This is a genomic window from Acetatifactor aquisgranensis (genome assembly GCF_943193215.1).
Taxonomy (GTDB): domain Bacteria; phylum Bacillota; class Clostridia; order Lachnospirales; family Lachnospiraceae; genus Acetatifactor; species Acetatifactor aquisgranensis.
Genome location: NZ_CALPDH010000028.1, coordinates 1 through 57,317, shown reverse-complemented (window position 1 = coordinate 57,317; position 57,317 = coordinate 1). Strand labels below are relative to the sequence as shown.

55 protein-coding genes, 3 tRNA genes and 5 pseudogenes (1 of these 63 running past the window's edge) are annotated in these 57,317 nt (G+C 52.1%); 45 read left to right on the top strand and 18 right to left on the bottom strand.

Annotated features, from left to right (window positions below):
• From NFS35_RS21100 to ftsH, 15 genes are all read left to right on the top strand, one after another.
• Positions 1-1,081, top strand: partial view of a M3 family oligoendopeptidase gene (locus tag NFS35_RS21100; protein ID WP_251209047.1) — the 3' portion only. Its footprint begins 593 nt before the window's first position; the window shows 1,081 of its 1,674 coding nt (coding positions 594-1,674); the start codon falls outside the window, past its left edge; the stop codon is at positions 1,079-1,081.
• Positions 1,082-1,162: 81 nt separating this feature from the next.
• Complete coding sequence (locus NFS35_RS21095) at positions 1,163-2,833, top strand: SurA N-terminal domain-containing protein (protein WP_251209046.1); 1,671 nt, start codon at positions 1,163-1,165, stop codon at positions 2,831-2,833.
• A gap of 102 nt (positions 2,834-2,935) precedes the next feature.
• On the top strand, positions 2,936-3,748 hold the full coding sequence (locus NFS35_RS21090) for a Cof-type HAD-IIB family hydrolase (RefSeq protein ID WP_251209045.1): 813 nt from the start codon (positions 2,936-2,938) through the stop codon (positions 3,746-3,748).
• Between the two features lie 50 nt (positions 3,749-3,798).
• Positions 3,799-5,181, top strand: coding sequence for an HD domain-containing protein (locus tag NFS35_RS21085; protein WP_330640392.1), 1,383 nt, complete (start codon positions 3,799-3,801; stop codon positions 5,179-5,181).
• Positions 5,182-5,326: 145 nt separating this feature from the next.
• Positions 5,327-6,346 carry a phosphotransferase gene (locus tag NFS35_RS21080; RefSeq protein WP_251209044.1) on the top strand — a complete coding sequence of 340 codons (1,020 nt, stop codon included), beginning with the start codon at positions 5,327-5,329 and terminating at the stop codon, positions 6,344-6,346.
• 33 nt (positions 6,347-6,379) lie between these two features.
• The gene (locus tag NFS35_RS21075) at positions 6,380-7,849 is read left to right on the top strand and encodes a PEGA domain-containing protein (RefSeq protein WP_251209043.1); all 1,470 of its coding nucleotides are present in this window, start codon (positions 6,380-6,382) and stop codon (positions 7,847-7,849) included.
• A gap of 165 nt (positions 7,850-8,014) precedes the next feature.
• Positions 8,015-8,290: an HU family DNA-binding protein gene (locus NFS35_RS21070; RefSeq protein ID WP_251209042.1), complete on the top strand. Its 276-nt coding sequence runs from the start codon at positions 8,015-8,017 to the stop codon at positions 8,288-8,290.
• Between the two features lie 107 nt (positions 8,291-8,397).
• Entirely contained in the window at positions 8,398-8,637 is a 240-nt protein-coding gene (locus tag NFS35_RS21065) for an RNA-binding S4 domain-containing protein (RefSeq protein ID WP_251209041.1), read from the top strand.
• Between the two features lie 83 nt (positions 8,638-8,720).
• Positions 8,721-9,008: a sporulation protein YabP gene (gene yabP, locus NFS35_RS21060; RefSeq protein WP_251209040.1), complete on the top strand. Its 288-nt coding sequence runs from the start codon at positions 8,721-8,723 to the stop codon at positions 9,006-9,008.
• A gap of 4 nt (positions 9,009-9,012) precedes the next feature.
• Complete coding sequence (gene yabQ, locus NFS35_RS21055) at positions 9,013-9,498, top strand: spore cortex biosynthesis protein YabQ (protein WP_251209039.1); 486 nt, start codon at positions 9,013-9,015, stop codon at positions 9,496-9,498.
• 14 nt (positions 9,499-9,512) lie between these two features.
• Positions 9,513-9,824, top strand: a complete 312-nt coding sequence (locus tag NFS35_RS21050; RefSeq protein ID WP_251209038.1) for a septum formation initiator family protein — start codon at positions 9,513-9,515, stop codon at positions 9,822-9,824.
• A gap of 181 nt (positions 9,825-10,005) precedes the next feature.
• Positions 10,006-11,181: a SpoIIE family protein phosphatase gene (locus tag NFS35_RS21045; protein ID WP_251209037.1), complete on the top strand. Its 1,176-nt coding sequence runs from the start codon at positions 10,006-10,008 to the stop codon at positions 11,179-11,181.
• 51 nt (positions 11,182-11,232) lie between these two features.
• Entirely contained in the window at positions 11,233-12,879 is a 1,647-nt protein-coding gene (tilS, locus tag NFS35_RS21040; protein ID WP_251209036.1) for a tRNA lysidine(34) synthetase TilS, read from the top strand.
• The gene (gene hpt / locus NFS35_RS21035) at positions 12,863-13,384 is read left to right on the top strand and encodes a hypoxanthine phosphoribosyltransferase (protein WP_251209035.1); all 522 of its coding nucleotides are present in this window, start codon (positions 12,863-12,865) and stop codon (positions 13,382-13,384) included. The genes tilS and hpt overlap by 17 nt, the downstream gene beginning before the upstream one ends.
• Before the next feature lie 163 nt (positions 13,385-13,547).
• A complete protein-coding gene (ftsH, locus tag NFS35_RS21030) occupies positions 13,548-15,374 on the top strand; it encodes an ATP-dependent zinc metalloprotease FtsH (RefSeq protein WP_275564721.1) in 1,827 nt (608 codons plus the stop codon).
• 184 nt (positions 15,375-15,558) lie between these two features.
• Here the strand turns inward: ftsH and NFS35_RS21025 are convergent, their stop codons facing one another.
• Positions 15,559-16,923, bottom strand: a complete 1,365-nt coding sequence (locus tag NFS35_RS21025; protein WP_251209034.1) for an MATE family efflux transporter — start codon at positions 16,921-16,923, stop codon at positions 15,559-15,561.
• A gap of 333 nt (positions 16,924-17,256) precedes the next feature.
• On the opposite strand from NFS35_RS21025, the gene NFS35_RS21020 reads away from it, so the two are divergent.
• From NFS35_RS21020 to NFS35_RS20975, 10 genes are all read left to right on the top strand, one after another.
• On the top strand, positions 17,257-18,360 hold the full coding sequence (locus tag NFS35_RS21020; protein WP_251209033.1) for a VCBS repeat-containing protein: 1,104 nt from the start codon (positions 17,257-17,259) through the stop codon (positions 18,358-18,360).
• The gene (locus tag NFS35_RS21015) at positions 18,357-19,010 is read left to right on the top strand and encodes a response regulator transcription factor (RefSeq protein WP_251209032.1); all 654 of its coding nucleotides are present in this window, start codon (positions 18,357-18,359) and stop codon (positions 19,008-19,010) included. Before NFS35_RS21020 ends, NFS35_RS21015 begins: the two co-directional genes overlap by 4 nt.
• Positions 19,011-19,012: 2 nt before the next feature.
• Positions 19,013-20,590, top strand: coding sequence for a HAMP domain-containing sensor histidine kinase (locus NFS35_RS21010; protein WP_251209031.1), 1,578 nt, complete (start codon positions 19,013-19,015; stop codon positions 20,588-20,590).
• Positions 20,556-21,398 carry a hypothetical protein gene (locus NFS35_RS21005; protein ID WP_251209030.1) on the top strand — a complete coding sequence of 281 codons (843 nt, stop codon included), beginning with the start codon at positions 20,556-20,558 and terminating at the stop codon, positions 21,396-21,398. The genes NFS35_RS21010 and NFS35_RS21005 overlap by 35 nt, the downstream gene beginning before the upstream one ends.
• A gap of 99 nt (positions 21,399-21,497) precedes the next feature.
• A complete protein-coding gene (locus tag NFS35_RS21000) occupies positions 21,498-22,277 on the top strand; it encodes an N-acetylmuramoyl-L-alanine amidase family protein (RefSeq protein ID WP_251209029.1) in 780 nt (259 codons plus the stop codon).
• 87 nt (positions 22,278-22,364) lie between these two features.
• Positions 22,365-22,446, top strand: a tRNA-Tyr gene (locus NFS35_RS20995).
• A gap of 14 nt (positions 22,447-22,460) precedes the next feature.
• Positions 22,461-22,544: transfer RNA gene (locus NFS35_RS20990), tRNA-Leu, on the top strand.
• A 139-nt stretch (positions 22,545-22,683) separates the two neighbouring features.
• Positions 22,684-24,144: an extracellular solute-binding protein gene (locus NFS35_RS20985; protein ID WP_251209028.1), complete on the top strand. Its 1,461-nt coding sequence runs from the start codon at positions 22,684-22,686 to the stop codon at positions 24,142-24,144.
• 1 nt (position 24,145) lies between these two features.
• Complete coding sequence (locus tag NFS35_RS20980) at positions 24,146-28,099, top strand: ATP-binding protein (protein WP_251209027.1); 3,954 nt, start codon at positions 24,146-24,148, stop codon at positions 28,097-28,099.
• Positions 28,100-28,104: 5 nt separating this feature from the next.
• A complete protein-coding gene (locus NFS35_RS20975; RefSeq protein ID WP_251209026.1) occupies positions 28,105-29,379 on the top strand; it encodes an AI-2E family transporter in 1,275 nt (424 codons plus the stop codon).
• A 22-nt stretch (positions 29,380-29,401) separates the two neighbouring features.
• Here NFS35_RS20975 and NFS35_RS20970 read toward each other — a convergent pair whose 3' ends face one another.
• From NFS35_RS20970 to NFS35_RS20960, 3 genes are all read right to left on the bottom strand, one after another.
• Entirely contained in the window at positions 29,402-29,905 is a 504-nt protein-coding gene (locus tag NFS35_RS20970; RefSeq protein WP_251209025.1) for a hypothetical protein, read from the bottom strand.
• Between the two features lie 72 nt (positions 29,906-29,977).
• Entirely contained in the window at positions 29,978-31,420 is a 1,443-nt protein-coding gene (locus NFS35_RS20965; RefSeq protein ID WP_251209024.1) for a sensor histidine kinase, read from the bottom strand.
• Positions 31,421-31,446: 26 nt separating this feature from the next.
• Positions 31,447-32,262 carry a LytR/AlgR family response regulator transcription factor gene (locus NFS35_RS20960; RefSeq protein ID WP_251209023.1) on the bottom strand — a complete coding sequence of 272 codons (816 nt, stop codon included), beginning with the start codon at positions 32,260-32,262 and terminating at the stop codon, positions 31,447-31,449.
• A 202-nt stretch (positions 32,263-32,464) separates the two neighbouring features.
• On the opposite strand from NFS35_RS20960, the gene NFS35_RS20955 reads away from it, so the two are divergent.
• The 16 genes from NFS35_RS20955 (at position 32,465) to NFS35_RS30050 (ending at position 44,164) form a co-directional block, all read left to right on the top strand.
• On the top strand, positions 32,465-32,848 hold the full coding sequence (locus NFS35_RS20955; RefSeq protein ID WP_251209022.1) for a TetR-like C-terminal domain-containing protein: 384 nt from the start codon (positions 32,465-32,467) through the stop codon (positions 32,846-32,848).
• 115 nt (positions 32,849-32,963) lie between these two features.
• Entirely contained in the window at positions 32,964-33,335 is a 372-nt protein-coding gene (locus NFS35_RS20950) for a GntR family transcriptional regulator (RefSeq protein ID WP_251209021.1), read from the top strand.
• Positions 33,336-33,338: 3 nt separating this feature from the next.
• Positions 33,339-34,190 carry an ABC transporter ATP-binding protein gene (locus tag NFS35_RS20945; RefSeq protein WP_251209020.1) on the top strand — a complete coding sequence of 284 codons (852 nt, stop codon included), beginning with the start codon at positions 33,339-33,341 and terminating at the stop codon, positions 34,188-34,190.
• The gene (locus NFS35_RS20940; RefSeq protein WP_251209019.1) at positions 34,187-34,840 is read left to right on the top strand and encodes an ABC-2 transporter permease; all 654 of its coding nucleotides are present in this window, start codon (positions 34,187-34,189) and stop codon (positions 34,838-34,840) included. Before NFS35_RS20945 ends, NFS35_RS20940 begins: the two co-directional genes overlap by 4 nt.
• A gap of 300 nt (positions 34,841-35,140) precedes the next feature.
• Positions 35,141-35,770, top strand: coding sequence for an RND transporter family protein (locus NFS35_RS20935; protein WP_330640391.1), 630 nt, complete (start codon positions 35,141-35,143; stop codon positions 35,768-35,770).
• Positions 35,771-35,826: 56 nt separating this feature from the next.
• The gene (locus tag NFS35_RS20930) at positions 35,827-36,177 is read left to right on the top strand and encodes a TnpV protein (RefSeq protein ID WP_251209018.1); all 351 of its coding nucleotides are present in this window, start codon (positions 35,827-35,829) and stop codon (positions 36,175-36,177) included.
• 554 nt (positions 36,178-36,731) lie between these two features.
• On the top strand, positions 36,732-37,538 hold the full coding sequence (locus NFS35_RS20925; protein WP_251209017.1) for a phosphate ABC transporter substrate-binding protein: 807 nt from the start codon (positions 36,732-36,734) through the stop codon (positions 37,536-37,538).
• Positions 37,539-37,560: 22 nt separating this feature from the next.
• Positions 37,561-38,433, top strand: coding sequence for a phosphate ABC transporter permease subunit PstC (gene pstC, locus NFS35_RS20920; protein ID WP_120436767.1), 873 nt, complete (start codon positions 37,561-37,563; stop codon positions 38,431-38,433).
• Positions 38,434-38,439: 6 nt separating this feature from the next.
• Positions 38,440-39,303 carry a phosphate ABC transporter permease PstA gene (gene pstA, locus NFS35_RS20915; RefSeq protein WP_251209016.1) on the top strand — a complete coding sequence of 288 codons (864 nt, stop codon included), beginning with the start codon at positions 38,440-38,442 and terminating at the stop codon, positions 39,301-39,303.
• Entirely contained in the window at positions 39,300-40,055 is a 756-nt protein-coding gene (gene pstB, locus NFS35_RS20910; protein WP_251209015.1) for a phosphate ABC transporter ATP-binding protein PstB, read from the top strand. Before pstA ends, pstB begins: the two co-directional genes overlap by 4 nt.
• Positions 40,055-40,708 carry a phosphate signaling complex protein PhoU gene (gene phoU, locus NFS35_RS20905; RefSeq protein ID WP_251209014.1) on the top strand — a complete coding sequence of 218 codons (654 nt, stop codon included), beginning with the start codon at positions 40,055-40,057 and terminating at the stop codon, positions 40,706-40,708. Before pstB ends, phoU begins: the two co-directional genes overlap by 1 nt.
• Positions 40,705-41,382, top strand: a complete 678-nt coding sequence (locus tag NFS35_RS20900; protein WP_251209013.1) for a winged helix-turn-helix domain-containing protein — start codon at positions 40,705-40,707, stop codon at positions 41,380-41,382. The genes phoU and NFS35_RS20900 overlap by 4 nt, the downstream gene beginning before the upstream one ends.
• Positions 41,379-43,058 (top strand): sensor histidine kinase, encoded by a 1,680-nt coding sequence (locus NFS35_RS20895; RefSeq protein WP_251209012.1) that lies wholly within the window; start codon positions 41,379-41,381, stop codon positions 43,056-43,058. The genes NFS35_RS20900 and NFS35_RS20895 overlap by 4 nt, the downstream gene beginning before the upstream one ends.
• Before the next feature lie 203 nt (positions 43,059-43,261).
• Positions 43,262-43,447: a recombinase family protein gene (locus NFS35_RS30060; RefSeq protein WP_330640393.1), complete on the top strand. Its 186-nt coding sequence runs from the start codon at positions 43,262-43,264 to the stop codon at positions 43,445-43,447.
• On the top strand, positions 43,444-43,791 hold the full coding sequence (locus NFS35_RS30055) for a zinc ribbon domain-containing protein (RefSeq protein ID WP_330640390.1): 348 nt from the start codon (positions 43,444-43,446) through the stop codon (positions 43,789-43,791). Before NFS35_RS30060 ends, NFS35_RS30055 begins: the two co-directional genes overlap by 4 nt.
• Positions 43,769-44,164 carry a DUF4368 domain-containing protein gene (locus tag NFS35_RS30050; protein WP_330640389.1) on the top strand — a complete coding sequence of 132 codons (396 nt, stop codon included), beginning with the start codon at positions 43,769-43,771 and terminating at the stop codon, positions 44,162-44,164. Before NFS35_RS30055 ends, NFS35_RS30050 begins: the two co-directional genes overlap by 23 nt.
• Before the next feature lie 86 nt (positions 44,165-44,250).
• Here the strand turns inward: NFS35_RS30050 and NFS35_RS20885 are convergent, their stop codons facing one another.
• Positions 44,251-44,445, bottom strand: a complete 195-nt coding sequence (locus NFS35_RS20885; protein WP_172530811.1) for a hypothetical protein — start codon at positions 44,443-44,445, stop codon at positions 44,251-44,253.
• Between the two features lie 105 nt (positions 44,446-44,550).
• Here NFS35_RS20885 and NFS35_RS20880 point away from each other — a divergent pair, with 105 nt between their 5' ends.
• Both NFS35_RS20880 and NFS35_RS20875 read left to right on the top strand, forming a co-directional pair.
• Positions 44,551-45,846, top strand: a complete 1,296-nt coding sequence (locus tag NFS35_RS20880; protein ID WP_251209011.1) for a hypothetical protein — start codon at positions 44,551-44,553, stop codon at positions 45,844-45,846.
• Positions 45,843-46,889 (top strand): hypothetical protein, encoded by a 1,047-nt coding sequence (locus NFS35_RS20875; RefSeq protein WP_251209010.1) that lies wholly within the window; start codon positions 45,843-45,845, stop codon positions 46,887-46,889. The genes NFS35_RS20880 and NFS35_RS20875 overlap by 4 nt, the downstream gene beginning before the upstream one ends.
• 310 nt (positions 46,890-47,199) lie before the next feature.
• Here NFS35_RS20875 and NFS35_RS20870 read toward each other — a convergent pair.
• Positions 47,200-47,272 (bottom strand) — tRNA-Ala (locus NFS35_RS20870).
• Positions 47,273-47,533: 261 nt separating this feature from the next.
• Between NFS35_RS20870 and NFS35_RS20865 the strand changes: the two genes are divergently transcribed.
• Positions 47,534-48,118, top strand: a complete 585-nt coding sequence (locus tag NFS35_RS20865; RefSeq protein WP_251209009.1) for a TIGR01440 family protein — start codon at positions 47,534-47,536, stop codon at positions 48,116-48,118.
• Positions 48,119-48,199: 81 nt separating this feature from the next.
• On the opposite strand, the gene NFS35_RS20860 is transcribed toward NFS35_RS20865, so the two are convergent.
• The 11 genes and pseudogenes from NFS35_RS20860 to NFS35_RS20810 form a co-directional block, all read right to left on the bottom strand.
• Positions 48,200-48,676 (bottom strand): low molecular weight protein-tyrosine-phosphatase, encoded by a 477-nt coding sequence (locus tag NFS35_RS20860; protein WP_251209008.1) that lies wholly within the window; start codon positions 48,674-48,676, stop codon positions 48,200-48,202.
• Positions 48,677-48,860: 184 nt separating this feature from the next.
• A complete protein-coding gene (locus tag NFS35_RS20855; protein WP_251209007.1) occupies positions 48,861-49,961 on the bottom strand; it encodes a site-specific integrase in 1,101 nt (366 codons plus the stop codon).
• Positions 49,962-50,084: 123 nt separating this feature from the next.
• Positions 50,085-51,119 (bottom strand): annotated as a pseudogene (locus tag NFS35_RS20850) (VapE domain-containing protein); the annotation flags it as partial.
• Positions 51,085-51,732, bottom strand: a complete 648-nt coding sequence (locus NFS35_RS20845; protein ID WP_251209005.1) for a CHC2 zinc finger domain-containing protein — start codon at positions 51,730-51,732, stop codon at positions 51,085-51,087. The gene NFS35_RS20845 and the pseudogene NFS35_RS20850, both read right to left, overlap by 35 nt.
• A gap of 120 nt (positions 51,733-51,852) precedes the next feature.
• A pseudogene (gene mobQ / locus NFS35_RS20840) lies at positions 51,853-53,440 on the bottom strand (MobQ family relaxase).
• 126 nt (positions 53,441-53,566) lie between these two features.
• Positions 53,567-53,989, bottom strand: coding sequence for a hypothetical protein (locus tag NFS35_RS20835; RefSeq protein WP_251209004.1), 423 nt, complete (start codon positions 53,987-53,989; stop codon positions 53,567-53,569).
• Positions 53,986-54,189 carry a helix-turn-helix transcriptional regulator gene (locus NFS35_RS20830; protein WP_016304303.1) on the bottom strand — a complete coding sequence of 68 codons (204 nt, stop codon included), beginning with the start codon at positions 54,187-54,189 and terminating at the stop codon, positions 53,986-53,988. Before NFS35_RS20830 ends, NFS35_RS20835 begins: the two co-directional genes overlap by 4 nt.
• A 359-nt stretch (positions 54,190-54,548) precedes the next feature.
• Positions 54,549-55,063 (bottom strand): annotated as a pseudogene (locus NFS35_RS29740) (DUF5720 family protein).
• Positions 55,060-55,370: pseudogene (locus NFS35_RS20820) on the bottom strand (DUF3847 domain-containing protein). Before NFS35_RS20820 ends, NFS35_RS29740 begins: the two co-directional pseudogenes overlap by 4 nt.
• Complete coding sequence (locus NFS35_RS20815; protein ID WP_251209003.1) at positions 55,363-55,701, bottom strand: DeoR family transcriptional regulator; 339 nt, start codon at positions 55,699-55,701, stop codon at positions 55,363-55,365. Before NFS35_RS20815 ends, NFS35_RS20820 begins: the two are co-directional and overlap by 8 nt.
• Positions 55,691-55,899: pseudogene (locus tag NFS35_RS20810) on the bottom strand (hypothetical protein). Before NFS35_RS20810 ends, NFS35_RS20815 begins: the two are co-directional and overlap by 11 nt.
• 418 nt (positions 55,900-56,317) lie before the next feature.
• Between NFS35_RS20810 and NFS35_RS20805 the strand changes: the two are divergent.
• A complete protein-coding gene (locus NFS35_RS20805) occupies positions 56,318-56,965 on the top strand; it encodes a transcriptional regulator (RefSeq protein ID WP_251209002.1) in 648 nt (215 codons plus the stop codon).
• Between the two features lie 120 nt (positions 56,966-57,085).
• Here the strand turns inward: NFS35_RS20805 and NFS35_RS20800 are convergent, their stop codons facing one another.
• Positions 57,086-57,253, bottom strand: coding sequence for a hypothetical protein (locus NFS35_RS20800; RefSeq protein ID WP_251209001.1), 168 nt, complete (start codon positions 57,251-57,253; stop codon positions 57,086-57,088).
• Positions 57,254-57,317: the final 64 nt, after the last annotated feature.

Here is a 57,317-nt window from a genome sequence, read left to right as displayed (position 1 = left end):
GCTAGTGAAGAACCGCACAGCCCAGGCTAAGGCCATGGGATATGAAAATTACCTGGAGCTTGGCTATTACCGCATGAACCGCAACTGCTACGGGCGCCGGGAGGTGGAGAATTTCCGCAGGCAGGTCAAGGAGGACTTCGTCCCCTTTGCGGAGAAGCTCCATGAGCGCAGGCGGCAGAGGCTGGGACTCGAGAAGCTCAGTTACATCGACACGGCGGTGTACTTCAAGGAGGGGAATCCCGCGCCTTTCGGTACGCCGGACGAGATTCTGGAGGCAGGGCGGAAGATGTACAGCGAGCTCTCCCCCCAGACAAAGGAATTCTACGATTTTATGATGGAAAATGAACTGTTTGACGTGCTCGGGCGAAAGACCAAGCGGGCAGGCGGCTATATGACCTATATGCCGGTGTACGAGGCTCCTTTCGTGTTCGCCAATTTCAACGGCACCAGCGGAGACGTGGATGTCATCACCCATGAGTGCGGCCACGCGTTCCAGGGGTGGCTCTCCGGCAAGGATCCTGTCAGAGAGCATGCCGATATCACCATGGAGACGGCGGAGATTCATTCTATGTCCATGGAGTTCTTCACGCAGGACTGGATGCCGCTTTTCTTCGGAGACCGGGCCCGGGATTATATTGAGATGCATCTGGAGGACGCGGCGGCGTTCATCCCCTATGGATGCATGGTGGACGAATTCCAGCACATCGTCTACGAAAATCCGGACATGACTCCGGATCAGCGGCATGCCGCATGGCTTGAACTGGAGCGGGAGTACAGGCCTCATCAGGATTACGGTGATGACGCTTTCTTCGGAAAGGGCGGCTTCTGGCAGAAGCAGCAGCATATTTATACCTCTCCTTTCTACTATATCGACTACTGTCTGGCCCAGAGCTGCGCGCTGCAGTACAAGGTGAAGATGGACGCGGATTTCCGGGGGGCATGGGAGAGTTATCTGAAGCTGTGCAGGCTTTCCGCCAGCGATTTCTTCACCAATATGGTAAAAGATGCGGGCCTGATGAGCCCCTTTGAGGACGGCTGCATGAAAAATATTGTGGAAAAGCTTGAAAAATATGTGAAATAGCTTTCTTTTTTGCGAAGAATAATGTACAATAAGTCGGTGTGAAAGACAGCGGAACGATAAATCAGAAAGGAGACATTCGGCATGTCTAAAAAACAGACGCAGAATACAGATCAGGCGCCGGAGAAAGTGGTGACCAAATACGATCTGAAGATGCAGCGGAGAAAGGAAGAGAAAGAGAGGGCGGAAAAGAGCAGACGCAGGGACAATATCATAGGCATCGTGATCGTGGCGGCGCTGGTGTGTCTGGTGGCATCTTTCCCTATCCGGAATTATCTTACAGTGCATGGGAACTATGTGAAGATAAATGGAGAGAACATATCCAGGGTGGAATTCGACTATGAGTATAATATGGCTGTCAGCAGCTATCTGAGCCAGTACGGCTATTATCTTTATATGATGGGGATAGACCCTGCCAGCGATTTCTCCTCCCAGATGTATTCGGAGACCCTCACCTGGGGAGACTATTTCCAGCAGCTGGCGGTAGAGAACATGATTCGGAACAAGAGCCTGTCAGCCCAGGCAAGGGCGGAGGGATTTACCTACGATACGGCGGAGGATTACGCCAGATATTCGGAATCCCTGGAAGCCGCGGCCTCCGAGAACGGAACCACGGTGAAGAATTATGTGAAAGAGCTGTACGGCCCTTACGCTACTTTGGCAAGGCTGAAGCCCTATGTGGAAGAGTCCCTGTACGTGGCGGGATACTATGACGAGCTGTCCGGGCGCCAGACTCCTTCCGCGGAGGAGATTCAGGCTTATTATGAGGAGAATAAGGCGACTTATGATTCCGTGGATTACTATGTGACCACCGTGGATGCGGAACTTCCCACGGAGCCTACGGAACTGGCGGATCCCGTGGAGGAGACAGAGGATGAGGCTGCGGAGGATGGAGCGGAGGGAGAAGAGCAGGCATACCAGCCCTCCGAGGCAGAGATTGAAGCTGCCATGGCCGAAGCCAAAGAGCAGGCGGACAGAGTCGTGAAGACGGTGAAGACAGACGGCGAACTGCGGGAGAATGTGCGCAGGAGTACGGCTACTTATCTGCTCCAGGACTGGCTGTTCGATGAGGAGAGGAAAGCCGGCGATTCCACTGTAATCGAGGATTCCTCCAGCCATCGTTATTATGCGGTGGAATTCGCGGGCCGCTATCTGGACGAGACGCTTGCCGCGGATATCCGTGTGATTGTGACGGATGCGGAAAACGGACAGGCTATCCTGGATGAGTGGAAAGCCGGGGCGGCTACGGAAGAGAGTTTTGCGGAGCTCTGCGACAAGCACAATGACCCTGCTGCCATGTCAGCGGAGGGAGGCCTGCTGGAGGCTGTGACATCTGCTTCCTTGCCCACGGAGGTGAGCGACTGGATTCATGAAGAGGGCCGCGCGGAAGGTGACAGCGCTGTCATTTCTCCTGAGGGCGAGGAAAATACCTATGTGCTGTACTATAAGGGGACCAATGAGGCGGAGTGGATTCTGAGCATCCGTCAGACCATGATCAGCCAGAGGATGTCTGAGTATGTGGACGGCCTTATGGCTGAAGGCACGGTGGACGATCCGAAAGGGAACCTGAATTACCTGAAAGTGCAGGCGGAGGAAGAGGCCGCTGCGCAGGAATCCTCTGAGGCGGCATCGGAAGAGGGAGCAGGCTCGGAGGACGAGGGCTCTTCGGAAAGCGCGGTTGGATCTGAGGATTCGGAAAGTTCCGAGGCCTCCGGAGGCGAAGAGGATGCCGGAGCGGAAGATTCCGCGGAATAAATCAAGTATCTGGATGGGCGGTGGGGGTTCTCACCGCCTTTCTTAGATGGGAAAGCTTCTGTGGAGGAAACCGCCAGATTACGGAAATGGGAGGACAAAGGCATGAAAAGGAAAGCGCTGGTACTGGACATCGACGGTACGCTTACGAATTCCGGAAAAGAAATCAGTCCCGCCACAAAGGCCGCCATCTTTGCCGCTCTGGAGAAAGGGCATAAGTGCGTCCTTGCCTCCGGCCGTCCGGATTTTGGCATGCGCCGGTATGAGAGCGAGCTGGAACTGAAAAAGTACGGCGGCTACCTGCTCTCCCACAACGGAGCCCGGGTCATGGCCTGCGGCACTGAGGAGGTAATCTGCGCGAATCCCCTGCCTCTGGCGGCGGTGCCCGGCCTGTATGAGTTCGCGGCAAAGAATCGCTGCGGTCTGGCCACCCATTTGGAGGACACGGTCATCTCTGCCTTTGAGCCGGACGGATACGTGTCCCGGGAGGCCCGTATCAATGGGATGCCTGTAAGGCATGTGGAGGATTTCCCGGCTTTCGTGGATTTTGACATTTACAAATGTTTCATGACGGCAGAGAGCGAAAGAGCGGCGGAACTGGAGAAAAAGCTGCAGGCTCTGTATGGGGACATGCTGGCAATTTACCGCTCCGAGCCCTATTTCATCGAAATCGTGCCCAGGGGCGTGGACAAGGGGGATTCCCTGCGCAGGCTGATGGAGCATATCGGCATTGCCAGAGAGGACGTAATCTGCTGCGGGGACGGTTTCAACGATATTTCCATGATGCGCTACGCCGGCGTGGGCGTGGCCATGGGGAACGCCCGGCAGACAGTGAAAGATGCCGCGGACTATATCACGGCGTCCAATGACGAAGACGGGCTGGTGCAGGTTATAGAGCGTTTCCTGCTGGCGGAATAAGAAGAGGCATATGAAAGGCTGACAGGGAATCCGGTAAGGCAGGATGAAAAATGGCAGGGAGGTTTCGGAAGACTGTGGGACAGGGCATAAGGATAGCAGTGCCCCAAAAGGGGCAACATATCATAGAGACACTTCAGCGAGCAGGCTTTGAAGCCTATGTGGTGGGCGGCTGTGTGCGGGATTCCATTCTGGGCAGAGAGCCCCGGGACTGGGATATCACCACCTCAGCCAGGCCGGAGCAGGTAAAGGCGCTTTTTCCAAGGACCATCGACACCGGGCTTCAGCACGGCACTGTCACTGTCATGCTGCAGGGAGAGGGTTTTGAGGTGACCACCTATCGGATCGACGGCGCCTATGAGGACAGCAGGCATCCCAGCGAGGTGACTTTTACCTCCGATTTGGGGCAGGATTTGCGGCGCAGGGACCTGACCATCAATGCCATGGCTTACAATGACGCGGCGGGGCTGGTGGACCTCTTCGGCGGTATGGAGGACCTGAAAGCCGGAGCGGTGCGCTGTGTGGGGAATGCGGAGGAGCGTTTTGAGGAAGATGCTCTGCGCATTCTGCGGGCCATCCGTTTTTCTGCCCAGCTGGGTTATGCATTAGAGGAGGAGACCACTGCGGCCATCGTAAAGCTGGCTCCTGCTTTAAGCCGGATCAGCGCGGAGCGGATTCAGGTGGAGCTGACAAAGCTGATGGTCTCGCCCCATCCGGATTATCTGCGGATTGCATATGACACTGGCGTCACAAAAGTGTTCTTCCCGGAATTTGACAAAGCCTGTGAGACCCCGCAGAACCATCCCCACCACTGCTACAGCGTGGGGGAGCATATCCTGCATTCTCTGGGCTATGTGGAGGCGGACAGCGTGCTGCGGCTGGCCATGCTGCTGCACGACATCGGAAAGCCTGCCGTCATGACTCTGGACGAAAAGGGACAGAACCATTTCCACGGCCATGCGGCAGTGGGGGCCAGGATGGCGGAGAAAATCCTCCGGCGGCTGAAATTCGACAATGATACCATCCGCAAGGTGTGCAGGCTGGTGCAGTATCATGATTATGGCAACGGCATGGATATCGACATCCGTCTGGCCCGCAGGGCCATGAACCGAATCGGCGAGGACGCCTTTCCGGCGCTCTTTGCGGTGAAGCGGGCGGACATCCTGGCCCAGAGCACGTACCTGCGCCGGGAGAAACTGGATATGCTGGAGAAATGGCAGGGGCTTTATAAAGAAATCTTAGAAAAGAATCAGTGCGTATCCCTAAAGACGCTTGCCGTGTCAGGCTCCGATCTGATAGCCGCAGGCTGGAAACCGGGCAAAGAGCTGGGAGAGGCTCTGAAACAGCTTCTGGAACTGGTACTGGAGGATCCGGCCCGCAATACGAAAGAGTGGCTGCTGGCGAAAGCGGCTGAAGAAGGCTTCCGCGGCAAATAATCAATGAATTGCCGCATAGAAAATCCCCTCACGCTTCATACTTTCAGAAATCTTCTCATATGATAGGTTATAAACCGAACTGACCACAGGACGGCGATAAGGAACGGCAATCGGTTCCTAAGAAACCAATCAGGAGGGGACGGTAGTGAACGACAGGGCAGTTGAGTTGCTGGAACAGTATGAAATCGAGGTGCTCCGCACCAGAAAGGGCCGTGGCGCCATTGTGTGCGACACCGACAGAGGATGTCTGATTTTCAAGGAATATTCGGGAAGCTATGACAGAATCGGCCTTCAGGACAGACTGCTGAAGCAGATAGCTCAGGCGGGGCTGGTGCGGGTGGAAAGTATCATACCTGACAGGGAGGGCTCGCTGTTGGTCAAGGACATGGACGGTACGGGATATGTGCTGAAGACATGGCAGGAGGGCAGGGAGTGCAATGTCCATGACAGCCGTGAGTGCGCCGAGGCGGTGCGTCTCCTGGCCAGGCTTCACGGGAGCATGGAGCTTCCGGCCGATATGCCGAATCTTCCAGTGGCTTTTTCCCCGGAAAAGGAGTATGATAAACACAATAAGGAATTGAAGCGGGTGCGCAAGTACCTGCAGCAGAAGGGCCAGAAGAGCTGGTTCGAGACCAGCCTGCGGAAAGCTTTCGATCCTTTTCTGGAGCAGGCCTTTGCCGTGACGGAGCAGTGGCGGGAATACTGCCGGTCATTCGAAGCGGACACACAGCGCCGGCAGTCTGCCCGGAAGGCGGACAGGGCAGTCCTCTGCCATGGAGATTATCAGTATCACAACATTTTGCTTGGGATGAACGGCTGGTTCGTGGTGAATTTTGAAAAATGTATGTGCGACGATCCTATCCGGGATCTGTATCTGCTGCTGCGAAAGCTTCTGGAAAAGAGCAACTGGTCCGTAGGCTTAGGGGAGGAGCTGCTTGCGGCTTACGAGAAAGAACGCCCCATATCGGCCAGAAGCTGGATCGACCTGTATTACAGGCTGGCCTACCCGGAGAAATTCTGGAAAATCGTGAATTTCTATTATAATTCCGGGAAAGCATGGATTCCCGGCAAGAATCAGGAAAAGCTGGAGCGGGTCATCGCCCAGGAGAAAGAAAAGCAGCATTTTCTGGATGAGGTATTCCGCCGTGTGGGCAGACTGCGGTAATAGTCTGCGGGCAGGGCGGACGAAAGAGGATATATGTACGTGAAGAGAGATGGAGATAAAATGCGGGACAGAAGAACAGGAACATGGAGCAGGCGGAGAGCGGCAGCTGCCATTATTATGACAGCATTGTCATTTTCTGCCTGCGCAGCGCCTTTTATGGGGGCAGGGAAAGAAAGCGGATCCCAGCCGGAGCGGGTGGACACAGGCTTCGTGGTGCCGGGGCCCGAGAGTTACGACTCGGCGGACACGGCCATTCTGGTGGACAGGGACAGCGAGGAGAACACGGTGACTTTCCGGAATCTGGAACTGGGAAAGAATTATACGCTTTCCATGGACGGCACCACCAAACTCTATGATAAATACGGCGATGCGGTTTCCATCAGCCAGATAGAAAAGGGCGACATCGTGGATGTGACTTTCCTAAAGTCGAAGAAGCATCTGACCAGCATGCGGCAGTCGGAGAAAAGCTGGATCAACAAAGATGTGACGCGCTATGAGATGAATCCGGCCAGAGGAGAGGTGAGCATCGGCGAGGATACCTATAAGCTCACGGAAAATACCCAGTACCTGTCGGAGGGCATGAACATCGAGCTGATGGACCTGAATGCTGCGGATGTGCTGAGCTTTCAGGGCATCGGGAACCAGGTATTAAGCGTGAAAGTGGAAAAGGGCCACGGCTATCTGCGCCTTGAGGGCGACGAGAAATTCGTAGGAGGCTGGATAGAGGTGGGACAGTCTGTCATACAGCGGATTACGGAGGACATGCTGCTGCTGGTGCCGGAGGGGGAGTATCAGGTGAATATTTCCCACAAGGGCGGTGGCGGCGTCAAGAGCGTGCAGATAGGCCGCAATGAGGAGACGGTGCTGGATATCGGTGATTTGGAGATACCCGAGCCCCAGACGGGCACAGTCCTCTTCTCTGTGAAGCCTTCCGGCGCGGAATTGTACGTGGACGGCGCAGTGGTGGATGTATCCGTGCCTCAGACGCTGGAGTACGGCCTGCATCAGCTGATTGCCCGGGCGGACGGATATCAGTCCATCACCCAGTACATCCGGGTAGCCCAGGAGTCCCTGGCCTATGACCTTACTTTGGAGCCGGTGGACGGCAGCGCCGGGGAGGAGTCGTCAGATGGCGAGAGCAGCACGGAGTCTTCTGCCGATATCATCACGGACTATTATAAGGTATATATAGATGCTCCGGAGGGTGTGGAGGTATACCTGGACGGGAGCTATGTGGGAATCGCCCCCTGCAGTTTCAAGAAAGTGGAGGGATCCCATATCATCATCCTGCGGATGACGGGCTATGAGACCAAGAGCTACACCGTTCAGATCGACAATGAGGAAAAGGATATTTCTTTCGCTTTTGCGGACCTGGCCAAATATGCCACAGAGTCCGGAAGCTCTTCGGAGAGCGGCTCATCTTCCGGGGAATCCGGAAGCTCTTCAGAGAGAGGCAGCTCATCTGAAAGTTCTGCGGATGCAGGCTCTTCAGCCGCAGACTGAATGACAGAGACTGAAAGATCAGGAAAGTGATTGAATATGATGGAATATTTGCAGAAAATGCCTTGACAAACCTGAGAAAACCAGATATATATATGTATAGACGTTTCAGAGGGATAACTTAGAAATGTACATTAACAAAGAAACTCATTATAGGAGGAGTTCAATATGAACAAAACTGAATTGACCGCAGCAATTGCTGAGCAGGCTGGAATTTCCAAAAAGGACGCTGAAAAGGCTTTGAAGGCTTTCACAGATGTGGTTGCTGACGAACTGAAGAAAGGTGAGAAAGTTCAGCTGGTTGGCTTCGGGACTTTTGAGGTAGTGGAGAGAAAGGCCAGAGAGGGCAGGAATCCGCAGACCAACGAGCCCATGCCGATTGCTGCTTCCAAGGCTCCTAAGTTTAAGGCTGGCAAGGCTTTAAAGGATGTCGTGAACGAGTAATAACATCATTTAAAATGTGATGAGTCACAAAGCCCGGTCGAGATGCGCTCCGGGCTTTTTGCGTACTTACGGATGACGGAAAGGAATGAAAGGAAAGGCGTAGATTCATGAGATTGGATAAGTATCTGAAAGTGTCCAGACTGATTAAGCGGCGCACCGTGGCCAACGAGGCCTGCGACAGCGGGCGCGTGATGATAAACGACAAGGTGGCGAAAGCCTCCGCGGAGGTGAGGCAGGGCGATGTCATCACCATATCTTTCGGCAACAGGGAGGTAAAGGTGGAGGTGCTGGATGTACAGGAGACTGTGAAAAAGGAAGCGGCGGCAGAGCTTTTCCGCTACCTGTAAGGTTCTATCCTGCCATGCTCCCTCATATACTGTATTCAGATGACAGAAAACAGGATTCAGGTTCTGTGGGGAGGGGTTGGCGTATGGAAGATTTAAGCGGAAGCGGACGCATGCACAAGGTGGCCATGACCAATCGGAGGGGCTGCGTCATAGGCGGCGTGAACGATGTGCTTTCTTTTGATATTCATGAAATTCTTCTGGAGACAGAGCAGGGAATGCTGATGATAAAGGGAGACGAGCTGCACGTCAGCCGGCTGACCCTGGAAAAAGGCGAGGTGGACATAGACGGGCGAATCGACAGTCTTACCTATTCCGATGCGGGTGCCGCCGGCCGGAAAGCTGAATCCCTGTTGACCAGGCTGTTCCGGTGAGCTTATGGTAAGCGAGAATGTATTTTTGATGCACTCCCTGTTCATGGGCGTCTTCATCACTTTTGTGTACGATCTGCTGCGAATTTTCAGGCGGGTGGTGCCCCATGCGCGCCTGTTTGTATCTGTGGAGGATCTGGCGTTCTGGGTGTACTGCGGGGCGGAGGTATTCCTGTTGATGTACCGGGAGAGCAATGGGACGCTCAGATGGTTCGCCGTCCTGGGAGCGCTGACAGGGATGTTCTTCTATAAAAAAATCGTCAGTCCCCTGTTCGTGAAATATACCTCTCTTTTGCTGGGAAAGGTTCTGGAGCTATTGAAGAGGATTCTGAAATGGCTGTGCAGGCCTTTCTGCTTTGCTGGCAGGAAGACAGGGAATGCAGTCCACAGGGCCGGGGGGCGCATCAGGCGGCGGTTAAAAAAAATACGCCGCGGAATCAGATTTAGGTTGACGTATTTCCTGAAATTATTTAAAATGAATCTTAAGGCGTGAGAGGGGGATGCAATATGGCAAGAAGGCGGCGAATCGCATATCGGAAAAGACAGCAGAACCGCTTCAGCATGTTCCTGGTATCGCTGGTGGTAGTGATGATTCTGGTGCTGGTGGGGGTGCGCAGCGCGGAACTGCATGATAAAATTGACGTCAAGAGGGCGGAGGCCGCACTGCTGGATGAGCAGATAGAGGCGGAGCAGAACCGCGCCCTTGAAATCGAGGCGCTGGGCAAGGAAGTCCAGACCAAGGGATATATCGAGGATGTGGCCAGAGAGAAGCTCGGCCTGGTCTATGAAGATGAGATTCTTTTTAAACAGGATAAATAGGCTCGGCAAAAAGGAATGGGCGGGGAGCGAAAGCTTGCCGCTTTTTTTGTCGCAAAACTTTAAGGGGGCAGGTCCGTATTTTTGACAAAATACCGTGGAAAAAATTTCTATAATAAGTTCTGCTGCGGGGCGATGAGCCTGACAGGGGCTTTGGCCGGCAGCAGAAAGGTGTGGATTTGGCATGATGAGAAGGAAAAGAGAGGAAAAGGAGCTACAGACGGCGCAGGTATCCGATCTGTGCAGGCGCAGGCTCTTAAGCTATGCGGACAGCTTTCACGAGCTGGCCAGAAGCTATGACCGTGAATTCGTGCCGGAGTCTGGAGGCAGAGAGGCGGTCCTGACGCAGAGGAGGCTGTGGGAGAGCAGGCAGATAATCAGCGGACATTTGGACGAGATGGCAAAGATTATGACGGAGGCGGCCTGCGAGGTGCTCTCTTTCAGCCCCATGGAGGGCAAAAAGAAACGCCTGCTGACCCAGGCTCTGGCGGAGGAGGGGATACAAGTGGAAGCCCCCCACTATCTGCCCAGAGAGGACGGCAGACAGGCTGTGGTGCTGACTATGAGTACCCGCAGGGGTTCCAGGATATCCGTGGAGGATGCGGCGGACATGATTTCCGTTTTGCTGGACAGGAGGCTCGCTCCTGCCGCGGGCAGCCCTTATGTGGTGGAGACGGATCCCCAGAGCTTCGTGCTGGAGGAGGAGACGGGATTTCTGGCGCTCACGGGATTTGCCAAGGCCACAAAAGAAGACGAGACCGTCTCCGGCGACAACTATGCTGTGGTGGACGCGGGAAAGGGCAGAGTGACAGTGATGCTCTCGGACGGCACGGGATCGGGGGAAAGGGCAGGCCGGGACAGCGAGCAGGTCCTGGATCTGATGGAGAAGATGCTGGAGGCCGGATATGACATCGACGCGGCCATCAACATGGTCAATACGGCCCTGTTCGCTGCCGGGGAGGATGTGAACCATCCCACGCTGGACATCTGCGACATTGACCTGTACGGCGGCAGCTGCCAGCTGCGGAAAGTGGGCGGAGCGGCCACTTTCCTGAAACGGAATCAGGAGGTGGAGCAGGTGGCCATGGGGAATCTGCCCCTGGGCATCTTCGGGCAGATGGAGGTTCTTCCGGTGGAGAGGAAACTTCAGGACGGGGACTACCTGATCATGGTATCGGACGGTGTGGTGGATGCTTTCGGGGCGGAATACGAGAACACGATGAGCAGCGTGATTGCCGGAATACAGGACCACAGTCCCGGGGAAATCGCGGAACATCTGCTGCGGCTCGCCCTCTGCGCCAGCGGGGGCAAGATCCGCGACGACATGACCATAGGCGTGATAGGAGTCTGGGAGGCCTGAAAATCCGCGCAGCATTTGACTTTTTTCCTGATTTGGGATAAGATTTGATGCATGGGAATCAGAGAAGAAACGGAAAAAAAGGTATTTGCCTATATAGAGGAACATAACATGATTTCGCCGGGGGACAGAATCGTGGCGGGCGTATCCGGCGGGGCGGATTCTGTCTGCCTGCTGGAACTGCTTTCAGCCTATGGGAAAAAGGTGCCTCTGTCGATGGCGGTGGTGCATGTGAATCATGGACTGCGGCAGGATGCCGGGGAAGACGCCGGGTATGTGGAAGAGCTGTGCAGAGAGAAAGGCATCCCCTTTTTCCTGACGGAAAGCGATGTGCACAGGACGGCGCGGGAGGAGGGATGCTCCGAGGAGGATGCCGGCAGGAGAATCCGCTACAGGGCTTTCCGGCAGGCGGCGGAGGCCATAGGCGGCCGCAAGGTGGCCGTGGCGCACAACAGCAACGACAACGCGGAAACCATGCTGTTCAACCTGTTCCGGGGCAGCGGCATCCGGGGCATCAGCGGCATTGCGCCTCTGCGGGCGGATGGGGACGGCATCAGCGTCCTGCGGCCCATCCTGTGTCTGGAGCGGCAGGAGGTGGAGGCTTATCTGCGGGAGCGGGGAATTCCGTGGCGCATGGACAGCACCAATGAAAAGGACGATTACAGCAGGAACCGCATCCGCCATCATATCCTGCCCTATGCGGAGCAGGAGGTGGCAGGCGCTGTGGGGCATATGCTCCGGACGGCGGGGCAGCTGCAGGAGGCGGAGGAATATCTGCGGGAGCAGACAGAGGAGGCGCTGCTGCGGTGCACGGTGCCTGCAGAGGCATTCACAGTGTCCGGAGGGACAAGCGCAGTGCCTGCAGAGGCATGGGCGCTGCCTGAGGGGGCGAAGGCTGCGCCCGGAGTAAGCGATTCGCAGTCGGCGGCGGGCGCAGGCACCCGCAATCGGAATGCCATGCGGTATCAGATAGATGCAGGGGCATTTCTGGGTTTCCGCAGAATCCTGCAGGGGCGCATGCTGCTGGAGCTGCTAAAGCGGCTGTCGCCTACGGGAAAGGATATCTCCGCGGTGCATGTCCGCGATGTGCTGTCCCTGTTTGGGAAAAAAGGCAACAGGAGCATCAGCCTGCCTTTCGGCATCACGGCCAGGCGGCAGTATGGCCTGGTAATATTGGAGTGCGCAAAAGACCGGGAGCAGACCGGGGCATTAGGCGGGATGACGCAGATGGATGGGGCGGAGCTCTGGCAGCCGGTGGAGGTGCCCCTGTCGGAAGAACTTTTTCAGAAGCCCGCCCTCTATGATTTGGGGGAGTTGGGAAAAATGGAATTTTCCGCCTTTTTTATAAAAAATACCGCAGAACTTCCCCAAAATCGGTATACGAAATGGTTCGACTATGATAAAATGGAAGAACGCGCAGTCATCCGTACCAGGGGCCGGGGGGATTTCCTCACCATAGCCGACGGGAAAGGAAAGACCGTACACAAATCCCTGAAAGATTACATGATCGGGGAAAAGATACCGAGACGGCTTCGGGACGGGATACGCTTGGTGGCTTTTGGGAATCATATCCTGTGGCTGGTAGGGTGGCGTATCAGCGAGGATTTCAAGGTAAGCGGAGACACAGAGCGCGTTTTGCAGGTGAGACTACTGAAAAAGCAGGGAAGCGGAACGGAGGAGAAAGATGTCGGAGCACATTAGGGTACTTTTGCCGGAAGAAGAAGTGGATGCAAGGATTCAGGCCATGGGGGAACAGATCAGCAGGGACTATGAGGGAAAGCAGGTGCATTTGATCTGCGTATTGAAAGGCGGGAGCTTCTTCCTGTGCGAGCTGGCGAAGCGGATCACGGTGCCGGTGTCGCTGGATTTCATGGCGGTGTCCAGCTATGGAGGAGGCACGGAGTCCAAAGGCGTGGTAAAAATCGTAAAGGATCTGGACGAGGCGATTAAGGACAAGGATGTGCTGGTGGTGGAGGACATCGTGGACAGCGGAAGAACCCTGAGCTATCTGCTGGAGATGCTCCGGAACAGAGGGCCGAAATCCCTGCGTCTGTGCACGCTGCTTGACAAGCCGGAGAGGCGTGTGGTGGATGTGGACGTGGATTATACAGGATTTCAGATTCCAGATGAGTTCGTGGTGGGCTACGGCCTGGACTATGACCAGAGATACCGTAATCTTCCCTATATAGGTGTGGTAGAAGTGTGAGAAAAAGTTCCAGGCCTGTAAAGTACACAGGCTTAGAACTTCTAGGCTCGCACGCGAACAAGTTCGCGCTGCAGGCCGATTTCACACGGACGAATGCCCAGGTGCGGGCATTCGCCCGGGATACGGCTGTCTGGAAGAGTGGAATAAATAGGAGGCTTGCAAGTTGAGGCAGAACAATCGAGGATTCAATTCATATTTTCTATTCATCATCCTGCTGCTGATGGGGGTGGCGCTGCTGACTTCGCTGAACGGTGCGGATGAGGAATATACAAGGGAGCAATTCATCGCTGACATGGAGGCGGGCAAGGTCACGGAAGTGGTGGTCAGGCCCAATAGCGAGGTGCCCACAGGATATCTGGACGTGGAACTTACGGGCGGTGTGGACCGGAAACTGTATGTGACGGATATCGGAGAGGCAGAGGCGTTAGTTCGGAAACACGGCTTCGATCCGGTGGTGAAAGACGTGCCCAGGGAGGGCTGGGTGCTGACCACCCTGGTCCCCATGCTGATTGTGCTGGCGGTGGGCATTTTCCTGTTCATGATGATTAACGCCCAGAATGCCGCAGGCGGCAACGGCAAGATGATGAACTTCGGCAAGAGCCGGGCCAAACTGTCCATGGGCGACAAGAACATCACCTTTGAGCAGGTGGCGGGCCTCAGGGAGGAGAAAGAGGAACTGGAGGAAATCGTGGATTTCCTCAGGGATCCCGGGAAATACATCAAGGTGGGTGCCAGGATTCCCAAGGGAGTGCTGCTGGAGGGCCCTCCCGGAACCGGTAAGACCTTGCTTGCAAAGGCGGTGGCCGGAGAGGCAGGGGTGCCGTTCTTCAGTATTTCCGGCTCCGATTTCGTGGAAATGTTCGTGGGCGTAGGCGCCTCCCGTGTCAGGGACTTGTTCGAGGAGGCCAAGAAGAACGCGCCCTGTATCGTGTTCATTGATGAAATCGACGCAGTGGCCAGAAGGCGGGGCACCGGCATGGGCGGCGGCCACGATGAGAGGGAGCAGACCCTGAACCAGCTGCTGGTGGAGATGGACGGCTTTGGAGTCAACGAGGGCATCATCGTCATGGCGGCTACCAACCGGGTGGATATCTTAGATCCCGCAATCCTGCGTCCCGGGCGTTTTGACAGGAAAGTGGCCGTGGGCAGGCCGGATGTCAGCGGCAGGGAAGATATCCTGAAAGTGCATTCCAAGAATAAGCCTCTCGCGGAGGATGTGGATTTGAGGCAATTGGCCCAGACTACGGCGGGTTTCACCGGCGCGGATCTGGAGAACCTGATGAATGAGGCGGCTATCAATGCCGCGAAAAAAGGCAGGGGATTCGTGGCCGAGGAGGATGTGAAAAAGGCCTTTGTCAAAGCGGCCATGGGCACGGAGAAGAAGAGCCGCGTGGTGTCCGATAAGGAAAAGCGCCTGACGGCTTACCATGAGGCGGGGCATGCCATCCTGTTCCATGTGCTTCCGGATGTAGGGCCTGTATACGCAGTGTCTGTCATTCCTACAGGCACAGGCGTGGGCGGTTATACCATGCCCCTGCCGGAAAAGGATGAGATGAGCCAGAGCAAGGGGCAGATGCTGCAGTATATCATGGTCTGCCTGGGCGGCCGTATCGCAGAGGAGCTTATCTTCCAGGATATCACCACAGGGGCTTCCAATGACATCAAGAGAGCGACAAAGGTGGCCAGGAGTATGGTGACAAGATACGGCATGTCGGATAATATCGGTATCGTCTGCTATGACGACGATGATGATGAAGTGTTCATCGGCCGGGACCTGGCGCATGCAAAGGCCCACAGTGAGGCGATTTCCGGAGAAATCGACAGGGAAGTGAAATCCATCATCGATGAGTGCTATACAAGAGCGAAGGAAATCATCCTGGCAAAAGAATCCGTGCTCCACAGCTGCGCGAACCTGCTGTTGGAAAAGGAAAGGATAGGCAGAGAGGAATTCGAGGCGCTCTTCTCAGAGGGAGAAGCGGCAGAGATATGAGCCTATACAAAATAGACAAAAAAAGAACTTATTCTTTGTCAAGTTTGTTGGTTTTGGAAATTGGCAAAAGGCGGGTCAGATGGTATTATAATACTTGTAACCCCCAATACATTATATAGTTTTTTGCTATACCCCATAAGAAATACCTTCTCTAAAAAGGACAGTCACCCCATGGCTGTCCTTTTTACCGTCCGCCGTCAGATCCGGCTTTTGGTCCGGTCTTACTGGCCTTTTCAGGTTTTCGCAGATAAAGGATTCCCGCCATGTCCGCCAGGAGCCAGCCGATGGGGATGGCAGCCCAGATGCCGATCACACCGATGCCCGGGACAGGCGCCAGCAGATAGGCCAGCAGCACTCTGGTGCCCAGAGAGATGACAGTGAGGACCAGGGACATCTCAGGCCTGCCTACGCCCCGGTAGTAACCGTATAACAGGAACAATACGCCGATGCCGCAGTAGAAAGCGCCCTCCACCTGCAGATACCCTACGCCGACGGAGATGATTTCCGTCTCCGCGGCGCTGATGAACAGCATCATGAGATAGCGGGCGAAGAGAAAGATTAGGATTGATACCGCGATGCAGAAAGTCATGGACACTTTCAGGGCATTCTTCATGCCCTCTTTCACCCGGTCAGCCCGCCCTGCGCCGTGGTTCTGGGAGATGAACAGGGAAAAGGCGTTGCCGAATTCCTGGGCGGGCATGTAGGCGAAAGAGTCGATTTTCACGGCGGCGGCGAAAGCCGCCATCACCACGGTTCCGAAGCTGTTCACCAGTCCCTGGATCATCAGGATACCGAAATTCATCACAGACTGCTGGATGGAGGAGGAAAAGGAGAAACGCAGAATCTCGGCCATAGAAGTCTTTTCTTCAGGGGCGTCCTGTCCGCGGAAGCGGAGGTTCGGCTCTTTTATCCAGGTATAGGCCATGAGCCCTGTGCCGGACACGGCCTGGGCGATGACCGTAGCTGCCGCGGCGCCGCCTGTCCCCCAGTGGAATACGATTACGAAAAGCAGATCCAGTACGATGTTCAGCAGGGCTGTGCTTCCCAGAAAATACAGGGGCACCACGGAATTGCCCACGGCCCGCAGCAGGTAGGCGAAGTAATTATATAGGAAGACGAAGATGAGGCCCGTGAAGATGATCCATACATAGGTATGCATCATTTCCATCAGCTCCGCCGGAATCTGCAGCAGGCGCAGAATAGGCCTGCTAAGCAGCATCACCAGCAGGTTCAGGGCGACGGTGGCCCCGCCGATGAGCAGGAAAGACTGCTGCATACAGCTTTTCATGCGCCCCTCTTCCTTTCGGCCGAAATAATAGGAGAACAGAGCCCCGCTGCCCATGCACATGCCGATGAGGATGGAAGTCAGAAAGGTCATCAGGGTATAGGCTGACCCCACCGCTGCCAGGGCGTCCGGGCCCAGGAAGCGGCCTACGATAAGAGAGTCCGCGATATTATAAAACTGCTGCAGCAGGTTCCCCAGTATCATCGGGCCTGCGAACAGCAGCATGTTTTTGGTTACATTTCCCTGTGTCAAATCTTTTTTCATAATGAATCACTCTTTTCTTGTGCATTTCTTTGCAGCATTTCTTTTTCGCTCATATGCCCCCTCCTTTTCTGGCTTTTGTGACAGTTTCATCATAGCAGATTTGCGAAAGTGTGTAAAGGCTTTACAAATGAATTTCCTCCATGCATACTTGCGCATATCCATGGAATGGAGGTATAATTTACGTAAGCGGAAAAGGAGGAGCATTTGGGATACGGAATGCGGCGCGGAGGGAGCCGAACTGCCAAAGAAAGCTGCGTTTTGTAGCCAAAATGATGCAAGAACGGGTTATGATGACACCATATTCAGATAATGAATTTGGAGGAGGAACTTCCAGTGGGGAAAAAGCGGATATTGATTACAGTTGTATTCATTTTATTCTGTACAGGGTGTCTGGCTTATCCGGCAAAGGTTCTGGCCCAGAATGAGACAATCGCGCTTCTGGTGCAGCAGTACGAGGCCTATCAGAGCGCTTTTGAGTCCATCGGCTCCCTGGAGGACGCGGAGGCCGCGGGATATGAAATTATAGAGGAGCAGCGTTTCCCGGTGCAGCTGGAGACTTTCGGCCCGGAGGAAGTGGAGCTGGTGGCCATCATGCACAAGGAGTACCACAGACTGGCGGTGCTGATCGTGGACGGCGGCGGAGACGTGCTGTTCAAGACGAACCAGCTGGAGACCAACCACAAATATCCGGGACAGCTGGAGCAGCCCACGAAGAGCCTGGAATCCGTGTCCTTTCAGGAACTGGATCACGACGGCCTCACGGACATCGTGCTGATTACCATATGCCAGAACGACACCGGGGACTACGCGGGCAAAAGCTACAGGGTAGGGGACGTGCTGTTTCAGCGGGACGGGGACTTCTACCGTGACTGGCGGATCTCGGACAAGATAAACCGCTTCAGTATGAATAAGAGCGCGGACTTCATCGCCTCCTATGTAGGGGAGGGCAATTCCACGGAAATCCTCTACACGGCCACTACATTGGAGGAGCTGCTGGAGCACGGTTTTCATCTGGTGCAGGAGCACAGCTATACGGTGGACTTCGAGAAACAGGGGAGCCTCCTGGTGGTCCCGGGCTTCATAAGCATGGCGGATTACGATGTGTTCATGATCTACCTGGTGAACGCCCAGGGGGATATTGTCTGGAGCTTCCAGCCCATGGAGGACTACGACAATCTCTACGCCCTGAAAGGCCTGGTCTGCCGGGACATGGACGGGGACGGGATGAAGGACGTGGTGGTGCTGGCCAGATACAGCTACGCCGGCGCGGACGGAGAACTGCTCATTGACACGAAATGCGACATATATTATCAGCGCACGGACGGGTTCGAGGCGGAAAAGAATTTCGGGGAAATCTATCAGTGCGGCCCGGAGGATACCATGGATGAGCTGATAGGGATTATTAGAGAATACTGGGGGTGGCCTAAAGAGGAATGATTAAGATACTGATTGTAGACGATGAAAAGTCCATCTGCGACTTGATAGACATTAACCTGTCGGCGGCGGGATACCACTGCAAGACCGTGCAGGACGGATTAGAGGCCCTTGACATGATTGAATCGGAGAACTTTGACCTGATTCTCCTGGATATCATGCTTCCCGGGGCGGATGGCTTCGATATCATGGAATATATCAGGCCATTACGGATTCCCGTTATATTTATTACGGCAAAACATGAAGTCAAGGACAGGGTAAAGGGCCTGAAGCTGGGAGCGGAGGACTATCTGGTGAAGCCCTTTGACGTGGTGGAGCTGGTGGCCAGGGTAGAGGTGGTGCTGCGCCGCTACAACAAGACGGAGGTCCTGCTGACGGCCGGGGACGTGGTGGTGGACACAGAGGCCAGAAAGGTGACGAAAGCGGGGAAACCGGTCATACTTACGAATAAGGAATACGGCCTGCTGGTGCTGTTCATCAGCAACAAGAACATAGCCCTTTTTCGGGAAAATCTCTATGAAAAAGTGTGGGGGGACGAATATCTGGCGGATAGCCGGACCCTGGATCTCCATGTCCAGAGACTGCGCCGGAAGATGGGCTGGGAGGAGAATCTGGTGGCAGTGTATAAGGTAGGCTACCGGCTGGAAATCTGACTATGAAGTTTGTGAACAAGATTTTGCTATGGACAATCATCATCATGGCATTGGCATTCGGCTTAAGCGGCTATCTGTTCGTGAACTCCGTCTTCCAGAAATCCATGGAGCGGGAGGTGGCCCAGGCCCTGGACGGCAGCAACATCCTGCGGTTCGCCTTTGAGACGGCGGCCCTGAACATACCTACAAAATATAACGTGCTCCAGGACATCGCCGTGGAGCAGATCGGGACCAAGCTGGAGAGCAGCGGCCAGGGTACGGAACGGTTCCTAAGGCTTTCCAATGAAGAGAAGGAAGTCCTGTATCAGAGCATCGGCTTCGCGGAGGATTCCGCGCTTCTGCAGCAGATTACGGAGGACGCGAGAATCTGGCAGGTGGTTCGTCAGGGGGACCGCTATTATGTCCATACGGGGCTCATGGTCAACGCTCTGGACAGGAATCTGTATCTGGAGACCCTGGAGGACGTGACGGAAGTGTTCGAGGAGCGCACGCTTGGGTTTTCCGTGTACCGGAGGGTGACTCTCGCCATGCTGGTGTGCAGCTCCTTTGTGATGTTCCTGATCTGCACCTGGCTGACCAAGCCCATCCGCCTGCTCACCGGGGCCACCAGACAGATGGCCGGGGGAGACTACAGCTACCGGGCGAAGAAGGTCAGCAGCGACGAACTGGGGCAGCTCACCGTGGATTTCAACAGCATGGCCAATGTGCTGGAGGCCACCATCGGGGAACTGCAGGAAGAGGTGCGGGCCAGGGAAGATTTCATTGCCGCCTTTGCCCACGAATTGAAGACGCCGCTGACCGCAATCATCGGTTATGCGGATCTGCTGCGGTCAAGAAAGCTGGATGAGGAGAAGCATTTTCTGTCTTCCAACTATATCTATACGGAGGGGAAGCGCCTGGAGAATATGTCTTTCCGGCTGCTGGACATCATCGTCACCAAGCGGGAGACCATAGACCCCCAGCCGGTGGCGGCTAAAGTACTGTTTGAATATCTGAAAGACATGTTTTCGGGAAATAAGGAGCAGCGGATCCGCTTTGCTTTCAGCAGCGGGACAGTGTACGCGGAGGCCAATCTCTTAAAGTCCGTCCTGCTGAATCTGGTGGACAATGCCTGTAAGGCTTCCAGTGAGGGAGGCCTGGTGGAAGTGATTGGAAAGCGGCTGGAGAATGCCTATGCTTTCCGGGTAAAAGACGTAGGCGTAGGCATTCCTGAGGAGGAGCTGATGAAGGTCACGGAAGCCTTTTACATGGTGGACAAGTCCCGCTCCCGCAGCAGGAACGGGGCGGGTCTGGGCCTTGCGCTGTGCGTGGAGATACTGCGGCTCCATGACAGTGAGCTGAAGATAGAGAGCAGGGTGGGCGAGGGCACCTGCATCAGTTTCGTGATTCCGGACAGGAAAGAAGAGCCCGGGCAGGATGCGCAGGCGCGGCGGAAAGTGGCGGAGGAAACCCTCCGCCAGAATGAGGCAGCCCGCGACATGGCGTCATGGGAAATGGAACCACAGGCCGGGAAAGCACAGGGAGAGGCAGTTGAGGATGCGGAAAATGAAGATGACGAGAAAGAACTGGGAGAAACTTAGCCTGCTGCTGATTCCCCTGGCGGCGGTTATCGCGGGGCTTGCGGTGTGGGGGCCGGAGGCTCTGGCGAAATACCGGGACAGCAGTATCCTGAACCAGATCCAGACCCAGGAGACCCGGACGGGAACGGAGGGATACCGTTATTCTCTGGGCAGCAATGAAAAGGTATATATTTTGTCGAAATGCCTGAATAACCAGATTCTGCCGGAGAGCGATCAGAATGCCATGACCCGGGGGGACGAGCTGGACTATGATAATCTGACAGGCATTTATGCATTCGTGGCCAACAGGAAAGACTCTTCCGGGCAGGACGTGGAGGAGAGCGCGGGAATCGAACTGACCAATCAGGGCATCCGGGAGCTGAAGGAGCGGGGGATACTGCCGGAGGGAGTCCAGGAACTGACGCAGGACTCCTACAGCGCCGTACTGTATTCCGCAATCGATGTGCCGGATCCCCAGAACAATGTGCTGGTCTGGAAAATCAGTCTGGACACCAGCCTGCAGAATGCCAACAAGGAGAACCGTCTGCTGGATGCCTATGTGGACGCGGATACGGGCAAGATATACGAGTTCTACGCGCGGACGGGAATCGTTTCCTGGGAAGCCGTGGATGCGGACAGGCTGGTGGCGGCATGGGCGGAATATATGGAACTGGGGGAGCCGGAGGAGTATGAGAACACGAACCCCCTGTCGGAGAATACGCCATATTTCAAAAAATATACTTTTTATGGGATGGACGAGGAGGATGTGGTGGCCACGGTGGGATACTACGAAGGAATCAATGAGATGTACCTGAAAATTTCAAAGTAAGATTTTCAGATGATACAACTTGGATACAAAAAGGATGTCATTTTGATAAAGCTTTTCTGTATACTGTAGCCGACAGATAAGAAAAGCGAGGAGCAGGATATGCGCAGGCAGAGCGTCAGAGGACAGGATTTCAGAAAAGATAAGCTGGTGAGGACGGCAGTATTCCTGACAGCTTTCTTTTTGTCCGCGGCTGTTCTGGGCAAGGGCTGCTATCTGCTGATCTCCGCGTGCATCAATGTCTTTGCCGGGGACAGTGCGGCAGAGGGGACTGAGGATATTCCGGGCGTGGCTGACGGCGGGAACGGGGATATTTTCCTGCTGAACGATACGGGTCCTGTGGCGCTGGTAGCCATTGACGCCGGGCATGGCGGGGAGGACGACGGCTGCTACAGAGAGGGCGTGTCGGAGGCGGTGGTCAATCTGGAGCTGGCCAGGGGCCTTTCTGAAAAGCTGCAGGAGCTGGGCTTTGAGACCGTGATGCTGCGGGAGGACGATGGGAGCCTGCCGTCTCTGGAGGAGAGGGTGACGGAGGCGGAGAACGCGGGAGCGGACATTTTCGTCAGCATCCACCAGAATGCCTATGATGGCACGGAAATCGGGGTAAGCGGCATCGAGACCTGGTACTGCGGAAAGCTTGCGGACAGCGGCCGCCTGGCCGGACTGATACAGCAGGGGGCTGTAGAAAAGACGGGCGCCGTGGACAGAGGAATCCAGGATACGGATGAACTGTATGTGATCCGGGAGGCATCCATGCCCGCCTGCCTGATAGAGACAGCGTTTCTGTCCGATCCTGCGGAGCGGCAGGCCATCACGTCAAAGGATTATCAGGACAGGCTGGTGGAAGGGATGGCCCAGGGCATTGCGGCCTATTTTAACTGAAGCCGTTTTGGCCCGTTTTTTGAAATAACCCTTGCGATCTGTGCGAAACTATGCTACAATTTCTTTGTTCGGGCGATAGCCTGATATGGATGGATTCCCGAGTGGCCAAAGGGGACAGACTGTAAATCTGCTGCAAATTGCTTCGGTGGTTCGAATCCACCTCCATCCATTCATTTTGAATATGCAGGTATGGTGGAATAGGCAGACACAAGAGACTTAAAATCTCTCGGGGGCGACTCCGTGCCGGTTCAAGTCCGGCTACCTGCACTGCTTAAAAGGAATTTACGTTAGGCTGTGGTCGAAGTAAGTTCCTTTTTTGCTTGGAAAGACGATAGTTTTATTGAAAATATATAAGGGGTATGCTAGAATGAAAGATAATGAAAAAGCAGGCGCATGGGAGGTAAAGATGAAAAACAGTAAAAAGAAAGCCGGAATTTTGTGCATAACGGCAGTGTTGTTTTTTGGTCTGACAGGATGCGGGAATAAGAATCCGCTGGATCCCGGCAATCCTGTTTCCCTGACAGTATGGCATTATTATAACGGTTCCCAGCAGGCGGCGTTTGACGCGCTGGTGGAGGAGTTTAACGATACCGCAGGCAGGGAAAAGGGAATTTATGTGCAGGGCTACAGCCAGGGCTCTGTATCGGATTTAGAGACCGCGGTGCGGGAGGCTATCAATGGAGAAGTGGGGGCCGATCCCATGCCGGATCTGTTCTCCTCTTATGCGGATACCGCCTATGAAGTGGAGCAGGCGGGCGCTCTGGCCAATCTGTCGGACTATATGGACAAGGAAGAACTGGAAAAGTATGTGGACTCCTACATAGAAGAGGGACGCATCGCATCGGACGGATCCCTGCGGATTTTTCCCGTGGCGAAATCCACGGAAATGATGATGATCAACAGGACGGACTGGGAAGCCTTTGCGGCGGCGACAGGCGCCTCTCTCGGGGATCTGGAGACTATGGAGGGCATCACCGCCGTGGCACAGAAATACTATGAATGGACGGACAGCCAGACGCCGGATGTGCCGGGGGACGGCAGGGCGTTTTACGGCAGGGACGCGGTGGCCAATTATTTCGTCATCGGCATGCATCAGCTGGGAGTGGAGATTTTCCACGTGGAGAACGGCCAGGTGACCTTGAATCTGCCCAGGGAGGAGCTGCACCGTCTCTGGGAGAATTACTACGTGCCTATGGTCAAAGGGTATTTCGGGGCCTACGGCTCATTCCGTTCCGACGATGTGAAGACGGGAGACTTGCTGGCTTACACGGGTTCCACTGCCTCAGCCATGTATTTTCCCAATCAGGTGGAGCTGGAGGACGGCAGCTATGCCATTGACTATATCGTGATGCAGGCGCCTGTGTTCGCGGGCGGAGAGCGTTACGCGGTACAGCAGGGCGCGGGCATGGTGGTCAGCAAGTCTGACGAGAAGCACGAGTATGCCGCTGTAGAATTCCTGAAATGGTTCACGGAGGCGGAAAATAATCTGCGGTTCGGCAGTGTCTCCGGCTATCTGCCGGTGCGCAAGGACGCAGGGAGCGCGGAGAAGCTGGATCAGGTAATCGCGGAACAGGGGCTGGAGGTGGCTCCGAAGACATATGACTGCCTGGTTTCTGTTTTTAAGGCCATGGACGATATGACGCTGTATACGAACAAGAGCTTTCAGAACGGCTCGGCGGCCAGAAAAGTGCTGGAATACCATCTTGCGGACAAGGCTGCTGCGGACAGGGCGGCTGTGGAAGAGGCCCTGGCACAGGGGAAGAGCCTGGAAGAGGCTGCGGGCGGCTATGTGACAGAAGAAGCCTTTGAAGAGTGGTACGAAGATTTTTGCGGGACGCTGAGACAGGCAGTGGAAAAGCAGGGGTAAAATGGAAAGCGAAAAGCGAGACAGAAAAAAGGCGACAATATTCAAGATTTTTCTGATTCCCCTGATTATCATCATGCTGACACAGAGCGTCATTACCATCGGCACGCTGGTGATAAAGAGAGTTGCGGGCAGGCTGGAGGAATATTCCGTCAGCATGATGAACCGTATGGTGGAAAACAGAAAAGTGATTCTGCAGAATGACATGAACCAGCAGTGGGCCACCGTCTGTGAGCAGGAGGGCCTCATAGAGGAAATTCTGCATGGCTATCTGCAGGACGAGGACATAAGCGTGGAGGAGCTGTTTGCCTCCGATGAGATGAAGAACGAATTGCTGGCTCTGCTTTTCCCGGAATGCCTTGATATCCTGCAGAGACATTCTGCCAGCGGCATTTTTCTGATTCTGACAGATGCGGATATGGAGGAGCCGGGGGATTTTGCGGGCTTTTTTGTGCGGGATTCAGATCCGTATACCAATCCCGCCAATAATACGGATCTGCTTTTGGAGAGAGGCAGCAAGATGCTTTCCAGAAAGTGGAATATCCCGCTGGATACCTCCTGGACGACTCATTTCCGGATGGAGGGACAGGGGAAGGACGCCGCGGACAATTATTTCTATGAACCCTGGCGGGCAGGAACGGAATATGCCGGGGCGGATGCAGACGACTTGGGATATTGGTCTCTGCCCTTTTTCCTTGAGAAAGGAATCGCGGATTCCTACGAGATGATTACATACTCCCTGCCGCTCAGGCATCAGGGACAGGTGTACGGAGTGATGGGAGTGGAGATTTCCGCCAGGACTCTGTACGATTATTTCCCGGTGGCCGAGCTGAACGATCAGCAGCAGTCGGGATATCTGCTGGCTGTCAGGGACAGCGAGGGATTATACATGCCCATGGTGGGCAAGGGAGTCCTTTCCAACCTGGCGCAGGCGGCGGGAGAGAAGCTGGTGCTGCGGAAGACGCGCTATGACAATCTCTCACAGGTACAGGATGTCCGATTGGACAGACAGAATATCTATGCGGTGGCCTGTCCGCTGAGGCTGTACAGCAACAATGTTCCCTATGAGAACACGGAGTGGGTGCTCTTAGGCCTGGATACAGAAGAGGACCTTTTTGGGATGAGCCGTCAGCTCTACCTCTGGCTGGTGATCGCCATTCTCATCGGATTGATTTTCGGAGTGTTCGGTATTTACATTCTGGTCAGGTTTCTGACGAGACCGGTCCAGCAGCTGATGCAGTGTATCAGCCACGGAAGAGAGGGGCTTCAGGAGTTCAGGCCGTCGAATATCCTGGAGATAGATGCCCTGTATGATGTGGTGAAAAATCTGCTGGAGCAGCAGAAAGAGGCCGAGAACATCCTTTTGGAGGAAAAGGAGCGTTACCGGGTGGCGCTGGAATCCTCCAAGGATTTGTTCTTTTCCTATGATATGCAGAACCATATACTGGATATCGTGAATCATGAGACGATGAGCGGACAATGGCAGTGCAGGGATTCCGAGAGCGGATTCATCGCTTCCGAGTACATATATGAAGCGGACAGGGCGGCGGCCATTAAGGCCCTGCAGAGCAGGGAAGATAAAATGTATGCGGAATTCCGGATGAAATGGCCCGAGGATTCGGACTATCTGTGGGTGGCAATTTCCGGCAAGGTGGTCTACGACACGGATGGCAGACGGTGGAAGATGGTGGGCAGTATCCGGGATATCCAGGAACAGAAAGAAAAGGAGGCCAGGCAGCGCAGAAGAAATGCCACGGACGGCATCACGGGACTGTATACTTTCAGCGCCGGTCTGGAACAGCTGGAAATATGCAGGAGCACATGCGGGCATCGAGGCGCTATGGTGACTCTGTTCGTGGGCCAGCTGAAAGAATGCAATGAGAAAAACGGTATCGTATTTGGAGATATGATACTGGAAGAGCTGGGAGGCCTGACCCGCGACTGCTGCCGGGCATATGCCGTGCAGGAACGGCAGGAGACAGTGGCGCTGCGTCTGGACGGAGATGAGTTCGCCATATGGCTGGCAAACGCGGACAGGCAGAGAGCCGGGGAATGGACGGAGAATCTGCTGGGAAAGGCCGCGTCAGTCTTTGACAGGGAGCGTTTCATTGTGGATATACGCGCAGGTGTGGCCTGCGGGGGAAGAGAACAGACGGCGGAGACCCTGATTTGCATGGCGAAGCTGGCCAGGATGAGAGCGATTCCCGATAGAGAGGGAGCATACATCTTTTACGAGGATATTCCGAAGCCGGAGCGGGAAAGGCTTCCGGAGCTGCAGGGACGGGAGGTCAACAGCCTGGACTATGGCGAAGATGTCAGCCTGGTATCGATAGCGCTGAATCTGTTTGGAAAGGGAGCGGATTTCCCGGCCCAGATGACTTTGATGCTGCGGAAGATCGGCAGGCTCTATCGGGCGGAGGCAGCACAGGTATCTGTGCTGCGGGCGGATTTTTCTTCGAATTATCTGGAGTACCAGTGGCATAGAGACGGCAGCGCCGTGTCGGAGAATGTGAGAAAATATAAGGAAGAGGACAGGGCGGCTTTCTGCGGCTGGCTGGGGCAGGAAAAGATGAAATGGTTTTCCGAGGAGGACAGCCGCCGGGAAATGCTGCAGACTTTCCTGAGCATCGCGCCGGGGCAGTATGGTCTGGCGCTGCCCATGTATGATAATGGCAATTATATGGGAAATATCTGTATCCTGGGTATGGAACAGGCGCTATTGGAATCCCAGGAGGAATATCAGAATCTGGCAGAGCTCGGCAGTGTCATACAGAGCCAGATGAACCAGCAACAGCATGATATCGCCAGCAAGGCTAAGTCGGAATTCCTGTCCCGCATGAGCCATGAGATACGGACTCCCATGAACGGTATCATTGGCATGACGGAGATTGCGCTGCACCAGAATCAGAGCCAGGAGCGGATCACGGACTGTCTGCAGAAGATACAGTCCTCCTCCGGGTACCTGCTGGGACTGATCAACGACATCCTGGATATGTCCAAAATCGAAAGCGGAAAAATGAAATTAGAGAAATATGATTTCGACATGCAGGAGATGCTGGATACTATAAGGGAACTGATAATGCCTCAGGCGGTGGCGAAGGGGATTGAATTTGTGCAGGAAATCAGCCTGACGCACCGCTGGCTGGCGGCAGACAGGATGAGGATCAGCCAGGTGCTGATCAATCTGCTGGGGAATGCGGTGAAGTTCACGCCTGCCGGGGGGAAGATAACGCTGACCATACAGGAGAGAGAAACTGTGGATGGGAATGCTCTGATTTCATTTGCGGTGCAGGATACGGGAATCGGTATCCCGGAGGAGGACAGGGAGAGGGTGTTCCGCTCCTTTGAGCAGTCCACCGACAGGAACCCCTCGAAACAGCAGGGGACGGGGCTGGGGCTTTCCATCAGCAGCCGCCTGGTGCAGATGATGGGGAGCAGCATCCGGCTGGACAGCGAGGTGGGAAAAGGCAGCAGGTTTGGTTTCCAGGTATATCTTGCGCTGGGAGAGTGTGTAGAGGATGACGGGCAGCGTGAGGAGATTTCTTTTGACGGCTATCGGGTTCTGGTGGTGGAGGACAATGAAATCAATGTGGAGATTGCCCAAAGCCTGCTGGAAGAGAGGAATTTCACGGTAGACTGTGTCTTTAATGGAAAGGAAGCTGTAGAGCGCATCCGCTCCACGCCCCCCGGCACCTATGATGTGATATTGATGGATATCATGATGCCGGTGATGGACGGCCTGGATGCAACCCGCGCAATCCGCGGCATGGACAGGGAGGATTGCCGGACCATACCGATTGTAGCCATGTCGGCCAATGCCTTTGATGATGATTTGAAAAAATCTGTGGAATGCGGCATGAACGGACATCTGTCCAAGCCGGTGGAAGTGGATAAGCTGTATCAGACCCTGGATGAAATCCTCCGTGGTAAAAATGAAAAGGATAAAACAGGAGGCTAAAGAGTATGGAATTCAGCAAAGGAAAAATAAGACAAATAAGACATTTGATGATATTGGCGGCGCTGCTGGTGCTGGCGGTCATATACAGCGAGACGGTATTCCGGGGAATCGCTTTTTTCTTTGGCATCATATCGCCGTTTCTGGTGGGCGGGGTCATGGCATTCGTGCTGAACATCCCCATGAGGGCTTTTGAGGAGAATCTGCTTGGACGCTGGAGAGGGAAAAACGCCGGGAAAGCCAAGAGACCCTTGTGCCTTGTGCTCGCCATCGTATCTTTGATAGTGGTGATAGCCGTGGTGGTAGGAACGGTAGTGCCCCAGGTGGTGGAGACTGCCACTGAAATCGGCCAGAAGATTCCCGGCTTTACCGACAGGGTAGTGGAAAGCCTGAATCAGCTGATGAAAGATTATCCGGAGCTGACGGAGCAGGTAGACAGGCTGGAACTGACGGAGATTAAATGGGATTCCGTGCTGGACAGCATCATCGACTTCCTGAAAAACGGTGCCGGGGATGTGTTGAATTCCACGGTCAGCGTGGCCAGCGGCATCATATCGGGTATCGTGAACGTGGTGATATCGTTTATCTTCGCTATCTATATTCTGGCCCAGAAAGAAAGGCTGGAGGACCAGGGACGGCGGATTCTCTCGGCCTATCTGCCGGAGGCGGTGGGAACTAAGGTGCTGGAAATCTGCAGCCTTTTATATAAGAATTTCAGCAGTTTCATCACCGGGCAATGTCTGGAGGCAGTGATTCTGGGCACCATGTTTGTGGTGAGCATGACGTTGTTCAGGATGCCGTATGCGTTGATGGTGGGAGTGCTGATTGCGTTCACTGCGCTGATTCCTATCGTGGGCGCGTTCATCGGCTGCGCTGTGGGAGCTTTTCTGATTCTGATTGACAATCCGCTGCAGGCGCTGTGGTTCGTCATCCTGTTTTTGGTGCTGCAGCAGATAGAGGGGAACCTGATATATCCGAAAGTGGTGGGGAATTCCGTGGGACTGCCCGCTATCTGGGTACTGATGGCGGTCAGCTTAGGCGGCAGCCTGTTCGGGATTTCAGGGATGCTGTTCTTCATCCCGCTGACATCCTCCTGCTATGCGCTGCTTAGGGAGAGCGTGAACAGCCGGAATGCCAGAAATGGGGTCCCGGCAGTGCGGAAGAAAGAAGCTGATGCGGAGACAGGGAGCGGGAAATTACCAGGCAGCGTGGAAGAGAAAAAAATGGAAAAGAAAAATCCGGCTGGCAGGAATACCGGAAAGAAGATGGGAAAGAAACTGTAAGGGGGCGGAATGCCCCCTTTTGTCAGAACAGAGTGTTGCCGAGCATGTTCGCCATGTTCTGATAGGCCGTCCATGAGCCATATCCTGTGAGCGGATATCCCAGAGCGCTCTGGGAATACAGGTTCCGGGACATCATCTGGAGCATCAGCTGATTGGCAGCATGGCACTGTTCACAGCAGATATTGCTGTCGCCGGAGGCAGCAGGCGGTGTAGAAGCGTCCCCTGATGAAGATGCATCTGTCTTCTGGGTTGCCCTATTTTCTGTCGCAGAATGTGTCTGCGCAGTTTTGCTGTACAGAGCGGAATGCGCACGGGATGTCCGTGATGTATTCTGTGCCGCCTGGGAACCTTGGGCCCCGCTTTCTGTCCGGGCCGCGGCACTGGCCCGCCTTGCGGCTGCAGCCTGCTCCATCAGGCCTGAGAAACTGACCATGTTGGCACGGCCGCCGATATTCGCCATCTGACTGCCGCCCCTGCGGGCGTAATACGCGTTCACTTCTTTGATGCTGAAATCATTAAAATACATATTCTCTCCTTTCTCCCCTTATCCGGGGAATCGCCAGGTGCTCCCATACCCGCGAATGGCGTTAAGCCTGCCTCAGACTGCGGGGTTTTCCTGCAGCAGCACCGTTACCTGGAATTCATGCCCTTCCGTTTTGATATCAACGTTTCCCCGATACTTTTCCGCCTCCCGCTTCACATTGGACAAGCCGATGCCGTGGAGAACAGCGGACATGGCAGAACCGGTTTCCGGACGTGCCTCCTTGGAGGAAACGGGAAGACCGGTCCGGGGATGGAAGGTCACATTCCCATCGAAAGAGTTCCGTACTTCTATCAGGTAGAACCGATTTTTCTTCCTGCCGGAGAGGGAGATATATCTTTGGCCCGCCTCAGTCTTTTCGCAGGCCTCCAGGGCATTCTGCAGCAGATTGTTCAGGATGATGCCGATGTCATAGACATCATACCCCTCCGGGGGCGGGCAGATGAAGTCCGCGCTGAAGTCGATGCCCAGCCTGGCAGCGGCCCTTTGCCTGTCATTGACGATTACATCCGTGACGGCATTGCCTGTGGAGACAGTGAATTCAAATACCTGCATGTTTTCATCCATCCTGGCGATATACCGTTCCATGTCCTCATAGCAGCCCTTTTCCGCAAGGCCTTTGATGTTGGCCATATGGCCCCGCATCTCGTGCTTCATCCGGCGTATGCCGTCATGAATCTGCTCCATCTGGACCAGCCGTTCCTGAATGGCGGCCAGCTGCTGCTGTTCCGCGAAGTGCTTGCCCCGTTCTTCCTGGAGGAGGACGGTCTTCTGGCAGACGGCGATTGCGGCCAGCGTTCCTGCGTAGAACAGAAAGGACAGCAGGGGCACGATGCAGACCGCCGCCGGAACCTGCTTGTAGAGCTGGAAGATGGAAGTCCCGTCCGCTATGAGGAGGAACCGCAGGGTGATGTTCACGAACAGGATGCCTGTTACCGGCGTCAGAAGCAGGTAGCACAATTCTCTGACATGCAGCGTCAGCGCCTGTTTTCGGAACTGCCGGGCCAGCCCGTGGAGCATGATCGCAAAGCACAGGAACATAAGCCCGTCGGTGAGCAGGTAGTTATATGACGCGCCCAGGAAGACCTTTTCCGGCGTATCCGCATCCAGCAGGAAGAGCCGATTGGAAAAATAGTCCGCGCTTTGGGTGACCATCAGGCTCAGATGCCGGATACAGTAAAAGAGCACGCTCAAAAGGAACAGAAGCTTCCGCTCTATGCCCAGATACCTTGAAGCAGCTATCAGCAGAGCCGTCACCAGCATCATGTACAAGGTGCCGTGGCCGGGGAGCAGCATGCCCATAAGGAAGACGGAAGAATAGTCGAAGAACACGAAAAGGGATTTTTTGCGTATACTTCCCAAAGCCTCTGTCCCGCCGCTCATGAATGGCCTGAGAAAAGCTGCCAGGCAGGCCGCGTACAGAAACGCCTCGATTCCTGTGACTATCTGGTGCAGCAGTATGAAAGTGGTCTCCTGCAAGGGTTCCTCCGTTTTGGTCATTTGGGTTCCTGCATCTGCCTCCCGGATTATGCAGATTCCGAATCTCCGACGGGCAAGGATTTTGATGCCAATGCTGTCTGACTCTGCAGGAACCGTAAGTGTGTCTTTACAAAATCATCGTATTTACGCTTTGAAACAATCAGTTTTTCACCATTTGCCAGCGCGGCCTGGTTGCGGCTGTATTCCTCCACATAAGAAAGATTCACGAGATAGCCCTTGTGGATACGGGAAAATTGTCCCTGCAGTTCCTGTTCCAGCTGGCTGATCTTTCCATAGTATTCCAGGTTTCCCTCCTTTAAATGCAACAGAAGCTTATGGCCCTGGCTCTCCACATAGTAGATATCCTGCAGGGGCACCGTCCGGCTGGTGCTGCCGGTCTGGATGACCAATGTGCTTCGGCGCTGCTTTTCCGCGGCGGCAATTCTTTCCGCTGCCCGCCGGAACGTCTCCGCGAAGCGCGCCTGATTTACAGGTTTGACCAGATACTGGAAAGCCTCCACGTCAAAGGCCTGGTACACATAGCTGTCATAGCCTGTGACAAAAATGATGAGAGGCTGGCTGCTTAAAGGCATTTGCCGCAGCCTCCGGGCCAGCTCCATGCCATTCATGGAACCGGCCCCGGCTCCGCTGCCCGTTTCTCCGCCGCTCCCGGAATCCTGCGCCGTCCCGCCGCCCAGTTCTATGTCCAGAAACAGCAGATCATGCGCCTGCCTGTCCGACAGATAGGTCTGGGAATCCCCATATTCCGTGATTTCGCATGTTTCATCCTGCCGCCGCACCAGGCTGGCCAGCAGGCTTCTGATATTCGGTTCATCATCGCAGATTGCAACCCTGATTGTCATCACATCCTTTCGGTTCTGAATTCTGTATCGGATAAAAAGCCGGAATCTTAACAGTGTTTGCGCAAACGGCGGGTTTGACAGCGCAACCGGGCAGGCGCAACCCTGTGGGGGAGAAATGGTTGCAAAAACCGCTTTCCTATCATATAATCATAAGGAAACAGGACAGTCCCTGCTGCCCGATATACTTGAGGAGATGAAGACAATGCCTGATTTAATAGCGGAGTACCCGGCAATCGACTCCCTGGAGACCTGCCTGAATGCGGCATTGGAGTTCGCCACAAAGAACCGCCGGGCCATCTTACATATCTATAATTCCGTGAACAGGGATATTTTTGAGCAGTATCTGTGGAAAGTCTGCCAGCATGTGGTGTCCGCCTATGCCGGGGCGATTTTCGCGGATAAGCCTGTGCGGGAGGAAGACAGGGAACTGATGATTTGCTTTTACAGACAGGAATGCTTCGGCATGGTCATGGGGTGGATGAACAGAGGCATGAAAGACGGCATACGGGAGGATATCAGCCGCCTCCGCGAGCTCCGCAGAGGCATGGTGGACGAGATGATTCGGCGCGGCCTGGATGGGAAGTGAAAAAGAGGGGCTTTTTCGATGAAAAGGCTCCTAAAAAAATTTTTCGGATAAACAGTATATAACACTTGACAACAGATATATGCTGTTATATACTGTTTGCGAGGAGGAAAGAGAAATGCGCATAATAATAAACAGTTCTTCCATGGTTCCGATCTATGAACAGGTCACGGACCAGATCAAGACCCTGATCCGCGGCGGGGAATTGAAAGAGAACGATAATCTGCCCTCTGTCCGGGTGCTCTCCAAGGAGCTGAAAATCAGCGCCCTGACTGTGAAAAAGGCCTACGACAGCCTGGAGGAGGAGGGCTTTGCCGTCACTGTCCACGGCAAGGGGACCTACGTGGCGGCGGTAAATGCCGGACTTTTGCTGGAGGAGCAGAAAAAGGAGCTGGAGGCGGATCTGGAGATGGCCGTCCAGAAAGGCAGGAGATACGGAATAAGCGATGAGGACATCAGGAGCTTATTTGAATTGATTTTGGAGGGATGACTTATGTTGCGAATTGAAAATTTACGAAAAAGCTACGGCACATTCCAGCTGGACTGTTCTATGGAGATTCGGCCAGGCTGCGTGACCGGGCTGGTGGGGCAGAACGGCGCCGGAAAGAGTACCACGTTCAAGGCTGTTCTGGGGCTGATTTCCCCGGACGGAGGGGACATCAGGATTCTGGGAAAGGACAGCCGGGCTTTCGGGACAAAGGATAAGCAGGAGCTGGGCGTGGTGCTGTCCAATGCCGGCTTCAGCGGCTATCTGACCGTCAGGGACATCATTCCCGTCATGGACGGTCTCTATGCCCATTTCGACAAGCCTTTTTTTCTGGAACAGGTCAGGAAGTTCGGGCTTCCCGACAATCAGAAGATCAAGGAATTCTCTACGGGCATGAAAGCGAAACTGAAAGTCCTGACGGCCATTTCCCACAGGGCCCGGCTGCTGGTACTGGATGAGCCTACCGCGGGCCTGGATGTGGTGGCCAGGGATGAGCTGCTGGAGCTGCTCCGGGAATTCATGGAGCAGGACGAGAACCGGGCGATACTGGTCAGCTCCCATATCTCAGGCGACCTGGAGACCCTGTGCGACGACATCTATATGATGCATGAGGGAAAGATTATCCTGCACGAGGAAACGGATGTGCTGCTGGACGATTACGCGGTGCTGAAGATGGATGAAAGCCTTTATGATACCATAGAGAAGCGCTATATCCTGCGCAGCAGGAAAGAAAGCTTCGGCTACAGCTGTCTGACGAACCAGAAGCGGTTCTACAGCGAGAACTACCCGAAGCTTGCTGTGATAAAGGGAAGCATTGACGAAGTGATTATGATGATGATTCGAGGTGAGGCATTATGAAAGGTTTGTTGATTAAAGATTTGAAACTGATGAAGAGCACCAGGAATTCACTTGCACTGGTTCTCCTGATTGCCCTGGGGATGTCGACGTATATCAGCGATATATCCTTTATCATTACCTATCTGGCTATTATCGGAATAACGTTTGCCACCGGCACGATTAGCTATGACGAATTCGACAACGGCAGTGCCTTTCTCTTCACCCTGCCTGTCTCAAGGAGAGGCTATGTAATCGAGAAATATCTGTTCAGCCTGCTGATGAGCTTAGGCGGATGGCTGATAGGGACGGTGATTGCCATCGGCGTAGGGACAGCGAAAGGCACCATGGCATCGGAAGAGGGCATCATGGTGGCTCTAATGCTGCTGCCCATGGTGCTGTGCCTGGCGGCGTTCCTGCTTCCCATGCGCCTGAAATTCGAGGGGGATAAGAGCCGGATTGCCATGGTGATAGTGTTCGGGGGATTTTTCGTCATCACGATTATGGGGGTGAAAGTCTTGCAGAAGCTGGGCATTGACGTGGAGGCCCTGATGAAAAGCCTGTCGGCGATAAGCGCCGGCATGGGGGCCGTGATAGTGGCTGCCGCCAGCATCGCGCTGCTGCTCTTGTCCTGCCATATCAGCATCAAGATCATGGAACACAAGGAATTCTGAGGAGGCCTCATTTAGGCATTCGGACGGATATGTCTGTTTTTTGGTCACATAAAGCTCTGTGTCACATTTTTGGGCACAGGGCTTTTTTTGACGATTTTCACCGGAAATCTCATTTGCTATACTCATCATGATGTTCGGGCGCGCCCTTGGAATCGCCATGATTGTATCTGGATGCATCAGGCTGGCGGGGGATTTCTCCAAGGATCTGTTCCGGCTTGCGTTCCGGTACAATCTGGAGTTTGGGATTCTGCTGATTGCGCTGGGGGAAATCGAATAACAGAAAGAAAGGATGATGGAACCATGAAGTTTTCAAAAGGAGTGGTAAACTGCCGCATTGCCATATTGATTCTGGCGGCAGTGCTGATGATTCCGGCTGTCCTGGGGATGGCGGGGACGAGGATCAATTATGACATGCTGGACTATCTGCCGGAGGACATGGACACCGTGGCAGGGCAGAACGGGCTGATGGAGGAATTCGGCAAAGGGGCCTTTTCTTTTATCATCGTGGAGGATATGTCCGGGAAAGACGTATCGAAACTAAAGGAACAGATTGAACAGGTGGAGCATGTGGAGACAGTGGTCTGGTACGACTCGCTGGCGGATCTGTCAGTGCCCATGGAGCTGCTGCCGGAAAAGATTTACCGGGAGTTCAACACGGATCGATCCACCATGATGGCGGTTTTCTTCGACAGCTCCACGTCCGCGGACATCACCATGGATGCTATCCGCAATATACGTGCCGTCTGCGGAAAACAGTGCTATGTGTCGGGCATGTCGGCGCTGGTGACGGATATGCCATACTTATTTGTGAAGAGTTGGCTGCCCAATACAAAAATAAACAGAACAGGGACACGATCAGCCGACGATTCAGCTGATCATGTCTTTTTTATTTCTTTTCATCTGGTACAATACTGTACGTCTAAAAAGTAACATAAGGGAATAATGGGTTGAATCAACCTGCATGAAAGTATGTCAGGAGGAAAAGCATGGGTGAACTAAAGAAACGGATAACAGAGAATAGTATTGATTATATACTGGTAGGGGATTATTATATCCCTGATTTGAAACTGCCGGAAGAAAATCGTCCGATTGGGTATTTTGGTCGGCTGCACCGGGATTATCTGAAGCAGGAACATTCCGCACGTTATACAGCATTATTACTGACTTGTAAATTATGGACATATCTTGCCGATTTGAATGAGCAGGCAGAGAAACGGTTAGATATTATCATGGAGCAGATGAGAACTGCCGAAGGAGTGACCGAGGAGCTAAAAGCCAAAAATCAATGGGAATGGATTCGGATGGACAAAAAGAGATTAGAAAGGCTCTGTGTATGATAAATATGCAGGGCTTTTCACTTTTGGACATAATGTCTAAAAGTTATAAAAAAGGAATGAATGAGATGGATTCCGCAGGCGTAGGTATTGTGGGAATGTGTATAACAGCCTGTTTTATGGAGTTGTGGGTAACTGTGTTTGCAGAACGTGGGAAAGCTGCACTTTGCTTTTCCATGTGCTGTGAACACAGTTATCCATGACGGAATAGGCAGTTATGCATATTTCCACAATGCGGTTTTTAATAATAACCTGAATCCGTAAAGTTCAATTCATAATTAAGTTTAGAAAGCCAGTATTTATGCCTTATTCCGGCTTTTTGAAACACTAAATTTTTATCACCCAATGGGTGAAGAAATTTTCGTGTTTTAAATCCAAGAAATTCCTATAAAATATGGGTTAAAGGCAATTGTACCAAGTTGAACTTCACGGATTCAGGAATAAGTCTGCAAATTTTACAAATATTTGACAAAAGTTGTGTTTTTGATTTTACAGACAGTACTTATCATAATAATCACAGAACAAAAAATATCAGATAGAAAAGGAGAAAATGTATCATGAAAAAATTTGTCACACTTATTACTATTGTATCACTTATGCTTACTGCTATGACAGGATGTGGGAAAACAGTCAGTGGATCGGTATCTACGGACGGTTCGACTTCTATGGAAAAGGTCATTGGTGCTTTGGGAGAAGCCTTTGAGGAAAACAATTCCGGCGTAACCTTTACATATAATCCTACCGGCTCCGGTTCCGGAATTACTGCGGTTGCAGAGGGACGCTGTGATATTGGTCTTTCCAGCCGTAACTTAAAGGATGAAGAAAAGGCACAGGGGTTGACTGAAACGATACTGGCTCTTGATGGCATTGCTATTATTGTAAATCCTGATAATCCGGTAAATGACCTTGACCTTGAAACGATTGGCAGAATTTATAGGGGTGAAATAACGAATTGGAAGGACATAGGCGGTAATGATTTGGAAATTGTACTGATTGGTCGTGAAGCGGGAAGTGGTACAAGAGATGGCTTTGAATCCATTACAGATACGGAAGATGTCTGCAAATACCGTCAGGAACTTACATCTACCGGGGATGTGATAACAACGGTGGCGGGCAATCCTGCGGCAATCGGTTATGCTTCCCTTGCGTCTGTAAAGGAAACTGTAAAAGCACTTTCTGTCGGCGGCATTATGCCTACGGAGGAAACAGTCAAAGATGGCAGTTATGTAGTGCAGCGCCCTTTTGTATTAGTTACAAGGAGCAATACAGAGCTTTCGGAGGCTGCACAGAAATTTTTTGACTATATTACATCATCTGAAGCAAATGAGATTATCTCATCTGCGGGTGCTGTGCCGGTAAACTAAAGGCTTTGAAAGGTGGAGTCAAATGAAGAACAGAAAACGGCTTATGGAGAATGCCATACATGGCATTTTCCTGGTACTTGGTCTGATTACGGTTGGCTGTGTGCTTTTAATTACTGTTTATCTTGTCATATCCGGTATTCCTGCTATCCGTAAAATAGGTGTTTTAAAATTCCTTTTTGGGAAAAAGTGGGCTTCTACGGCAGCACAGCCGCAATATGGCATTTTGCCTTTTATCCTCACAAGTATCTACGGTACGGCTGGTGCAATCGTGCTCGGAGTGCCGGTTGGCTTTCTGACAGCGGTTTACCTCTCTAAAATTGCGCCGCCCAAAGTAAAAACTGTTATAGAAACGGCGGTCAGTCTGCTGGCGGGTATTCCGTCGGTAGTTTATGGACTTGTAGGAATGATGGTGCTTGTTCCGGGGATACGGACCCTCTTTCATATTCCAGACGGGGCAAGTCTGTTTGCTGCCATTATAGTGCTTGCTATTATGATTTTACCGTCAATTATCAAAGTATCGCTTACGGCGTTAGAGGCAGTTCCCAAGGAATATGAGGATGCTTCCCTTGCACTTGGCGCAACGCCGGTTGAAACATATTTCCGTGTATCCGTTCCGGCAGCAAAAAGCGGTATCGCAGCGGCTGTCGTGTTAGGAGTTGGCAGGGCTATTGGCGAGGCAATGGCTATTATGATGGTGGCAGGGAATGCACCTAATATGCCGAAAGTTTTTCAGAGTGTCCGTTTCCTTACAACCGCTGTTGCAAGTGAAATGTCTTATGCGGCTGACGGTAGTATACAAAAACAGGCGTTGTTTTCCATTGCGTTGGTGCTGTTCCTTTTTATCATGCTGATAAATGCCGTGTTGAATTTCTTTTTGAAACATAGTAAGGAGTAAATGAAAATGCAAAAACAATCTATTTCAGCTAAAAGGAAAGCATACATTACCGTCATGCGTGTGCTGATGGGAATTTCCGTGAGCGTTACCTGTGCATTGGTATTGTTTCTAATCGGCTATGTATTGTGGAAAGGACTGCCGAATGTATCATGGGAACTGCTTACTACAAAACCGAGTTATCTGTCGGATCGCATAGGGATTCTGCCGGATATTCTCAATACTGTCTATATCGTGTTGGCAACTTTGGCATTGGTTCTTCCTCTTGGGGTAGGCGCTGCAATTTATCTGACAGAATATGCCAAAAATAAAAAGCTGGTAGAACTGATTGAATATACTGCTGAAACATTATCGGGGATTCCGTCTATTATTTATGGTCTTGTGGGGATGCTGTTTTTCTGTCAGTTTTTTGGCATGAAAACCTCCTTACTAGCGGGAGCATTTACATTGGTAATTATGAATCTGCCCACGGTCATGCGTACTACTCAGGAGAGTTTGAAAACAGTGCCGCAAAGCTACCGTGAGGGTGCTTTCGGATTGGGTGCTGGAAAATGGCGTGTAATTTATACCGTTGTATTTCCCGGCTGTATTGAGGGTGTCATAACGGGCTGTATCCTGTCTGTCGGGCGTATTCTTGGGGAATCGGCGGCACTTCTTTTTACGGCTGGTTTTGCCCACGCTCTGAATGGAATCTTTGAGGGGCTTGGCAGTGCAGGGGCAACACTGACAGTTGCATTATATGTCTATGCAAAGGAAAACGGAGAATTTGGAATTGCTTTTGCTATTGCCGCTATCCTGATGATTTTGACCATGTTCATCAATTTGTCGGCGGCATTGGTAAGCAGATATTTCAAAAAAAGGAGAAATGTATGAGTAATGTTATGACAGTGAAAGACTTGTGCCTTTGGTATGGCAGTGCGCAGGCTTTGAAAGATATAAATATTGAGATTGAGGAACGGAGCATTACTGCTTTAATTGGTCCTTCGGGGTGCGGAAAATCTACTTTCCTTAAATCGTTAAACCGAATGAATGACCTCATCGCCGGTGTGCGGATTACAGGGAAAGTGTGTTACAGAAGGCATAACATTTTTGATGCTGATATAGATGTCAATGAGCTTCGCCGCAGTATTGGCATGGTCTTTCAAAAACCTAATCCGTTTCCTATGAGCATTTATGATAATATTGCTTACGGACCGAGGACACATGGCATAAAAAATAAAGCAAAACTGGACGATATAGTAGAACACTCCCTGCGTGGGGCTGCAATTTGGGAGGAAGTAAAAGACAGGCTGAAAAAATCTGCGTTAGGGTTATCGGGCGGTCAACAGCAGAGGATCTGTATTGCCCGCGCATTGGCGGTAGAGCCGGATGTGCTTTTGATGGATGAGCCCACAAGCGCCCTTGATCCGATTTCCACATCTAAAATTGAGGAACTTGCAATGGAACTGAAAGATAAGTATACTATTATCATCGTTACGCACAATATGCAGCAGGCTGTACGGATTTCCGATAATACTGCATTCTTTCTCCTCGGTAGTTTAATTGAATATGGAAATACGGAAAAGATGTTTGAGCAGCCAAAAGACAAGCGGACAGAGGATTATATTACGGGGAGGTTTGGATAATGAGAAGTCGTTTTGATGAACAGCTTGCTACGCTTAATAATGAGCTTACGAGGATGGGGGCAATGTGTGAGGAAGCGATTGCAATTGCTTCAAGGGCGCTCTCTGCGGGCGATGTGAAGCTGACAGATAAGGTTATATCCCTTGACGGGGAAATTAACCATATGGAGCGCACAATAGAAACGCTGTGCCTGAAACTGTTGTTACAGCAACAGCCGGTGGCAGGGGATTTGCGGCAGATTTCCGCAGCCCTTAAAATGATTACCGATATGGAACGTATTGGAACGCAGGCGGCGGACATTGCAGAAATTATTACATTTCTTGGCGGGCGGACAGGCGGGGAATGTGAACATATCCGTTTTATGGCTGATGCGGTGAGCCAAATGGTCACAGAAAGCATTGATGCCTTTGTAAAGCAGGATGTTGCGCTGGCTGATGCGGCGATTGACCGTGACGATGTGGTTGACGATTTATTCCTGCAGGTCAAATCATCATTGATTGAACTGATAGCAGAAAAGCCGACAAATGGAGGATACGCATTAGATTTACTGATGATTGCCAAATACTTTGAACGTATTGGGGATCATGCGGTAAATATTGCAGAGTGGGTGGCTTTTTCTGTAACAGGAAAACACAAAGGAGCAGAAAATTTATGAAAATATGGTGCGTAGAGGACGATGAAAGTATCAGGGATATTGAGGTATACACGCTTAATTCTACAGATTTTGAAGCAACAGGCTTTTCGGATGCGGCGGCTTTTCGTGATGCGCTGGCCACGGATAAGCCGGATTTGATTATCCTTGATATTATGCTGCCCGGAGAGGACGGCGTGGAATTGTTGAAATTTCTGAAAGACAGTCCCGACACTTGCAGGATTCCCGTTATCATGGCAACGGCTAAGGGCATGGAGTACGATAAAATTCAGAGCCTTGATTTAGGTGCGGACGATTATCTTGTAAAGCCTTTTGGAATGATGGAAATGGTTTCCCGTGTGAAAGCTGTACTTCGCCGATGTAATCCCACAGAGGTGGAACATCTTTTGAAGGCAGGCGGTCTTGTTGTCAGTTTAGACGAACATACTGTTACCGCTGACAGCGAAAGGATACAGCTTACCTTAAAAGAGTTTGAACTTCTCCGTCTGTTCCTCTCTCATCCGGGAATTGCATTTACCCGTGACCAGCTTTTTAATGATGTATGGGGTGCGGATTATGTCAGTGAAACAAGGACGGTTGATATGCATATCCGTACATTGCGTGTGAAGTTGGGGGATTATGGGAAAATGATTGAAACAGTGCGTGGCATAGGTTATAGATTAGAGGTGCAGGCATGACAAAGAAAATTTTTAAGTCTATTATGATTGTGGCGGCGGCTGTCCTGATGGCGAGCCTTGTTATCATCATGGGGTGTCTTTACCGTTATTTCAGTGATGTTCAGGGGAAACAGTTAGAAGATGAGTTGTCTTTGGCAGCCGCAGCCGTCGAGAAGAATGGGCAGGAATATCTTGAGGAATTACAATCAAATCAGTACCGTTTAACATGGGTTGCTGGGAACGGCGATGTGATATATGATACACAGTCTGACGAGGAAAGTATGGAAAACCATGCGGACAGGGAGGAAATCAGGCAGGCATTACAGAGCAGGGAAGGAAAAAGCCTGCGCTATTCCACGACACTCTTGGAAAAAACGCTTTACTCCGCCAGAAGGCTTAACGACGGTTCAGTCCTTAGAATTTCGGTTAGCAGCGCTACTGTATGGATGCTTGTTTTGGGAATGATACAGCCGATTTTAATTGTGATTGTTGTAGCCCTTGTGTTATCGGGAGTGCTGGCAAGCCGGATTTCCAAACATATCATGGAGCCGTTAAACAGCCTTGATTTGGAAAGGCCGCTGGAAAATGATACCTATGAAGAATTAGCGCCCTTGTTAAACCGTATCAATAAACAGCATAGGCAGATAGATGTACAGTTGTCGGAACTTCAGAGAAAGAATGATGAGTTTACACAGATTACGCAGGGCATGACGGAAGGACTTGTGCTTTTAAACGAAAAAAATGTAATTCTGAACATCAATCCTGCAGCATTGAAACTGTTCCATACAAAAAAATCCTGCATAGGTAAGGATTTTCTGACAGTGGAGCGAAACCATGATGTGAGCCACGCCATACAGGACGCATTTTCAAGCGGACACAGCGAAATCCGCATAGAACGTGAGGGAAAAGAGTATCAGATTCATGTCAACCGCATTGAATCTAACGGTACTGTAATCGGGGCGGTTGTCCTTGCCTTTGATATAACAGAAGCAGCTTTCGCAGAAAGGAACAGGCGGGAGTTTACTGCCAATGTATCACATGAACTGAAAACTCCTCTGCAATCAATAATGGGAAGTGCGGAGTTAATGGAAAACGGTCTTGTAAAATCGGAGGATATGACACGTTTTGTAGGGCATATCCGCACAGAGGCAGGGCGGCTTGTAACATTGATTGATGATATTATCCGTTTATCCCAATTAGACGAGGGGTGCGATATGCCTTTTGAAAATGTTGATTTATATGAGGTCGCAACGGATGTGGCTGCAGGGCTGGCGGACATAGCAGCGATAAAGGATATTGAAATTGCTGTGACAGGGGAAACAGTCAGGATAAAAAGTGTCCGGCGGTTATTGACAGAAATTATATTTAATCTTTGCGATAATGCTGTCAAATATAATAAAGATGGCGGCATGGTGGAGATTTCTGTAAACAGAGAGGAAAATCAAGCTGTAATCTCTGTAAAGGATTCCGGAATTGGTATTCCGGCGGAACATCAGGCAAGGATATTCGAGCGTTTTTACAGAGTGGATAAGAGCCGTTCTAAAGAGTCGGGTGGAACGGGGTTAGGGCTTTCTATTGTAAAACACGCCGTACAGTATTTGAATGGTCAGATTGATTTGCAGAGCAGTCCTGGAGAGGGAACAATCATACAGATTTTTTTACAAGAGGATAAAAATGATGTGATGCAGATTTCCTAAGAAATTCAAATTTTACAAAAATTATACAAAATATAGCTTTTAGATTTTACAAAGAAGTCATAAGATTTGCTTTATATACTCAATACAAACGCTAATGGTGGTTGATAATGCAATCTTTATGACATAAATATGCAATTCGTAAATTAGGGAATAGTGGTTTTATTTGAGTATAAAACGCTGTTCTCTTTTTTTGTAAAAATGGTATCTTACGCAATCCCTTTTACAAAGGTGCCCATGTTGTCTGCAAGACACACCAGAAGGGCATACGCTCCAATACCTACAACATCATTCCGAGGGAACAGAGGGAAGTCATAGAGGACTGCCACGAAGCTATTATCCCCAAAGCGGAGTGGGAGAAGGTACAGCAGCTTATAGACCGCAGACAATGAACGGGAATAGCTGCCCGTATTATAATATTTTTCATGGCATTGTCTACTGTGCCACCTGTGGGAAGTCCATGCAGGTACGGTATGAAAAAATCGGGAGGACGGACAAAGACCGCCGGACTGGGAAAGAACGTGAGCCGATAGACAAGGCATACTATATCTGCCAGACCTATAACCGGTTGGGGAAAGATGCCTGCACAAGCCACAAAATCGAAGCAAGGGATTTATATGACCTTGTGCTTGCCGACATACAGGAAGTTGCGGCGTTAAAGGACAGAGAAGCGTTTTACGGGCGTTTAAGCCGGAGGATGGAAAAACAGTACCTTGCCGACACTGACAAGCCTTAAAAGGGAATATGAGAGCCTTGCAGGGCGCAATCAGGAGATAGATGATACTTTTATCAGCCTTTATGCGGACAAGGCAAAGGGGATACTTACGGAAAAGCGTTTCCTGAAGCTGACGGACGCAATGGAAAGGGAGCAGGAAAACAACCAGAACCGTATGCAGGAGATAGCGGCAATTATCAGTGAAGAAGAACATTCGGAGGGTGACGTGCGGACGTTCATGGAGGAAATAAAGCGATATGCGGCTATTACGGAGCTTGACGAGGCTGTGTTGAATAGACTGATTAACCGCATACTGATAGGCAAGCCGGAGAAGATTGACGGGGTAAGGACACAGGAAGTACGGATAGTTTATAATTTTGTTGGGGAACTGTAAAATGAAAAACCACATCTCTTGTTATTAAGAGAGATGTGGTTTTTTGCATATACTTTTCGAACGTATCAATGATGAAAAGGGCATAATCAATCATTAATTATTTCACCAGTAGTATCGCCTTCGTAACCTTCATTTGTGGGACGCCCCAATTTATTAAGTTCATAATTAGCTGGAATACCTTTACCCAAGTTAATCGTCTGGTTTGTGGAAATTGAAGTGTGCTGTTGGCTTGATTGATTTTTTGTTTCTTGTGCTCTTTTAATACTATCTTCAAAACTCATATACTGTCCTTCCTTTACATATAATTTTATTTTCTTAGCTTACAATTTTCAATATCACTGTAGATATTAACAACAAAAAGAAAACGATTGAAGAGGAAGCAGGCCGTGAAGCTGACGGCAGCGGCGCTGTGCGCAGCCCTGTCCCTTGGGGGGACACTGTCCCCCAAAGGGACAGGAAGCGTTATCTATACGCAGGCCGCAGAAGATAATACGGCACGGAAGACAGAAACAGACGGTAAAACAGACGAAACGACGGATGCCGCCAAAGAGGCACAGGGTGGAGAAGCGGCAAATGAGAAAGGGACATCTGAAAATAAGGGGACAGAGGTTGAAAAAGAGAAGAGCAGGTCCGAAAACGAAAAGACGGCTGGTGAAAAAATAGCCAAGGAAGAGACGGTCTACGTATGGGCGAATGCCGATGGCAGCCCCCGAAAGATTGTGGTCAGCGATTGGCTGAAGAATGGGGCCAAAGCGGCCGGCATAAACGATGTGTCGGAGCTGGCGGACATAGAGAATGTAGGCGGCGATGAGATTTTCACCGAAAAGCCGGGCAATGTGAAAGTATGGGAGGCCGGAGGCAGCGATATCTATTATCAGGGCAGCGCCGAAAAGGAACTGCCGGTGGGGCTTACGATTACTTATCAGCTGGACGGGAAAGAAATCTCCCCGGAAGAACTTGCCGGGAAGAGCGGCAAGGTGAAGATTCGCTTCTCTTACACAAATGAGCAGTATGAATACGCGGAAGTGGAGGGCGTCAGAACCAAGGTCTATGTGCCTTTTGCCGTGGTGACAGGGATGGTTCTGGCTAACGGCGTGTTCACCAATGTGGAAGTTTCGGGCGGCAGGATGATAAATGACGGCGACAGGATTGTAGTTATTGGCTATGGGATGCCCGGTATGCGGGAGAACCTGGCGGTGGATTCAGACAAGCTGGATGTGCCGGATTCTTTTGAAATCTCTGCCGATGTGAAAGAGTTCGAGATGGGCATGACCGTGACCATCGCCACCAATGAGCTCTTCAATGGGGTGGACGCAGACAATGAGAATCTGGTGAATGATTTGAACGGAGCGCTGGGAGAGCTGACGGATGCCATGGGGCAGCTGATGGACGGCTCTTCGCAGCTATATGATGGGCTGTGCACCCTGCTGGACAAATCCGGGGAACTGGTGCAGGGGATTGATAAGCTCTCCGATGGGGCGGCCCGGCTGCGAAATGGCGCGGGTGCGCTGGATGATGGGGCCGCCAGGCTGCAGGACGGCACTGCAAGTCTTCAGTCGGGCCTGAATATCCTGGTCTCCAAGAACGGGGAGCTCAACGGCGGGGCCAGGCAGGTATTCGACACCCTGCTGGCCACAGCCCGGACCCAGATGGAGGCGCGGGGCTGGATGTGCCCGCCATGACCGTGGAGAATTACGCGGATGTGCTGAACGGTGTCATCGCCTCGCTGGACGGCGAAGCGGTCTATCAGAAAGCCTATTCCCAGGTGAGCGCAGCCGTGGAGGCTGGGCGTGGGAAAATCGTAGCGGCAGTGATTGCGGCAGCGCGCCAGGAGAAAGTGGTTCCGGGCGTGACGGATGCGGTCAGGGCCGGTGTGGAGGAAAAAACCAAAACAGCCGTCCGCGGGGAAGTGGAGGCAGCCGTTCTGGGACAGCTGGAGCAGCCGATGACGAAAGAGGAATATGAGGCTGCAGTGGCTGCCGGAATGATAAGCGAAGAGCAGCAGGCCCGGATTACAGAAACCATAAACAGCCAGATGGAGAGCGAGGCTGTGAGAGGGAAAATTGCCGGCATTGTGGAGGAGCAGATGGAAACGCCCGAGGTGCAGGCGCTTATCGAGGCCAATGTGAATGAACAGATGGCTGGCGAGGAGACGAAAGCCATGATTGCCGCCAGAGTGGAGCAGGAAGTCCAGAAAGCCATTTCCGACAATATGGCGAGCCCGGAAGTCCAGAGCCAGCTTGCCGCTGCGTCGGAGGGCGCAAAATCCGTCATTGCATTGAAGCAGTCTTTGGATACCTACAATGTCTTCTATCTGGGCGTACAGGCCTATACGGCGGGCGTCGCGGAGGCCGCAAACGGCGCAGGCCGGTTAAAGAGCGGCGTGGACGAGCTGCGCAGCGGTACGGGTCAGCTCTATAGCGGCGCCTCGGAACTTGGTGACGGAATTGCGGCTATGAAGAACGGCGCCCCGGCCCTTACGGATGGAATCACCCAGCTGCGGGACGGCGCGGGTCAGCTTTCGGATGGATTGCAGGAGTTCAATGACGAGGGAATCCAAAAGCTGGTAGATGCCGTGGATGATGACCTGGACGGTCTGGTGGAAAGGCTCCGCGCTACTCAGAATGCCTCCAAACATTACAAGAACTTCTCGGGACTTGACGATGGAATGGATGGACAGGTGAAATTCATATATCGGACGGATTCCATTGAAATCGGGGAATGAATGTTTGGATTGCTGGCTGTGTAAATATCGTCTTAGTATCAATATCTCCCTGTTTAATGGATGCCCGCAGACTTTCCGGCCCGGCCGCGCTGGTGCATAGGCTGGTAAACCTGCATATACCAAAAACTCCGGAGCGGAATCCCGGGTAGGCATCAGGATGTGAATGGGCTGTTTGACTACAACTCCAGGAGCGCCACACTGGCAGTGCAGGACAGGCTTGGTCTTGCGGCGGATGGGATTCATGACATCGAAAAAGCCGCAAACCATTGATTTTACTGGAAAATCCATGAACTGCGGCTTTTATCCGATATGGAGCATACGGGATTCGAACCCGTGACCTCCACACTGCCAGTGTGGCGCGCTCCCAACTGCGCCAATGCCCCTCTTCTCAAAAGTATAACATATTCTGCGCAAAAAGCAATAGGAAATTTATAAAAATTTTGGCACGGCGGTCGGATAATCCGCTATAGACTGCCGGGGCGGAAAAGCAACGAATTTTGCACTTGCCCTGTATGTTGACAGGGAAAAAGCCTTATGATATCTTTAGAACAGATAAAAGAGCATGCAATTTTGGAAAAAGTCTGCAAACAGAAAGGCCAAGGAGAGACTTTTTTCAGAATATTTGAGATAGGAGGGATTTCAGGATGACAGAAGAAATGTCGATTATCGGCAGCGAGGCATATAATGCGGCGAAAGAGATTTTGGATGCGGCAGGTATTGAAGAGGGCGGAATCTTTGTGGTAGGCTGTTCCACCAGCGAGGTGGCGGGGGCGGGAATCGGCACTTTCTCCAGCCCGGAACTGGCGGAAGTGGTATTCGGCAGCATATATCAGGCCACAGAGGAGGCGGGAGTCTACCTGGCCGCCCAGTGCTGCGAGCATTTGAACCGTGCTCTTATCCTGGAAAAGAAAGCAGCGGTCCGGTACGGATATGAAATCGTCAATGTGATTCCCCAGCCAAAGGCAGGTGGCGCATTTGCTACGGCGGCCTATAAGACTTTCGAGGAGCCTGTAGCGGTGGAACATATCAGGGCCGGGGCAGGCATGGACATCGGGGACACTCTGATAGGGATGCATCTTAAGGATGTGGCGGTGCCGGTTCGCATTCGCACGAAAGAGATTGGCGATGCCCATGTAGTCTGTGCCCGCACCAGGCCCAAGCTGATAGGGGGCGCAAGGGCGGTGTACGGCCCGGATGGGGAAAACACGACAGAGCACGAGAGAGGATGATTGCTCTGCGGGTATAGGCACCGGCCGGAACAGGCTGGCTTTTCTGTATGATGGGAGAGCCGGCCGGTTTTAGAAAACAGGTCAGAGCCTGCCGGCCTGGAGCAGCTGGGCCAGCAGAGCTTCGCAGCCCTCTGTGACGTCATGGTAGGTGGCGTCGAAGTCGCCGGTGTACCAGGGGTCGGAGATGTCCCGTTCAGAGCCCGCAAAGGACAGGAGCTTACAGATTTTTCTTTCCGGATCACCTCCCAGCATCCGGTGCATATTGCGGATGTTGGCGCTGTCCATGCCGATGAGGTAGTCGTATTTGGCATAATCGGAGCGCTGTAGTTGGACTGCGCGTTTCCCGGCACAGCTGATGCCATGTTCCGCAAGCTTGGCCTTGGCCGGAGGGTAGACAGGATTGCCGATGCCGTTCCAGATTTCCTCCGTGCTGGTGGCGGCGGAGGCGATGCAGAAGTCCTGGGAGAGCCCTTTTTCTGCCACCAGTTTTTTCATGATGAACTCGCACATGGGGCTTCTGCAAATATTTCCATGGCAAATAAAAAGTATTTTAATCATTTTTCTATAACTCCTTATATATCCTGTATTTCTTCTCAAATGCTTGATTTTGCTGGATTTTCGGACTATTCCGAAATTCTATGTTTCCAAAGCATTTTCTCAAATCGTCTCATACTTTCTCATATTTGTCCCTGCAAAATTGGTAAAAACGTTGGTAAAGTAAGCGGCTTTACCAACGGGCTTTTTAAGAGTTCGCTACTCGATGCAGTTCCTCTTTCGCATCATCAAAATTCACATGGGTGTAGGTATTCAGGGTTACGCTGATATCCGAATGACCCATGATATACTGTAAGGTCTTCGGATTCATTCCCGACTTCGCCATATTAGAGCAAAAGGTATGTCTGCATACATGAGGGGTTACTTTTGGCATCTGAATGCGGTAAATCTTGTTATACTTTTCAATGATATGCTCCATATACTTCTTCCAGTGAAGGGCAACCTTTGGCATATCATTCTTATCCAGACACAGGAAACGAATATAACCATCTACCATAGGCTCAACTTTCGGTGCTTCCCGATTAGCAATGATTCTGCGAAAACACATCGCCACTTCTTCTGTCATAGGAACATAGCGGACACCGCTTTCTGTTTTCGGCTCTTGAATCACATATTCCATCTGTGATGTGCGCTGTAACTGATGGTTTACCTTAATACGCATTTCCCCAAACTCAATATCAGGTATTGTCAGTCCGCAAAACTCCGAAATACGAAGTCCCGTATGAAAAAGAATGTAAATTGCATCATAGTATTTGCCAAAATGAGTATCTTCCCTGATAAACTTGAGCAAATCCCGCTCCTGTTTCCGGGTGATCGCCTCCCTGGTAACAGAATCATTGACAATCACCGATGCCAGTTCAAATCCAAATGGATTTTTACGAATCAGGTCATCATCTACAGCCATCTGAAATGCTGGTCTGAGAACACCACGGATAGAATGAATGGAACTGTATCCTCTCCCATCCACCTGCTGAAGCTTAATGAGCCACGCCTTTGCATCTGATAAACGTACCTTGTCAATACGTTGCCTGTCCAGCACCGTGTAATTGCCGCCATTGGTTACGATGTGGTCAAACAAATCCGCTTCAATCTGTTTTTCTTTCTCTCTCAATGAAAGTTCCCGCTTCTTACCTTTCGGCATTGGGTCATTCTTATCCAAACGCCAACTGTAAACATTTTTCTCTTTTCCTTCCTCGTCAATATAACGGAACTGATACCTCCCATCTGTGCGCTGATACTCGCCCTCACGTAAAATACGATTACGGTTATCTCTTCTTTTCTCACTCATCGAACCTCTCCTTTCAAAAAAGGAGAGTCAGACTTGCAAAATTATCATATCACAAATTTGACTCTCCGTACAGCTTAATCCCTCCGGGTTTTTTCCCGCTCCGTTGCCAGTGTCCGTTGTCGGCGTGTCCTCCGGCATAAAGTCCCGCTGGTGTTCTTTTAGATAGCGCACCATTTCCGGGCTGAATGTCAGCTTCCATCTGCCGCTTCTGTAAATCTCCATCGCTTCCGCCCACACTTGGTTTAAATAGGCTCTGGAAGCGGCTTCGTCCTCTAAAATGTGTGTTTTCGCCTGTTCCGGGCATACCTGTATGGGGATGAAGCGGCGGTTGCCGGAGCGGTCAAGGGGCAGGAAGTCAAGGGCGTTGGACGTGCCGCCGAACACGCACTGCCTTGGACGGTCTGCCGGGTGGGTTTCATAGGGTATCTTGTAGACCTCCTTCTGGCGGCTCAAAAAGGACTTGATTTCCTCTATGCTTTTGGCATTTGCCGTGGCAATCATTTCCGACATTTCAATAATCCAGTGGCCTTGCAGCTTCCGGTATACGTTGTCATCGTCCAGCTTCCGTAAATCATCGGAGAACCACTCGTCTTTGACCGCCAGCAGGCGGAAGAAGGTGGACTTCCCGGCTCCCTGCCCGCCTACAAGGCAGAGCATGACTTCAAACTTGCAGCCGGGGGAAAATGCCCGGTGGATGGCTTCCAATAAAAACAGGCGCAGGGATTGGTAAGTGTAATCGTCCTCACCGGCTCCCAGAAAGTGCCGCAGGCAGGAACGTATCCGCCCGGTTCCGTCCCATGTCAGGCCGTTTAAATAATCCCGGACAGGGTGGTAACTGTTCTCATTGGCGGCAAGGTCGGCGGCGTCCTGTATCTTCTTTTCGCTTGTCAGGCCGTAGGTTTCTTCCAGATACAGCCGGATATATTTCATGTCGGTGTCGGTCATGGGGCTGTCCGGGGTTCTTTTGTAGCCGATAGGTCTTAAAATGTCGGTGCGGTCGGTCAGAAGGTTATAAGCAACCGCCCCGGACAGGAGCGGGTCGCACTGGAACACGGTCAGGCAGTTGCGGATGCTGTTGCGGAAGCCGCCTTTTTCGGTGGTTTCCAGCAAGGCTTTGACGTCCTCAACGCTCCGGGGCGGCTCGGTGTTTTCTGCCATGTTCTTTAGTTCCTGCCGTATCTGCGGCGGTAAGTTCTGCCATTCGCCTTTCAAGGTTTCTCACTTCCTTTCCGTGTCCTGTGATAAGGGCTGCCCGCTCTGAAAGTTCCCCCGATAGAAGTACGTCCATCAGGTATTCCACCCGGCTCATGTTCTGCAGGGCTTCCACAAACCAGGGATTCCATGCTTCATCCGGCTGGCGTGGGGCGTGTTCCTCCTTCCAGCGGCGCAGGAGATGGTAATAGTCAGACAGCACCCGGAAGCAGTGCCGCTCCATACGCTTAAATTTCTGTTCCTCGGTTTCCCTCCGCAGGCGTGGACGGATAGGTTCCCTCCCGGCGTTCCTTCCGTCCTCATAAGGGATGGAGAAGTCCTGTGCCAGCATGAGGGCGGCTTCCCTGCTCCCGATACCGTGGAGCCGGGAAACAAAGTCAATCACGTCCCCGGTGGCTCCGCAGCCAAAACAGTAAAAGCGGCGGTCAACTTTCATGCTTGGGTTCCTGTCGTTGTGGAACGGGCAGACGCACATCCCGTTCCGGTTCACTTTAATTCCATAACGCTCCGCAGCCTGCCTTGTGGTGACGGACTGCTTCACGGCTTCAAATACGTTCAATAGGCGTTCCTCCTAATAATCCCAACGTGGGCGACACAATGTCGCTCACGTTGCCAATAAATTCTGTTCAAAAGAAAAAGGCGCTTGTCTGCGGTTATAAATCACAAAACAAGCGCCGGTTTAAAGTTCCATATTCTGTTGTTTCTCTATCCGGGGCGGCTGGCTTTTTGCTGCCAGCTCCTGCCGGATGCGTTCCTGCCGCCCTTTCAGGCTCTCCTGAACAGACGGCTTCCTCCCCGGATCGGCGGTCTGGCGGTACTGTTCGGATGGCAACACTTGGTTGAGCCAGTGGCGCACGTCACGGAGTACCTTCACGTCTGCCTGAACCGCTTCCAGTTCTTTCCTCTGTCCGGGCAGGGCGGCGGCAAGCTGTTCCCATTCGGATTCCAAATCTTTGCGGGAGTAGGAATTGCCTTTGAGGTTGGCTTTCAAATACCGGATGGCGGCATTGTAAGCGTCCAGTTCTTCCCGGTGGCTCTCCGCAAACTGCTCCTTTTTCTTCTTCCAGCCGATGGCGGCATACTCCTTATGGACTGGCTTGTTGGCTTCGTATTTGTCAATGTAGGACAGCATGGTGTCGATGGCTTTGATACGCTTCTCGCTTTTTTTCATGCTCCCCATGACGGAAACTGCGGTATTGCTGATTTCATCCAGCCGGGCGTCAAGGCTCTCCACGGTGGAGATTTCCTTTTTCCGCAGGAAATCCATAGCCGCCTGCACTTTATTGTAGTCGGCAACGGTTCCTTTCAGCTTCCCTCTGGAAGTCCAGTCAGCACGTTCCCCACTCCGCAGTTCCAGATACCGGAATAGCAGCTCCGGGAGTGTCGGCTCCTTGGCCTGTTCCAACACTTCCAGCAGCACGGCCTTTTTCTCTTTCAGGTCGGCAATCCAGCCTTTTAAGTGGCGCACCATCTGGCGGATGGACTGCATGAGGGAGTTGGCGGATTTGATGTCCCGGTTCAGGTTGCCGATGTTGGTCTGGATTCCCTTCTTCTCCATCTGACAGACGGCAGGCCCCATGTGGACGGTGGGGATTTTATCAATCCCCTGCCGGGCATAGGAGCGCAGGTCAAGCCGTTCCGGGCGGTCGTTTGCTTCCAGATAGCGGTTGGCCGTGTCCGCCCATCCCTGCCGCCAGATTTCGGCATACTTCCGGTCGTTCCAGTCCACGGTGTTCTCCTTGTGGCTTTTCCATCTGCCGGACGGGAGCCGGATTCTTTCGCCGTTTTCATCAAGGTCGTATACCTTGCGGCTCTTGGGGAGCCATTTCCCTTTTTCGTCCATCGCCCGCATGGTGAGCAGGATATGGGTGTGGGGGGTTCCCGTCCCCCTTGTCGTGGATGGCGAAGTCGGCAATCATGCCTTTGGAAACAAAAAACTCCCGGCAGTAGTCACGGAGAAGGTCGGTGTACTGTCCCAGCGGGATTTCCCTTGGGATGGCAAGCACGAACCTCCGGGCTAGCTGGGAGTTCCATTGTTTTTCCTGCGCTTCGGCAGAGTTCCATAGGGTGTTGCGGTCTGCAAACTCCGGCGGCACATGGGGCGGGAGCAGGATTTCTTTGTGGGTGACTTCGTTCTTGTAGGGATAATACTTCTGTTCTTGGTCATATTCAGAGAACAGCTTCTCGCCGCTCTGGTAGGCGGCAGAAACAGCGGATTCATTGCTGCTCCGCTTGATGATGGTGATTTTACAGTGCAGGCATGGCAAGTGTGCGCCCTCCTTTCTCCCGGATTCCGGGCAAAAAAGAGCAGGATACCTTTTCAGATTTCCTGCTTGGGTGTGCCGCTAATAGGCGGTGGGTATTTAGTTATTTTTATTATATTTGGGTCACTGTTACATCCTCTTTTCCAACATATGAAACACGATAACTCCTACCAGCCATTGAAGAACAAAAAGTAAGAATATCATCGCTATTATCCATACTTCTACTCTAACCAATGCAAGTATAAGCGACAGGATGAGTAAAGAAAATGTCATGATTTGATAGGTGACATGACCGGCTTTCATTCGTAAATATTGTTTTCTTTCATCAACACTATTGATATGGGCTTCCTTCTTTTTTGCTTCATATTCTGCATATCGTTTAGGATTTTGCCAATAAGTGATACGGATGATCTGTACGATAGAAGTAGCCATGATTCCAACACCCATAGAGAAAATCATAGTCGAATAGTAGTCAGCTTTAACAAAAAAACTCACACATACTAACCCGATACCCACTAAAATTTCAATGACAAATGGCTTTTTTTCTTTCATTTTGACTCCTCCTCATAAATAAAAATTTCTTCAATACTCATATCAAAATACCGGGCAATTTTAAATGCTAACTGAATAGATGGATTATAACGCCCATTCTCTAAAGAACCGATTGTTTGTCGTGATACTTCCAATGCGTTAGCCAAATCTTCTTGTTTGATTCCCCGTTGCTTTCGCAAATCTTCCAATCGATTTTTCATGCGAACCTCCTTACTGATGGAAAGTTTGCTTTCCATGATTTCATTATAGCATAACTGTTACAAATGTCAAGCACACTTTCCATTTTCATCAGGATAAAATTATAGAACTTGTTGCGTGAAAGCAGCCTACAACGCAAAGAACTTTTAGGCGACAAGTATACAAAGGGGTAGCTGGCGGAGCCAGCGCAGGGGAAGTGTAGCTTCCCCTGTGATGATTGGAGCAGATTGGAAATCTACGGAAATCATCTGCTGTCCGCAGGACGCTCCCGGCAGGGCGCAATGCACCACTTCCCTAAGTGGTGTATAATTGCGCCCTCTTTCAGAGGGGAGTTTTTCGGCTTTCCGTTTTTCTGCCTTTTTCACCGTTTCTGCTGTCTGGGCTTTTTGTCAGGATAGAGTTTCCCGGCAACAACGGCGGCATGGCTCTTTATCCTGATTTCCCCCTCCTGTTCACTGTGCTTTGCGTTCCGATAGCCCTCATCGGAGAGATAGAAACGGAACCGCTCCCCCTTAAAGCCGACAAAGCAATCTTTCTGTACTTCCAGTGTAATCATGTGGCGGGTTTCCGGGTGAAAGCGTTCCTTTCCTGACAGGTCATGCCCTGCATGATTGGCTCCTGTGCCTTTGCCGCCGCAAGCCGCTAGCGGATGGAATTGTCACGCTCTGCAAGGAACCGTGCTTTTGTTGCGGCAACAAACTGGCTGCACTCCGGCTCCGGTATCTTTTCCAGTTTCCGGATGGCGTTCTCCACGATTGCCTTTATCAATAAGTCTTTTATCACCGGCACGATTTCATTCATGCCCGCAAGGGTTTCCTCCTTGGTTGGTGCGGCATATTGGTAGATAATATCCAGCTCGCTTTTTGAAAATTTCATTCTGCGTCCTCCTTCCAGTTTTCTGCAAGAACCTGTTCCACAAGACGTTTGGTGTCACTCCGGCAGAACAGGACTTTTAAGATGGTGCTGACCTGCTCATCCGTCACGGATTCCGGGTGGGGGAGATGGCTTTCCAGCATTGCCCCTCTGGTGCAGAGCCGGTGCGTCCGTTCCTTCCGGTTCAGGGTCTTTATATGGTGTTCCAGCATTTTTTCTTGGAATGCTTTTCTTCCATATGCTCCGCCCGCCGCAGCCTTGCTTCGGTCTTTTCAATCTCCTGATTCAGTTTTTCCAGCTTCTCATTCATGGGCAGCGTGCTCCTTGGGGAGCAGGATATAGATGTGGCTGACCTCCCCGATTCCCTGACGGACACGCATGATCATCCCAGCCTGTTCCAGTTCGTTCAGGGAACGCTTGCAGGTCTGGGGGCTTCGGGAGAGTGCCGCCGCTATCTCCATGACGGGGAAGCGGATGAACAGAATCCCGTTGCTGTCCTCGGTTCCTTTTGTCAGGATTTCATCCAGCAGGCGGGCATACATGACCTTTGCCGTGTTGCTGACGGGAAGCCGGAGCATTGCCTTTGGGAGCGGCATACAGGGCGGCAGGGGTGTGCTGGCTATCATAAATTCACAATTCATTGGGTGGTGTCCTCCTTTTGGCTCGTTTGGATTGGTAACGGGGGCAGTCGATCATGACAGCCCGGAAACTCTGCTTACATTCATGCTGGCATTTCCGGCAGAGTCCGTTGTAGCTTCTGCGCCCCGGTCATAAACGGAAATAAATTTCCGTTGGAAGAAAGCAAGCTCTTTCTTCCGCTTTTTTGACATTCTCGGCATAGTGCCTCCTTCATAGAAAAACCGCCCGATTCAGCATGGGCGGGTGGAGTTTTTTTGTGTAGCGTTTCGGGGCGATTTTGAGCCGCAGAGCCGCCCCATAATCCCCCTTGGTATTACGGACAGGGCAGACTACGCCCTGTGAGATTGTTGTGTTTCGGTATCGTTTCGGTGTTCATTTTGCCGGTTCCCTCTGCTGTCGTTCCTGCCCCCGTCTTTGGCGGCGTTTCGCTCCCCTTGGTACGCTCGTTGCGGTCAGGGTTCCTCCGTTTCCCTGCCGGAAGTCGTTGCGCTACATCGCCGGGGAGCATATCCCATACAGGCCGGTCATTTCGATAAAGTGAGCTATCGCTTCCTTGAATAATCCGTCGATGAACTGCTATGTGAACCGAAGGTTCGCATTTATCATAGGACATTTTTGTTGGCAAAGTTTTACGGAGTGTCAACGGACTATCTTCTCTGCCTGACAGAGAACCGGAACTATCCAGACACGGAACTTACAGAGTTACATTTGAGTGACAGTATGGTGGAACTGTTAAAAAGCGGGCGTATCAATAACCGGCTCCTGTGTGAGATTGCTACGCATGAGGACTTCGTTACCTTAATGACAGACACAGAAATTTATGTGGATGGTGTCGCCACTTCCCACTTCCAAAACTTCAACAGCCTTCTGGAAGTCCTGCGGGAGCAAGTCCTTTCCCAATATCAGCCGGTAGAGGAAGATACCGCTTTAAAGGCGTTGGAAGCCATGCAGATACAGGAAGAAAATTATTTCTATCAGGTCACGCACCGGACTTGGAACACTATCCTCCATGCCATAAGGGAAGCGCACAAGGACGATACGGACAGTGCGCCAGACGACTCCAATGCCATGAAACTAATCAAGGACGCAAAGAAGGCACTGGCTGTGCCGGGTTCCTGTCTGGATGTGTTCACCGCCCTCATTTGTACGCAGCTTCAAATCTGGTATGAGAAGCTGTCGGAGCAGGAGCGCACGGTTCTGAAGAATGTTATGAAGAAAACTCCGGCATATAAGGATTCACCATTGAGCAGGATGAAGCGGAGATAAGGAAATGCCGTTGCTTGGTTTTGGGTCCATGCAACGGCATTTGGAGTGGTTCAGATTCAATTTTTAGGGGTATACGCCGGAGTGTCCGGAACAGTGCGCTCTTGATTCGTAACAGAGTTGCTATGCGTTCTTCTTATTTCTGTTGCGCTGTGCCACGGAACATCTGAACGCCTTAAACATTGCCGGGGACAGTTCCGGGGAATCTTCATCAAATTGAATTTCCCGCTTGGCCGCCGCCCTGACTTCCTCCAACTGTTCCGGCGTAGGAACCTGGCTGTAGCCCAGCAAACTAAAGTTCCTGTCTCCCGCACAAAAACGTCAAATTTAATTCTCAAGTGTCAAATACTATCTA

Coding starts and splice junctions, on each gene's coding strand:
- NFS35_RS20985 (WP_251209028.1), top strand. CDS start 22,684: ATGAAAAACAGTAAAAAGAAAGCCGGAATTTTGTGCATAACGGCAGTG.
- tilS (WP_251209036.1), top strand. CDS start 11,233: ATGGGAATCAGAGAAGAAACGGAAAAAAAGGTATTTGCCTATATAGAG.
- NFS35_RS21000 (WP_251209029.1), top strand. CDS start 21,498: ATGCGCAGGCAGAGCGTCAGAGGACAGGATTTCAGAAAAGATAAGCTG.
- NFS35_RS21095 (WP_251209046.1), top strand. CDS start 1,163: ATGTCTAAAAAACAGACGCAGAATACAGATCAGGCGCCGGAGAAAGTG.
- NFS35_RS20980 (WP_251209027.1), top strand. CDS start 24,146: ATGGAAAGCGAAAAGCGAGACAGAAAAAAGGCGACAATATTCAAGATT.
- NFS35_RS20970 (WP_251209025.1), bottom strand. CDS start 29,905: ATGTATTTTAATGATTTCAGCATCAAAGAAGTGAACGCGTATTACGCC.
- NFS35_RS20940 (WP_251209019.1), top strand. CDS start 34,187: ATGAAAGGTTTGTTGATTAAAGATTTGAAACTGATGAAGAGCACCAGG.
- NFS35_RS20900 (WP_251209013.1), top strand. CDS start 40,705: ATGAAAATATGGTGCGTAGAGGACGATGAAAGTATCAGGGATATTGAG.
- NFS35_RS21090 (WP_251209045.1), top strand. CDS start 2,936: ATGAAAAGGAAAGCGCTGGTACTGGACATCGACGGTACGCTTACGAAT.
- NFS35_RS20830 (WP_016304303.1), bottom strand. CDS start 54,189: ATGAAAAATCGATTGGAAGATTTGCGAAAGCAACGGGGAATCAAACAA.
- NFS35_RS21045 (WP_251209037.1), top strand. CDS start 10,006: ATGATGAGAAGGAAAAGAGAGGAAAAGGAGCTACAGACGGCGCAGGTA.
- NFS35_RS20865 (WP_251209009.1), top strand. CDS start 47,534: ATGACAGAAGAAATGTCGATTATCGGCAGCGAGGCATATAATGCGGCG.
- pstA (WP_251209016.1), top strand. CDS start 38,440: ATGCAAAAACAATCTATTTCAGCTAAAAGGAAAGCATACATTACCGTC.
- NFS35_RS20975 (WP_251209026.1), top strand. CDS start 28,105: ATGGAATTCAGCAAAGGAAAAATAAGACAAATAAGACATTTGATGATA.
- NFS35_RS20960 (WP_251209023.1), bottom strand. CDS start 32,262: ATGACAATCAGGGTTGCAATCTGCGATGATGAACCGAATATCAGAAGC.
- pstC (WP_120436767.1), top strand. CDS start 37,561: ATGAAGAACAGAAAACGGCTTATGGAGAATGCCATACATGGCATTTTC.
- NFS35_RS20930 (WP_251209018.1), top strand. CDS start 35,827: ATGGGTGAACTAAAGAAACGGATAACAGAGAATAGTATTGATTATATA.
- NFS35_RS21050 (WP_251209038.1), top strand. CDS start 9,513: ATGGCAAGAAGGCGGCGAATCGCATATCGGAAAAGACAGCAGAACCGC.
- NFS35_RS21005 (WP_251209030.1), top strand. CDS start 20,556: ATGAAGATGACGAGAAAGAACTGGGAGAAACTTAGCCTGCTGCTGATT.
- NFS35_RS20855 (WP_251209007.1), bottom strand. CDS start 49,961: ATGAGTGAGAAAAGAAGAGATAACCGTAATCGTATTTTACGTGAGGGC.
- NFS35_RS20875 (WP_251209010.1), top strand. CDS start 45,843: ATGACCGTGGAGAATTACGCGGATGTGCTGAACGGTGTCATCGCCTCG.
- NFS35_RS20815 (WP_251209003.1), bottom strand. CDS start 55,701: ATGAATTGTGAATTTATGATAGCCAGCACACCCCTGCCGCCCTGTATG.
- NFS35_RS20860 (WP_251209008.1), bottom strand. CDS start 48,676: ATGATTAAAATACTTTTTATTTGCCATGGAAATATTTGCAGAAGCCCC.
- yabQ (WP_251209039.1), top strand. CDS start 9,013: ATGGTAAGCGAGAATGTATTTTTGATGCACTCCCTGTTCATGGGCGTC.
- NFS35_RS21015 (WP_251209032.1), top strand. CDS start 18,357: ATGATTAAGATACTGATTGTAGACGATGAAAAGTCCATCTGCGACTTG.
- NFS35_RS21065 (WP_251209041.1), top strand. CDS start 8,398: ATGAGATTGGATAAGTATCTGAAAGTGTCCAGACTGATTAAGCGGCGC.
- NFS35_RS20895 (WP_251209012.1), top strand. CDS start 41,379: ATGACAAAGAAAATTTTTAAGTCTATTATGATTGTGGCGGCGGCTGTC.
- NFS35_RS20835 (WP_251209004.1), bottom strand. CDS start 53,989: ATGAAAGAAAAAAAGCCATTTGTCATTGAAATTTTAGTGGGTATCGGG.
- NFS35_RS20965 (WP_251209024.1), bottom strand. CDS start 31,420: ATGACCAAAACGGAGGAACCCTTGCAGGAGACCACTTTCATACTGCTG.
- NFS35_RS20925 (WP_251209017.1), top strand. CDS start 36,732: ATGAAAAAATTTGTCACACTTATTACTATTGTATCACTTATGCTTACT.
- NFS35_RS20945 (WP_251209020.1), top strand. CDS start 33,339: ATGTTGCGAATTGAAAATTTACGAAAAAGCTACGGCACATTCCAGCTG.
- NFS35_RS20955 (WP_251209022.1), top strand. CDS start 32,465: ATGCCTGATTTAATAGCGGAGTACCCGGCAATCGACTCCCTGGAGACC.
- NFS35_RS21070 (WP_251209042.1), top strand. CDS start 8,015: ATGAACAAAACTGAATTGACCGCAGCAATTGCTGAGCAGGCTGGAATT.
- NFS35_RS21010 (WP_251209031.1), top strand. CDS start 19,013: ATGAAGTTTGTGAACAAGATTTTGCTATGGACAATCATCATCATGGCA.
- NFS35_RS20885 (WP_172530811.1), bottom strand. CDS start 44,445: ATGAGTTTTGAAGATAGTATTAAAAGAGCACAAGAAACAAAAAATCAA.
- NFS35_RS21075 (WP_251209043.1), top strand. CDS start 6,380: ATGTACGTGAAGAGAGATGGAGATAAAATGCGGGACAGAAGAACAGGA.
- yabP (WP_251209040.1), top strand. CDS start 8,721: ATGGAAGATTTAAGCGGAAGCGGACGCATGCACAAGGTGGCCATGACC.
- NFS35_RS20950 (WP_251209021.1), top strand. CDS start 32,964: ATGCGCATAATAATAAACAGTTCTTCCATGGTTCCGATCTATGAACAG.
- pstB (WP_251209015.1), top strand. CDS start 39,300: ATGAGTAATGTTATGACAGTGAAAGACTTGTGCCTTTGGTATGGCAGT.
- NFS35_RS21025 (WP_251209034.1), bottom strand. CDS start 16,923: ATGAAAAAAGATTTGACACAGGGAAATGTAACCAAAAACATGCTGCTG.
- NFS35_RS20935 (WP_330640391.1), top strand. CDS start 35,141: ATGAAGTTTTCAAAAGGAGTGGTAAACTGCCGCATTGCCATATTGATT.
- NFS35_RS21085 (WP_330640392.1), top strand. CDS start 3,799: ATGGCAGGGAGGTTTCGGAAGACTGTGGGACAGGGCATAAGGATAGCA.
- phoU (WP_251209014.1), top strand. CDS start 40,055: ATGAGAAGTCGTTTTGATGAACAGCTTGCTACGCTTAATAATGAGCTT.
- NFS35_RS30055 (WP_330640390.1), top strand. CDS start 43,444: ATGAACGGGAATAGCTGCCCGTATTATAATATTTTTCATGGCATTGTC.
- hpt (WP_251209035.1), top strand. CDS start 12,863: ATGTCGGAGCACATTAGGGTACTTTTGCCGGAAGAAGAAGTGGATGCA.